This window comes from Halorubrum sp. FL23, from assembly GCF_052439115.2.
GTDB classification, from domain to species: domain Archaea; phylum Halobacteriota; class Halobacteria; order Halobacteriales; family Haloferacaceae; genus Halorubrum; species Halorubrum persicum.
The window spans coordinates 1-57,102 of sequence record NZ_JBQVRO020000013.1 but is presented as its reverse complement, the minus strand read 5'-3'; the positions used below and the strand labels follow the sequence as shown (position 1 = coordinate 57,102).

General features: G+C 53.6%; 57 protein-coding genes and 2 pseudogenes (1 of these 59 only partly in view). 29 read left to right on the top strand and 30 right to left on the bottom strand.

The genetic code is table 11. From position 1 onward, the window contains the following. A protein-coding gene (locus tag ACT4MF_RS14845; RefSeq protein WP_444683210.1) for a hypothetical protein crosses the window boundary here: on the top strand, positions 1–417 show its 3' portion. 498 nt of this gene lie to the left of the window's left edge; 417 of the gene's 915 nt are visible here — the last part of the coding sequence; the start codon falls outside the window, past its left edge; it ends in the stop codon at positions 415–417. A 161-nt stretch (positions 418–578) separates the two neighbouring features. On the opposite strand, the gene ACT4MF_RS14840 is transcribed toward ACT4MF_RS14845, so the two are convergent. From ACT4MF_RS14840 to ACT4MF_RS14820, 5 genes are all read right to left on the bottom strand, one after another. Continuing rightward, complete coding sequence (locus ACT4MF_RS14840; RefSeq protein WP_444683209.1) at positions 579–941, bottom strand: hypothetical protein; 363 nt, start codon at positions 939–941, stop codon at positions 579–581. Positions 942–1,101: 160 nt separating this feature from the next. Beyond that, positions 1,102–1,815: an MBL fold metallo-hydrolase gene (locus tag ACT4MF_RS14835; protein ID WP_444683208.1), complete on the bottom strand. Its 714-nt coding sequence runs from the start codon at positions 1,813–1,815 to the stop codon at positions 1,102–1,104. A 2-nt stretch (positions 1,816–1,817) separates the two neighbouring features. After that, positions 1,818–2,645: a DUF6159 family protein gene (locus ACT4MF_RS14830; protein WP_444683207.1), complete on the bottom strand. Its 828-nt coding sequence runs from the start codon at positions 2,643–2,645 to the stop codon at positions 1,818–1,820. A 14-nt stretch (positions 2,646–2,659) separates the two neighbouring features. After that, positions 2,660–3,046 (bottom strand): hypothetical protein, encoded by a 387-nt coding sequence (locus ACT4MF_RS14825; RefSeq protein WP_444683206.1) that lies wholly within the window; start codon positions 3,044–3,046, stop codon positions 2,660–2,662. A 91-nt stretch (positions 3,047–3,137) separates the two neighbouring features. Then, a complete protein-coding gene (locus tag ACT4MF_RS14820) occupies positions 3,138–3,515 on the bottom strand; it encodes a hypothetical protein (protein ID WP_444683205.1) in 378 nt (125 codons plus the stop codon). A gap of 254 nt (positions 3,516–3,769) precedes the next feature. Between ACT4MF_RS14820 and ACT4MF_RS14815 the strand changes: the two genes are divergently transcribed. After that, positions 3,770–4,882, top strand: coding sequence for a peptidase (locus ACT4MF_RS14815; protein ID WP_444683204.1), 1,113 nt, complete (start codon positions 3,770–3,772; stop codon positions 4,880–4,882). A gap of 377 nt (positions 4,883–5,259) precedes the next feature. Here ACT4MF_RS14815 and ACT4MF_RS14810 read toward each other — a convergent pair whose 3' ends face one another. The 3 genes and pseudogenes from ACT4MF_RS14810 to ACT4MF_RS14800 all read right to left on the bottom strand — a co-directional run bounded on the left by ACT4MF_RS14810 (position 5,260) and on the right by ACT4MF_RS14800 (position 6,792). Beyond that, the gene (locus ACT4MF_RS14810; RefSeq protein ID WP_444683202.1) at positions 5,260–5,688 is read right to left on the bottom strand and encodes a DUF5518 domain-containing protein; all 429 of its coding nucleotides are present in this window, start codon (positions 5,686–5,688) and stop codon (positions 5,260–5,262) included. 84 nt (positions 5,689–5,772) lie between these two features. Next, positions 5,773–5,870, bottom strand: a pseudogene (locus ACT4MF_RS14805) (IS6 family transposase); the annotation flags it as partial. Between the two features lie 742 nt (positions 5,871–6,612). Continuing rightward, complete coding sequence (locus ACT4MF_RS14800) at positions 6,613–6,792, bottom strand: hypothetical protein (protein WP_444683201.1); 180 nt, start codon at positions 6,790–6,792, stop codon at positions 6,613–6,615. A 107-nt stretch (positions 6,793–6,899) separates the two neighbouring features. Between ACT4MF_RS14800 and ACT4MF_RS14795 the strand changes: the two genes are divergently transcribed. The 5 genes from ACT4MF_RS14795 to ACT4MF_RS14775 all read left to right on the top strand — a co-directional run bounded on the left by ACT4MF_RS14795 (position 6,900) and on the right by ACT4MF_RS14775 (position 11,892). Beyond that, positions 6,900–7,760 (top strand): hypothetical protein, encoded by an 861-nt coding sequence (locus tag ACT4MF_RS14795; RefSeq protein WP_444683200.1) that lies wholly within the window; start codon positions 6,900–6,902, stop codon positions 7,758–7,760. A 376-nt stretch (positions 7,761–8,136) separates the two neighbouring features. After that, positions 8,137–9,921, top strand: a complete 1,785-nt coding sequence (locus ACT4MF_RS14790; protein ID WP_444683199.1) for a serine hydrolase domain-containing protein — start codon at positions 8,137–8,139, stop codon at positions 9,919–9,921. A gap of 183 nt (positions 9,922–10,104) precedes the next feature. Next, positions 10,105–10,533: a DUF2178 domain-containing protein gene (locus tag ACT4MF_RS14785; RefSeq protein ID WP_444683198.1), complete on the top strand. Its 429-nt coding sequence runs from the start codon at positions 10,105–10,107 to the stop codon at positions 10,531–10,533. A gap of 5 nt (positions 10,534–10,538) precedes the next feature. After that, positions 10,539–10,739, top strand: coding sequence for a helix-turn-helix transcriptional regulator (locus ACT4MF_RS14780; RefSeq protein WP_444683197.1), 201 nt, complete (start codon positions 10,539–10,541; stop codon positions 10,737–10,739). 706 nt (positions 10,740–11,445) lie between these two features. After that, positions 11,446–11,892 (top strand): DUF8162 family protein, encoded by a 447-nt coding sequence (locus ACT4MF_RS14775; protein WP_444683196.1) that lies wholly within the window; start codon positions 11,446–11,448, stop codon positions 11,890–11,892. A 1,257-nt stretch (positions 11,893–13,149) separates the two neighbouring features. Here the strand turns inward: ACT4MF_RS14775 and ACT4MF_RS14770 are convergent. The 3 genes from ACT4MF_RS14770 to ACT4MF_RS14760 form a co-directional block, all read right to left on the bottom strand. Further along, complete coding sequence (locus tag ACT4MF_RS14770; protein WP_444683195.1) at positions 13,150–13,308, bottom strand: hypothetical protein; 159 nt, start codon at positions 13,306–13,308, stop codon at positions 13,150–13,152. A gap of 709 nt (positions 13,309–14,017) precedes the next feature. Further along, positions 14,018–14,425 (bottom strand): hypothetical protein, encoded by a 408-nt coding sequence (locus ACT4MF_RS14765; protein ID WP_444683194.1) that lies wholly within the window; start codon positions 14,423–14,425, stop codon positions 14,018–14,020. A 150-nt stretch (positions 14,426–14,575) separates the two neighbouring features. Beyond that, complete coding sequence (locus ACT4MF_RS14760) at positions 14,576–14,920, bottom strand: ArsR/SmtB family transcription factor (RefSeq protein WP_444683193.1); 345 nt, start codon at positions 14,918–14,920, stop codon at positions 14,576–14,578. A gap of 144 nt (positions 14,921–15,064) precedes the next feature. On the opposite strand from ACT4MF_RS14760, the gene ACT4MF_RS14755 reads away from it, so the two are divergent. Then, a complete protein-coding gene (locus tag ACT4MF_RS14755; protein WP_444683192.1) occupies positions 15,065–15,571 on the top strand; it encodes a GbsR/MarR family transcriptional regulator in 507 nt (168 codons plus the stop codon). Here ACT4MF_RS14755 and ACT4MF_RS14750 read toward each other — a convergent pair whose 3' ends face one another. Together ACT4MF_RS14750 and ACT4MF_RS14745 are read right to left on the bottom strand one after the other, a co-directional pair. Further along, the gene (locus tag ACT4MF_RS14750; protein ID WP_512053302.1) at positions 15,572–16,123 is read right to left on the bottom strand and encodes a hypothetical protein; all 552 of its coding nucleotides are present in this window, start codon (positions 16,121–16,123) and stop codon (positions 15,572–15,574) included. 73 nt (positions 16,124–16,196) lie between these two features. Then, positions 16,197–16,715: a DUF4013 domain-containing protein gene (locus tag ACT4MF_RS14745; RefSeq protein WP_444683190.1), complete on the bottom strand. Its 519-nt coding sequence runs from the start codon at positions 16,713–16,715 to the stop codon at positions 16,197–16,199. A 106-nt stretch (positions 16,716–16,821) separates the two neighbouring features. Here ACT4MF_RS14745 and ACT4MF_RS14740 point away from each other — a divergent pair, with 106 nt between their 5' ends. From ACT4MF_RS14740 to ACT4MF_RS14730, 3 genes are all read left to right on the top strand, one after another. Next, the gene (locus ACT4MF_RS14740; protein WP_285253342.1) at positions 16,822–17,637 is read left to right on the top strand and encodes an IS5 family transposase; all 816 of its coding nucleotides are present in this window, start codon (positions 16,822–16,824) and stop codon (positions 17,635–17,637) included. A 578-nt stretch (positions 17,638–18,215) separates the two neighbouring features. Next, positions 18,216–18,989 (top strand): DUF7847 domain-containing protein, encoded by a 774-nt coding sequence (locus ACT4MF_RS14735; protein WP_444683189.1) that lies wholly within the window; start codon positions 18,216–18,218, stop codon positions 18,987–18,989. A 314-nt stretch (positions 18,990–19,303) separates the two neighbouring features. Further along, entirely contained in the window at positions 19,304–20,287 is a 984-nt protein-coding gene (locus ACT4MF_RS14730) for a DUF3592 domain-containing protein (RefSeq protein WP_444683188.1), read from the top strand. Between the two features lie 418 nt (positions 20,288–20,705). On the opposite strand, the gene ACT4MF_RS14725 is transcribed toward ACT4MF_RS14730, so the two are convergent. Then, complete coding sequence (locus tag ACT4MF_RS14725; RefSeq protein WP_444683187.1) at positions 20,706–22,100, bottom strand: DUF6498-containing protein; 1,395 nt, start codon at positions 22,098–22,100, stop codon at positions 20,706–20,708. 37 nt (positions 22,101–22,137) lie between these two features. On the opposite strand from ACT4MF_RS14725, the gene ACT4MF_RS14720 reads away from it, so the two are divergent. Beyond that, on the top strand, positions 22,138–22,320 hold the full coding sequence (locus tag ACT4MF_RS14720) for a lamin tail domain-containing protein (protein WP_444683186.1): 183 nt from the start codon (positions 22,138–22,140) through the stop codon (positions 22,318–22,320). A gap of 29 nt (positions 22,321–22,349) precedes the next feature. On the opposite strand, the gene ACT4MF_RS14715 is transcribed toward ACT4MF_RS14720, so the two are convergent. Together ACT4MF_RS14715 and ACT4MF_RS14710 are read right to left on the bottom strand one after the other, a co-directional pair. Continuing rightward, positions 22,350–23,237 carry an SDR family NAD(P)-dependent oxidoreductase gene (locus tag ACT4MF_RS14715; RefSeq protein ID WP_444683185.1) on the bottom strand — a complete coding sequence of 296 codons (888 nt, stop codon included), beginning with the start codon at positions 23,235–23,237 and terminating at the stop codon, positions 22,350–22,352. Beyond that, positions 23,234–23,626: a hypothetical protein gene (locus ACT4MF_RS14710; RefSeq protein ID WP_444683184.1), complete on the bottom strand. Its 393-nt coding sequence runs from the start codon at positions 23,624–23,626 to the stop codon at positions 23,234–23,236. The genes ACT4MF_RS14715 and ACT4MF_RS14710 overlap by 4 nt, the downstream gene beginning before the upstream one ends. Before the next feature lie 247 nt (positions 23,627–23,873). Here ACT4MF_RS14710 and ACT4MF_RS14705 point away from each other — a divergent pair, with 247 nt between their 5' ends. Further along, complete coding sequence (locus ACT4MF_RS14705) at positions 23,874–24,155, top strand: helix-turn-helix transcriptional regulator (RefSeq protein ID WP_444683183.1); 282 nt, start codon at positions 23,874–23,876, stop codon at positions 24,153–24,155. Positions 24,156–24,260: 105 nt separating this feature from the next. Here ACT4MF_RS14705 and ACT4MF_RS14700 read toward each other — a convergent pair whose 3' ends face one another. Next, positions 24,261–24,626 (bottom strand): hypothetical protein, encoded by a 366-nt coding sequence (locus tag ACT4MF_RS14700; protein ID WP_444683182.1) that lies wholly within the window; start codon positions 24,624–24,626, stop codon positions 24,261–24,263. 73 nt (positions 24,627–24,699) lie between these two features. After that, positions 24,700–25,284, bottom strand: coding sequence for a hypothetical protein (locus ACT4MF_RS14695; RefSeq protein WP_444683181.1), 585 nt, complete (start codon positions 25,282–25,284; stop codon positions 24,700–24,702). A gap of 233 nt (positions 25,285–25,517) precedes the next feature. On the opposite strand from ACT4MF_RS14695, the gene ACT4MF_RS14690 reads away from it, so the two are divergent. Beyond that, on the top strand, positions 25,518–27,287 hold the full coding sequence (locus ACT4MF_RS14690) for a transposase (RefSeq protein WP_444683180.1): 1,770 nt from the start codon (positions 25,518–25,520) through the stop codon (positions 27,285–27,287). 699 nt (positions 27,288–27,986) lie between these two features. Here ACT4MF_RS14690 and ACT4MF_RS14685 read toward each other — a convergent pair. Both ACT4MF_RS14685 and ACT4MF_RS14680 read right to left on the bottom strand, forming a co-directional pair. After that, the gene (locus ACT4MF_RS14685) at positions 27,987–28,814 is read right to left on the bottom strand and encodes an IS5 family transposase (RefSeq protein WP_444683179.1); all 828 of its coding nucleotides are present in this window, start codon (positions 28,812–28,814) and stop codon (positions 27,987–27,989) included. Positions 28,815–28,880: 66 nt separating this feature from the next. Continuing rightward, complete coding sequence (locus tag ACT4MF_RS14680) at positions 28,881–29,360, bottom strand: HxlR-like winged helix-turn-helix transcriptional regulator (protein WP_444683178.1); 480 nt, start codon at positions 29,358–29,360, stop codon at positions 28,881–28,883. 845 nt (positions 29,361–30,205) lie between these two features. On the opposite strand from ACT4MF_RS14680, the gene ACT4MF_RS14675 reads away from it, so the two are divergent. The 5 genes from ACT4MF_RS14675 (at position 30,206) to ACT4MF_RS14655 (ending at position 40,980) form a co-directional block, all read left to right on the top strand. Beyond that, positions 30,206–32,263, top strand: coding sequence for a transposase (locus ACT4MF_RS14675; RefSeq protein ID WP_444683177.1), 2,058 nt, complete (start codon positions 30,206–30,208; stop codon positions 32,261–32,263). 397 nt (positions 32,264–32,660) lie between these two features. Further along, complete coding sequence (locus tag ACT4MF_RS14670) at positions 32,661–33,875, top strand: site-specific integrase (protein WP_444683176.1); 1,215 nt, start codon at positions 32,661–32,663, stop codon at positions 33,873–33,875. A 192-nt stretch (positions 33,876–34,067) separates the two neighbouring features. Beyond that, on the top strand, positions 34,068–37,634 hold the full coding sequence (locus ACT4MF_RS14665) for an ATP-binding protein (protein ID WP_444683175.1): 3,567 nt from the start codon (positions 34,068–34,070) through the stop codon (positions 37,632–37,634). 1,567 nt (positions 37,635–39,201) lie between these two features. After that, on the top strand, positions 39,202–39,561 hold the full coding sequence (locus ACT4MF_RS14660; protein WP_444683174.1) for a hypothetical protein: 360 nt from the start codon (positions 39,202–39,204) through the stop codon (positions 39,559–39,561). A 246-nt stretch (positions 39,562–39,807) separates the two neighbouring features. Further along, positions 39,808–40,980 carry a tubulin/FtsZ family protein gene (locus ACT4MF_RS14655; protein WP_444683173.1) on the top strand — a complete coding sequence of 391 codons (1,173 nt, stop codon included), beginning with the start codon at positions 39,808–39,810 and terminating at the stop codon, positions 40,978–40,980. A 12-nt stretch (positions 40,981–40,992) separates the two neighbouring features. Here the strand turns inward: ACT4MF_RS14655 and ACT4MF_RS14650 are convergent, their stop codons facing one another. Beyond that, on the bottom strand, positions 40,993–41,793 hold the full coding sequence (locus tag ACT4MF_RS14650) for an SWIM zinc finger family protein (RefSeq protein WP_444683172.1): 801 nt from the start codon (positions 41,791–41,793) through the stop codon (positions 40,993–40,995). 851 nt (positions 41,794–42,644) lie between these two features. Between ACT4MF_RS14650 and ACT4MF_RS14645 the strand changes: the two genes are divergently transcribed. The 4 genes from ACT4MF_RS14645 (at position 42,645) to ACT4MF_RS14630 (ending at position 44,706) form a co-directional block, all read left to right on the top strand. Next, entirely contained in the window at positions 42,645–42,989 is a 345-nt protein-coding gene (locus ACT4MF_RS14645) for a DUF7344 domain-containing protein (RefSeq protein WP_444683224.1), read from the top strand. Further along, a complete protein-coding gene (locus ACT4MF_RS14640; RefSeq protein WP_444683171.1) occupies positions 42,986–43,669 on the top strand; it encodes a hypothetical protein in 684 nt (227 codons plus the stop codon). Before ACT4MF_RS14645 ends, ACT4MF_RS14640 begins: the two co-directional genes overlap by 4 nt. Then, positions 43,666–44,196: a hypothetical protein gene (locus ACT4MF_RS14635; protein ID WP_444683170.1), complete on the top strand. Its 531-nt coding sequence runs from the start codon at positions 43,666–43,668 to the stop codon at positions 44,194–44,196. Before ACT4MF_RS14640 ends, ACT4MF_RS14635 begins: the two co-directional genes overlap by 4 nt. Positions 44,197–44,379: 183 nt before the next feature. Beyond that, the gene (locus ACT4MF_RS14630) at positions 44,380–44,706 is read left to right on the top strand and encodes a hypothetical protein (RefSeq protein WP_444683169.1); all 327 of its coding nucleotides are present in this window, start codon (positions 44,380–44,382) and stop codon (positions 44,704–44,706) included. Between the two features lie 173 nt (positions 44,707–44,879). On the opposite strand, the gene ACT4MF_RS14625 is transcribed toward ACT4MF_RS14630, so the two are convergent. From ACT4MF_RS14625 to ACT4MF_RS14610, 4 genes are all read right to left on the bottom strand, one after another. Then, positions 44,880–46,400: a hypothetical protein gene (locus tag ACT4MF_RS14625; RefSeq protein WP_444683168.1), complete on the bottom strand. Its 1,521-nt coding sequence runs from the start codon at positions 46,398–46,400 to the stop codon at positions 44,880–44,882. 89 nt (positions 46,401–46,489) lie between these two features. Beyond that, positions 46,490–47,311, bottom strand: a complete 822-nt coding sequence (locus ACT4MF_RS14620; protein WP_444683167.1) for an ABC transporter ATP-binding protein — start codon at positions 47,309–47,311, stop codon at positions 46,490–46,492. 35 nt (positions 47,312–47,346) lie between these two features. Beyond that, on the bottom strand, positions 47,347–48,066 hold the full coding sequence (locus ACT4MF_RS14615; RefSeq protein WP_444683166.1) for a hypothetical protein: 720 nt from the start codon (positions 48,064–48,066) through the stop codon (positions 47,347–47,349). A gap of 431 nt (positions 48,067–48,497) precedes the next feature. Beyond that, entirely contained in the window at positions 48,498–48,689 is a 192-nt protein-coding gene (locus ACT4MF_RS14610) for a hypothetical protein (RefSeq protein WP_444683165.1), read from the bottom strand. 296 nt (positions 48,690–48,985) lie between these two features. On the opposite strand from ACT4MF_RS14610, the gene ACT4MF_RS14605 reads away from it, so the two are divergent. Then, positions 48,986–49,426, top strand: coding sequence for an Ig-like domain-containing protein (locus ACT4MF_RS14605; protein WP_444683164.1), 441 nt, complete (start codon positions 48,986–48,988; stop codon positions 49,424–49,426). Positions 49,427–49,740: 314 nt separating this feature from the next. Continuing rightward, positions 49,741–50,628: a DUF8172 family protein gene (locus ACT4MF_RS14600; protein ID WP_444683163.1), complete on the top strand. Its 888-nt coding sequence runs from the start codon at positions 49,741–49,743 to the stop codon at positions 50,626–50,628. Between the two features lie 851 nt (positions 50,629–51,479). Here ACT4MF_RS14600 and ACT4MF_RS14595 read toward each other — a convergent pair. From ACT4MF_RS14595 to ACT4MF_RS14580, 4 genes are all read right to left on the bottom strand, one after another. Next, positions 51,480–51,680, bottom strand: a complete 201-nt coding sequence (locus ACT4MF_RS14595; RefSeq protein ID WP_444683162.1) for a hypothetical protein — start codon at positions 51,678–51,680, stop codon at positions 51,480–51,482. A 161-nt stretch (positions 51,681–51,841) separates the two neighbouring features. After that, positions 51,842–52,489, bottom strand: coding sequence for a hypothetical protein (locus ACT4MF_RS14590; RefSeq protein WP_444683161.1), 648 nt, complete (start codon positions 52,487–52,489; stop codon positions 51,842–51,844). 237 nt (positions 52,490–52,726) lie between these two features. Next, the gene (locus ACT4MF_RS14585) at positions 52,727–53,188 is read right to left on the bottom strand and encodes a hypothetical protein (RefSeq protein ID WP_444683160.1); all 462 of its coding nucleotides are present in this window, start codon (positions 53,186–53,188) and stop codon (positions 52,727–52,729) included. A 137-nt stretch (positions 53,189–53,325) separates the two neighbouring features. Then, positions 53,326–54,336 carry a Cdc6/Cdc18 family protein gene (locus ACT4MF_RS14580; RefSeq protein WP_444683159.1) on the bottom strand — a complete coding sequence of 337 codons (1,011 nt, stop codon included), beginning with the start codon at positions 54,334–54,336 and terminating at the stop codon, positions 53,326–53,328. Between the two features lie 182 nt (positions 54,337–54,518). Between ACT4MF_RS14580 and ACT4MF_RS14575 the strand changes: the two genes are divergently transcribed. The 4 genes from ACT4MF_RS14575 to ACT4MF_RS14560 all read left to right on the top strand — a co-directional run bounded on the left by ACT4MF_RS14575 (position 54,519) and on the right by ACT4MF_RS14560 (position 56,905). Next, positions 54,519–54,767, top strand: a complete 249-nt coding sequence (locus tag ACT4MF_RS14575; RefSeq protein WP_444683158.1) for a hypothetical protein — start codon at positions 54,519–54,521, stop codon at positions 54,765–54,767. Between the two features lie 280 nt (positions 54,768–55,047). Then, positions 55,048–55,440 carry a hypothetical protein gene (locus ACT4MF_RS14570; RefSeq protein ID WP_444683157.1) on the top strand — a complete coding sequence of 131 codons (393 nt, stop codon included), beginning with the start codon at positions 55,048–55,050 and terminating at the stop codon, positions 55,438–55,440. A gap of 1 nt (position 55,441) precedes the next feature. Further along, entirely contained in the window at positions 55,442–55,639 is a 198-nt protein-coding gene (locus tag ACT4MF_RS14565; RefSeq protein ID WP_200532081.1) for a helix-turn-helix transcriptional regulator, read from the top strand. A gap of 444 nt (positions 55,640–56,083) precedes the next feature. Next, the gene (locus ACT4MF_RS14560) at positions 56,084–56,905 is read left to right on the top strand and encodes an IS5 family transposase (protein WP_444683156.1); all 822 of its coding nucleotides are present in this window, start codon (positions 56,084–56,086) and stop codon (positions 56,903–56,905) included. A gap of 14 nt (positions 56,906–56,919) precedes the next feature. Here the strand turns inward: ACT4MF_RS14560 and ACT4MF_RS14555 are convergent. Further along, positions 56,920–57,102 (bottom strand): annotated as a pseudogene (locus tag ACT4MF_RS14555) (hypothetical protein); the annotation flags it as partial.

Genomic DNA, 57,102 nt, shown 5'->3' with positions numbered 1-57,102 from the left:
GTCCCATCCCCGCCGTTTGAGTATCTACAACACAACGATCATCTGTTTCAGGCACGGGCCGAGCAGAATGCCATCCCCGTAAGCGAACGGACGTTCACAGCCGAACAGATCAGCGAATCACAGTCTGAATACGAGCAACATATCCGCGACACCGTTCTCGAAGTCGACTTCTCGACGGTCTCGCTCACAGGTGAGGCGACAGAGGTGCTCAACACGGCAACAGACGGGCGACCAGTCTCGGGGTTCTATGAAGAGTCACCACCAATGTCGGACGGACTAGGCACAGTCCTCACGCAGCTCAATGCCGCCGATCACGTACGGGAACACAGCGACTATGAGGGGTATACGACATTTCCGAATATGTACGCAATCTACGATGGGAGTTGGTACGAATTCGAGTTAGCTGTCTATCCCTAAGCGAAAATTCGACGATTTTGTTGAAGCCCTCTCCATCTGATATACTTTGGTTTGGTTGCGATCTGTACAGGTGAAGCACCTAACAGCATTTCCTTGCACGCCACACCCGCCAGCGTATCTCATGAGTTTTCGGACGCCCTGTTCATGCTTGATAGCGTGTATCAGCGAATGTGTTCTGACTGTTGCTGGGCTTTTGAAGTGAAAAGTAGAAACGCGATTACACCTATGAATAAAATTACGAATGGGAGCGTCGTGGCACCTTGTTGGCCGTAGTACTGCGCAAATGCGATGGGACTCACAGATAGACCGAACAGGCCAATAGCATAGCCGAACTGGTCTACCCGGTCGTCAAATTGGATAGAACTTCCAAGGAGAGGAATATCAAATTCCAAATAGAAGTACCCAGCTCCTGCGTAAACCGCCGCTGTTCCCATTGCAACGAACCAGTCAGGGGAAAGAAACCAGTATATGCTGAATCCCACCAACAGACCACAGAGAACGGCGAGCGGGAGATCTCTATCCATATCCATACAGTATCAAAGTTATTGTAAACTTTTGTTGGTTCTCGTGCTAGTTCGCCGTACAAGGATTTCTCTATACGAATATTAGAGTTGCACTACTCAGCGACCCGTTGTTCAGATGAAAATGTGCTGAGAGATAAGAATTCAACAGAACCAGTCTGACTTAATTTCGATCGCCTAGTGCCGCTGTCAGCGCCCGTATTTGTCTCCATCCGTTGGATCGAAGCGCTGCAGGTATGCGGCGGCGCGCTCCATCAAGTGCCGTTCGAAGAGCAGCCGAGGCGTTCTCAAAGATTCCGTGGCCGTGTCCGACGAGGATTCGTTGTAGGGCCAGTCCTTCGAACACGGATCGGGGTGGTACGAACCGACATAGTAGATACATTCCGAGTCGCTCTTCACCCACGGTGAACAGCGGTGATGTCCCGAGCACGTCGGGGACGTAGAGTGTCTCGTCGAACCCGCGATAGGCAACCGCTTCAGACCAGCCGGGGAACGGACGGCAACGACGAAGTTCGAATCCGGACGTACCAACCGTATTCGTCTCCGGTTCGATCGGAGCATCGAGTTGAGATGTCGCCCGAGGGAGCCACGGGGGACAGTACACCGGTACATCGTGACGCGCCGCGAAAACGTCTGCGTCACGGACGTGGTAGTTCGAACAGACGATCACGCCCCGCACGTCGCCAAGCGCCGGAAGTTCTTCGTCGATCCCCGGCGCGTCGATCGGATCGATAAGCCACACGCCACCGTCCTCTCCAACGACGGCGTGACTCATTCGGCGACCGGTTTCGGTCGGATGTGCGAGCCACCCGATCCCGCCGTCCCATTGATCGACGACCTCGTACTCTGAAGCAGGACACCGGTCGTAGATCGGCATCGTCAGCTCTCAGGGAAGACCGTGTCCGGATCCCGATCATCGAACGGACCGACCTGTTCACCCGTCGTCGCGTATCGATACAGCGCCGTCCGGACGATTACAGATGCCGTCTGCGAGCCGACGATGGCAGCGATGATGATCACGCCACCACCGACGAGTGCGCCCGTAGCGAGCCCGCCATCGAGCACGAAGAATCCAACCGCACCCAGTGCGACGCCCGGAAGCGCAACGAGTAGAAAGACGAAACTCACGCCGAGCGTAGCGGAGACGCTTTCACCCCAAGTCTCTCGGAACAACGACCCGCTCCGCCGGAGCTGGCGACGCAGACTCCGTCGCTGATCGAGGACGATGACTGGCACAATAAAGAACGTCAAAAGCGCCCACGCGAGATTGAAGACCGCTCGCGTCAGGCTTCCGACCACGCCGAACTTCTCATCGAGGATGTACAGGACCGTCCCGAGCGTCGCAGCGACGACGGCCCACACAGCGATCTGACGGCGGGCACGCCACGCTGCGGCGAGCCCATCCCGAACGGATGTCGATTTACCATCGAAGAGCTGGGCCGCGCAGTGTACCACGGCGGCGTTGAAGAACGTCGCTACGCTCGACGAGATCGCAATCGCACAAAACAACACCCCGTACTGGTAGAGATCGTTGGTGACGAGCGACTCAACGAGGCCCTGCTGGAAGACGATCACTGCGAGAACAGCGAAGGCACTCCCGACGGCGAGAAGGCTCAACACCGGCAGGAGTACCAAGCTCGGTTCTCGGGTGAACACGCGCAGGCTATCACGGGTAATGTCGAAGCCGCGTCGGTATTTCGAAGCCATATTGAATCACCAAGTTAGGGCGGTGTTGCAACGACAAAGCCGATTTCGTCCGTAGAGACACCGACCGATAATGCGTTCTCCGGATCGGTTTCTTCCCATCGGTACGTGTTCTCCAATCCGGTTTCCGTGCGGATCGTCACGTCGAGCGGTTCATTGGATGCGAGACTAGTGTATCCGTGATCGCCGTTTGCCGGAATGGATGCCGTGTCGTCGACGAGAACCTCGCTATCTTCAACGGTGTGTATGACCGTCGTGATGTCCTGTTCACGCTTCGTTTGATTGTTCACGATCAGATGCGGTGCGTTCTTCTGTGTCGTATGTGCGGCGACACCGCCGATTGCGATGAGGGAAACGCATCCTGTGAACAGGCCAATCGTGCTTCGTCGCGTGATAGAGGGCATATGTGGCAGGATTCACCAATTGTACGTATAAAAACTTGGAAGAGTCAAAATCAGCTTGAATGGGAACGAGTCGTGAAACAGATGGTTCCGGTCACGCCTGTGCGAAGTCGCTCAACGATTCACCAACACTAAAGCCGATTGCGTTATCGAACTCTTCCATACCGAATGCGATAGCGAGCATCTCCTCACTCGTGTCATCAATCGAGATTGACGTTGATGCAGTGGATTCTCCCTGAACTTCGGAATCACCATCCAATTCGACACTTGCTTCATAGGTGCCGGGCTCAGTCCATACGTCTTCGTAGGCCGTCGTGCCGTCTTCATCGTCTTCTTCGTCAGTATTGTTATCGTCCGACGCTGGTGGTAACTCGAACGATTCTGAGAGAACAGTCTCATCTCCCGGGTCGGTGATCGTTACAGTACCAGTGAGGACATCGTCAGTTTCGTTGAAGAGATTGACATCACCCAACGCGAGATCAGCAAGGTGGTCTACGAGCGCCGTACAACCGGCTGTGCCGCCGAGGAGTCCGACGCCACATGCGGCGAGGAATCGGCGTCTGTTGGTGCTGTTCGAGCACTGAGCAAGTGTCTGTAGAGGGCCATATACGGCATTGAAGAGCAGACGGTGTCAATCTCCGGAACGTTCAAAATTTGATTTGAGAAACGAGTATCGTTTCCAATCAATAGCGGTGATTTTAGTGCGTGTTTCTGGAAGATACCAGTATGGCTGCCCTCCAAGCCACCCCACCCTCGCTTAGTGCTGCGGTCGCCGCATTTGTTGGACTTGCGCTCATCGGCGGCCTCATCGGAATCGTTGGTACCGTCGTGGTTCGCCGTCTTCGAAATCCCGTTGGAAAGTACCGGTTGCTGTATGGAGTCGTGCTCTTCCCGTATGTATTACTCTCCTACGCCGTGTTAGCCCTCACTGGGTCTGGGGCTGCGTTCCTCACGGCGCTTCCCGCTAGTCCGGAACTGCTGGACGGAGTGCTCTCGCAGTTCGTCACATTCCTCGCAGCTGGGTGTATCTGGCTTGTTTCGTATCTCCCGACGGTACGTGGCGTCCGCGACGTACGTGATGTCGAGCTTGCTACCAGCACCGCGATCAGCAAGATGACGCGGTACGTCGTCGGGCTTAGCGCCGTTCTGACGGTCGTACTCGCACCGTTGCAAGTGTTCTCGCTTGCGTCGTCACCACTTGTCTTCGTTCTCGCTCTCGTCAGTCTCATACTTGGTATGCTATACGTGTCCCCGTGGCTGATCCCGGTACTTCGTTCGACTTCGACACCAACTGGGGAGCGTGCCGATCGAGTCGAACAGCTCTGTTCACGGGCAGGCCTCAATGTACGAGACATCCGAATCCTCGAAACTGAAAACGAAGAAACGGCGAGTACAGTCGTTCGCGGGCCACCGAACTACCGACGCCTCTTCGTCACAAGTACATTTCTCGATGTATTCGACGATGAGACAGCCACCGCGCTGCTTGCAATCGAGGCAGGTAAACGTCGGACCCACGTTTTCGAGATCAGGCTTGGTACTGTCCTCGTTGCGAGTGTCGCACTCATCGCGTCAGTCATGGGTATCGGACCACGGTGGCCGTTGCTCGGACTTTCACTTGGAGTGGTTCTTATCGGGTTTTGGCTTGGCCGTCGACGAATCCGCGCCGCTGACGAGTACGCTGCCGAACAGGTCGGGAAGACAACCGTCGCTGATGCGCTTACCGAGTACGCCGACATGCACGCCTTAGAACCAACACGAAGGCGGATCCCGAACCCGCTCTCCATCAAGGTCGCTCTCGGGGACCGAATCGATCGGCTTCGCACAGCCGGCGATCGATAGAAGTCGCTCAGAGAGTTGAGATACCATTTGTACGATACCAACTGATGTACCACATGAAATACATATGTAAGAAAACGGGGTTCTAAGCATGCCCTCAAAGCGTGACCTGCTCGAAAGAAATACACCATATGACGGGCCAAACTGGTCCGAGTTTCAGTGGGACCGTATCTTAGCCTTCGTTGGGGGTGTCGTTATTACTGTACTCTACCTCTGGGTGAATCCATCTCAGCATGTTCCAGATTGGACTGCGGCGGCGCTCGGATCAGTCCCCGTTGGATTCCTCTTCTATGGTTTCAGCTCACAGTCTTGGCAAACCTGTGCAAAGATCGCCACCGGTACTGCAATCGGAATGAGTCTTGGAACCTATTTTTGAAATCTCATCCACTGATCTCTGGATTGATTTTCTTAGCGATCCATCCGCCGAAGAAACCACCGAATACGCCGATCAGGGCTCCCAACATACCCGTGGCAAGAGTAAGAAGACATAGAAGCACAACCGCAAATGCCTGCCCACCTTCGGAAGCCGACGTAATAAACCAGCTCCGGAGAAAGTCAGATGACCACGCAAAGGCGGGAATCGTTCCGAGGATGCCGGCACCTATTCCGGCTCGTTTGAAATGCCCTGATCCGTTCGCGGCGAGAAGCCCGGCGAATCCACTGCCGACAATCACTCCGGAGAGGTGATAATACGATTCTGCCCCGATGAACAGATTATGTGCAGTCACTATCAGAATACCGACCACGCCGCCGAAAAGCGCATACACATACGTTGGCAAATTCTCGTCGAACAACCAATCTAGATCCATACTGACTAATTCAAAAAAGAAGCATATATTCGCTCTGTTGGCTCAAACGAATCTCGAAGTTATCTATTCGAATCGGGTATCTGATAGTAATTTGTTTGTCTCTGGGTCGATCGCGGCGTACAGCCAATACCGCTCTAGCCGAGTTGGATCACGGTCTCGTCAACCGCAACGTGTTTCGGGCTGACCGGCTCTGTTGAAATATTCAGGAAGTGACACATTCTGACTGGCTGTGGTCAGTATAGAGGATTTACCCCACAAATCACAGTCCGTTTTACAATCGGGATTATTTTCTGTTTAAGTATAGAGAGAACATCACGTCGGTTATGAAGTTACAATTTATTGAACTACACTCTTCGAATAGGGAATTGAAATCTAATGACTAATCTGGTCCTTTGGCTGTTGGCTCTCATCATCTTCCTACAGTTGCCTATCTCGCTGCTCGTTCGATACGACGCGAAGCGGCTCGGCCTCAAACAGCCCGTTAAATACGAACTTGGGATTATGGTGCCGACAGCCGGTTTCATCGTATTATTTTATTACCTTGCTAATCGCCGTGAGCTACCGAAAGCAGAAGATGAATGACCTCTATAACAGTAGTCACACTCTTCAGCGACCGGCTGTTTCAGACGAATAAATGTTAGAAGAAAAGGATTACAACAGAGCCGGCTGACCCACTTCCGACTGTAGATCTGCCTTGTGAGCCCAGTTGTGAACGGTGGATCATGCTCGCTCAACATCTAATGTTTCAATAATAAGACAGTATTCAGAAAAAATAGTCTAGCAAGGTTAAGCTGAATACTGAGATTCACCAACAACGGCATTCTTATCTGAACACTGCCCAGTACGGCAAATTGTGACAGAATTCATATATTATCTTCTGTTGTGCTATCCCTCTATCTACAACGACGCATCGGAGTATTGCTGTCAACCTTTTTCTACCACCGCTGTAACAAGAACAGCACTCACTATCGCTCCGACAAACGTCAATGCCGGGTCAACGGACTGGAACTTTACGCTCATCGATTCGATTACAGTGACCGCTGCAACGACGAATGTGAACGTTCCAACAGCAATAAAATACGTACGCTTGTCTGTATCGAACATATTGTTGACAGATAACTCTAGGGATGAAAAACCTCTTGATCGCTAGGGGACGGCGAAATAGTAACTGTACCACTACTTCTAACTCGATGTCCCCTGAGTAGTCCGCTATGCCCTCCACTCACATCGAGCGAGCATCTGGTCTCAGCTGGGAGACGGACCTACACGGTATTCATCGGCTTCCGCACCGGATGGCAGCGTTCATCGTCACGATGCATCCTGTGATCTGGGGCGGCTTTTTCATCGTGCTACCGCTTGCGATTCTCGGTTCAATAACCGTCTTCGGCCCCCGGGCGGCTATCGCGTACGTGATCGTCTGTGCGTGCCTGTGGTTGATGGTGTGGTTTTCGAGTGCGGGATTCAAGACACACCATTACCGGCTCAATCCCGAGAAGCGCACATTAACGATCAGGCCTGAATTCGACGATCCAGAGACTACACAGTTTGCAGCGGCCACCGGTACTGACGAACGGACGGTCGACCTCAACACGGTGGACGCGCTTCAATTGATTCCACTCGGCCCGATCGTTGCCGTTCGACTCTGCTATCGGACCACTACTGTCACGAAACCGGAAGGGCTTCTCGTACCGCGCGGGCGGGTGAGCGAAATTGTGGCCAGCTTTCGATCGTGTGGCGTGTCAGTCCCTGAATTGACGCCCGGCGATCGTCCGACGCCGGAGCGCCGACCGCTCCGTGTTGCTGCTCGGATCGCAACAACGCCGGTTTTGATCGGCGTACTCCCAATCTACGTCGTACAGGTTCGCCTCGGAATTGAGGTGTGGCCGTTTCTGTTCGGATTCGTTCTCGTCACTTGGGTCGTGATCGTTCGGCACTTCTCGGTCCGGTTTGGGATCCGACCAGAGGGAACACGGGTACGGGACTGGTTGCTTCGATGGGGAATCGACCTCGTCGTCGCAGCGCTGGGATTAGCGGTTGCGCTTGGATCTCTCACCCTCGTTGGCTCAATCTGATACCGATCCTGAAAGGAAAGATTCATATTGAATGGAAAGCGAGCTTTACTGTAAAGTGTGCTTGACACCAATATACCCGTGACGAAGGAGCGAAAGCGGACCCACGATGTGGCTACCAGATCGCAAACGGCATTATGGCCGTCTCGATCCACGATAGCCGGTCGTCCGTCTTCACCAGAGCAACGCTGGTACACGCTCAATCAGACGATTCGTCCCGCCTTTTACGGCGTGAACTGTCTTTCACACGCTCCCACCGATGCCCTCCACACTCTCACGACGCGGATTCCTGGCGCGGTCCGCGGCCGTTGGCGCTGGTACCGCCGTTGCGGCCAGCGGTCTCGCCAGTGGTTCGACCGAACCGACTCAGACGACCAGCGTGGATACGCTCATCGACGACGCGGCCACCCGTGCGTTAGCTGACCATGATGCGGGTGGGTTGACGGTCGCCGTCGTCGACGGCGATGAGGTTCACACGAGCGGCTACGGCCACGCTTTTCGAAGCGAGGATGTCCCGGTTCGAGCTGATGAGACGCTCTTTCGCGTCGGCTCCGTCTCAAAGGTCGCCACCTGGACGGCTGCGATGCAGGTCGTTGATCGCGGGGACATCACACCAGACGCACCGGTAGATGACCACCTCGAAACCGTCGATCTTCCCGAAACGTACGATGAACCGATCACACTTGAACACCTCGCCACCCACACGCCGGGATTCGAAGTCCGTGGACGAGGCGACTCGGCACGCAAGCCTGAGTACATCCGGCCGCTCGCTGAGTCGGTGTCAACGGACGTACCCGCGCGTGTCCGCCCGCCCGGCGAACTCCACCAGTACACCAACTATGCCGCCGCACTCACCGGACAGCTGATCGCGGACATTTCAGGACAACGCTTCGGGTCGTTCGTCACGGATAATGTGTTCGCGCCGCTAGGCATGTCGAACAGCACGTTCCAACCCGCCCCGCCCGATCTCGTGCCCGCCGAGGGAAGGGCCGTCGAAGACGTTGTGAGTTTCTACTCCGACGTGTCGCCCGCATCTGGGCTTCACACGACCGGGAAAGACATGGCGCGGTTGCTCCAAGCACATCTACACAGTGGTGTCGTCGACGGCGAACGGATTCTCTCGGAGAGCGCGGTCGACTCGATGCACCAACAGTGGTTCACCCCGCACGAACGGGTCGATGGGATGGCGTTCGGATTCTTCGAGCGATCGCGTGGTGATACTCGACTAGTGCGTCACGGCGGCAGTGTCCCACAGTTCGCCACTGAGTTCGCACTGATCCCAGAGGAAGATGTCGGCCTCTTCGTCGTCGCCCACGGAAACGAAGCATCCAGTGCGAAGCAGGAAGTCGTCGACGCTCTACTCGACCAGTTCGCACCCGTCGATTCGAGCGGAGCGCAACGGACGCCTGACGGGATACCCGAGCGTGCCGACGAACTCGAAGGCCGGTACCGGTCGGTGAACACGACCGACACCGTCAGTGCCGAGAAGCTCGTCTACGGCCTGCTCACGGGCCAACCAGTCGATGTCAGAATCGCTGATGACGGGCGGCTTGTGACTGAACAGGGAGACAGGACTGACGAATGGGTCGAAGTTGAACCGCTCGTCTTCGAGCACGTCGAGTCTTCCTCGACGTTGCTGTTCCGTGAGGCGGATGGTGACGTGACCCACTTACTGAGCGGATTGAGCGCGTACGAGCAGATCGGCTACCACGAGCAGTTGTCAGTACAGGGGTGGCTAACGGTAGCGGCTTCGGTCATCGCACTGACTGGGTTGGTGGGGTGGCCGGCAGGCCGTGGGTGGCGTTGGTATCGCGGTGGTGAGTCACCACCACAATCCGTTACTCGCGCTCGATGGGTAGCTGGCGCAGGCCTTGCCGGGCTCTTGCTGTTCGTTCTCGTCTTCATCGGTGTCTCCGTCGCCGTGACATCAATGGACAGGCCGACGCTGTTCAATCGTCCGCCCGCGTGGTTCGAGGTCGTGTTCGTGGTACCGACGCTGGGAGTCCTCGCCACCGTTGGCGCAGTCGGCTACGCAGCTCGTGCGTGGCTCCGCGACGACTGGTCGCTGGTCACTCGTGTACACTACTCGGCGGTTGTTGGCGCGACGAGCGTCTTGTACTGGCTCCTACAGTATTGGAATTTGCTGTGGATCCGGATGGGGTGACAAGACACCTACCATCTTTCGGCGGTTGAACCGTAGCTTCCACCTTATGAGTTAGTTTAGCTGCTAGTCTTCGTGTTCGAGAACGACTGGCCGGTTAGTGTCTCCTCGCAGTACACGGGCCTGAATAGTGCAATTCTGTAAGCAAAGTTTTTATATGGTGTAAAGTATTCTTTACTGTAAAGGATGCTTGACACACTAACCCCCGGAACAGATGAATCAGGGCAAGCCCGGCGTGTGTACTACCGCGTCGTGTACGCCATCTTCGCTATAGCGATCGTCGGATTACTTGCTGGTATAGTCACGGGACGAGAACTCCTCGGAACAATCATCTACTGTGGGGGTGCGTGGATCGGTAGTGGAATCACGGTCCTCGCCCCGAAACTGACCGACGTACCGCTCCAAGACGAGCGCGACACGGAACTGTACAACCGTGCAAGCGGCTTGACGCTCGGCGTCCTGTTCGTGCTCGGACTCTCCGTCATCCCCGCCCTCTACGTGCTTGAAGCCGCGGGACGTATCGATCCGCCACCAGAAGTGTCCGGTGCGATACTGCTTGCTTCGGGACTCTTTCTACTGTGGGGTGTCGCCTACGGAATCGTCAAACGGCGGTAACCATAATGAAGAATGACCTTCCACGGCGACGTGAGGCAGAAGGGCTCAGCCAAGGTGAGTTGGCCGAGGCAGTCGGCGTCACTCGACAGACCATTAACGCCATCGAGCGCGATCGATACGACCCGTCGCTCGATCTCGCGTTCGAACTCGCGGCGCACTTCGAGTGCCATATCGAGGACATCTTCCAGCCCGAAGAGACCGACTAAACGTAAGATTCAGGCGACTATGAAAAGAGACAACACATAACAAACTCCCGAAAATGAGTCAATACAACGTACTGGACCGTGACGTAGAAATAAACGGTCAGACGATCCTTGCGATGCTTGAGGGGGTAAGTCGCTTCTCCGAGACGTACCAGCGGCAGGTCCGTGACGCACTCGCGGACAACGGTATCGATGACCCAAAACCAGGCGAATGGTACTCCCAGCAGGCGTGGTTGGACGCGTTCGACGTACTTGCTACAAAGTTGGAACCGCATCTGTTGGACCGAATCGGAGAACAGATCCCAGAGACTGCCGAGTGGCCGACAGGACTCTCAACAGTCGAAGACGCGCTCCGGTCGATCAACGTCGCATACCAACGGAATCACCGAGGGGGTGAGATCGGCTACTATCGGGTCACAGAAACCGACGACAATGTGGGCACGGTTCGGTGTAAAAACCCGTATCCTTGCCCATTCGATCGGGGAATTATCCGTGCCGTCACACAGCAATTTGCGCCAGTCGAACGATTCGTTTTCATTGAGGAGACAGGTGAAGAATGCCGACGTGAACACGGAGATTCCTGCGTGTACACTGTGTATTGGTAGCTCTTGCTCTCGTAGGAATAACCGATAGCGGAACAATTGTTCAAAATTCGTTTTGAGTCTTCTGTACGGTTTTGAGGCATTAGTGTGTTGATCGTACCGTATCGATGTTCGACACGCTTGCTCTCGCCTTCGGGCCCGGACTCGTCGCTGCAGTCCTGTGGAGCCCAATCCTACTCAGCAGCCGAATCCGTTCGTTATTCGACGGATTACCACCATCACGATCCACGATCGCAAGCTATCTTCTTGTCGCTATCGCGCTGTCGATTCCATTCGGGATTGGTACTGGAATCATTTTCACGACAACGAGTACAGAGGGTGCCGCTCTCTCGAATGCACTGCTGGATATGGCGTTCGTACTCACGATTGTATACGTGGGTATGCTACCTCTGACTTCGGTCATCGGCTTACCGCGGATGGGCATTGATTGGGATCCAACCAACTACGGACTCGGCACGTGGCTGTTACTCGTCACCGTGGCACTCTGGTACGCCGCAGTCTTCGTCATCCCATTAGCGTTCTTCGCGTTTATCCTCGCGCTCCCAACTGGATGAGAGCCCTACCAGCTCAAGGAGTGTTCCGATAGTCGTACAAATTATAAGATGTGTCTGACACGGTCGTGTCTCAATGTCCGGAGAATATATTACGGTACATCGACAATTTTGAACAACTCATATATGGAAGGAGATCCACAGTTTCATGAAGTACAGCGGTTTCGCCAACCGTGGATATGGGGACTTCTTGGGGGTGTTGCCCTTCTCATGCTTGTATTAGGGCCTATCTCGTGGGGTGGACTCGCCATCGTCGGTGGGGTCGCTGGACTACTCTACAGTCTTCGTCTCCACACGGAAGTTAGAATCGACGGCATTTATTTCAAAATGTGGCCTATTCACCGGTCGTTCCGTCACATTCCGTGGTCGGAGATTGAACAGTACGAGTCCAAACAGTACGGCCCTCTTCGTGAGTTCGGTGGGTGGGGAATCCGTTGGGTACCCGGGAAGATCGCATATAATGTCAGTGGCAGTCAGGGGGTCTGGATCGAACGAAAGAACGGGCGTTCAATTCTCATCGGATCACAACGCACCGACGAGTTCGTCAAGGCTATTAGCGAGGCAGTTCAGTAGATTTCTCTTGGATTTTTATCTTGATTATCCACAAGCGAGACGGGGTTAAACTACGCTTGTATCCTCGGTATTGACCGCGACCGGGCAAGATTTATCACTTTTTGAGGACTCCAACAGAGCCGCTCTGTTGAAATCCTATTTTTCAAATATATCATCGCCTGAAACAGCCGATCGATGAGAGCTGCGAGATGACCATTCTAGACAAAGAAGACTTCAAGCAAATAACTATATCATTACACACCAATCGACACCTATCCGTGTACCTAAGCAAATCAACCGCTCTTAATTCCTTACTCATTATCTTACTCACTGTATTCGGAGCCGTGGTCACGCTTCAATTACCGACACTGTCAGTCACTGGTGTAATGATCTCGAAGCCCATATTAGCTGGTCTAATTGGTGGAATCCTACTTACCGTATTGCTCATCTCTCATTACCGGTTTGAAGCAGCTCGGGAGCGGACACGGTGGGTTCTCTTCGGAGTCGGGGTTATACTCGTCTTCACTCAACGGCCACCGTTCAATTGGCTTGGCGTGTTGGTCATGTTCTTAGCTTTGGCTGTAGGATGGGAAGTTGACCGCCGTCTCTCTAAGGTCGTTTCTCGATAGGTGGCTCTGTTGAAAGCCCATTCTGCAGACTTTTTCTCGTCTGAAACAGCTAGTCGCTGAAGAGTGCGTATCTTGCTTCTCAACGGTCAAATTCGTTAGTCCCAACGAGATATGAGCCGTATAATAGGAGAGCAACTGGCACTAAAAACCCAAATAATGACGATCCTGCGTAGAAGTTAGCTACCGCCAAGCCGAGTATTGATACTTGAAGACCGATGATACTCTTGTTTGCGCTCATATCAATTGTGTTCTGTTCATTACAAATAATCTCTCGGCATCCTAGCCGACCTCATACTATATCGAGATTGGGAGATCTGCTCGGATAATGAGTTCCCTGTATTGACCACGCCCAGGTCAGAAGTTGTCATTTCCTGAGGATTTCAACAGAGCCCATCAGACTTACGCACCGTTTGGCCGGTATATTTATAACAATTAAACATGTAGATTAGCCTGAGTGGTATGTATGACCACACCAATCAACGCGGAAGGGGAGTCGTATTTCCGCTCGGTTCACGATAGCAAGCCGGGTGAGACTGTAGTCTGGCCACTCCTCGAGTGTCTGGGTGGGGGTATCTCAGCCGGGGTCATCTTTCTGCTCTTGCTTCCGATATTGGCTGAACTCATGAGCCCGTTCGGAGCGCTGGCTCCGACGGGACTGCTCATAACGTTGCTGTTCCTGTGGTCGTTCTTGTGGACTCTCACCGCAGTCGCTCGCCAACGGGTAATCGGCTAAACGGCCATGTCGAGCGGATCATAGACAACACGACAGACTTCATGATGTTAGTCGTGAGTCACTAACTCAGATTCAACTCACCGAGATCGCCACTCAATTCGAATTTTCGGCTGATTGTCTCCTGGACTGAGCGATTGTGGGCATGAAACCATCTACTGCTGAGGATTTCAACAAAGCCAACAGAGCCTAATTTGTCTGAAGAACAGATCTACGGTCAGCACTCAATGTCAGCGACGAGTGCCATCTGCGGGCGCTCATCAGAAGGATGAGAAGACCAAAAGTGGAAACGGAGACAATAATCCTCTTCGAGATCGTCAACACCCAGAATATTAACACTCCCCGCAAAGTCCTTCACTGCTCCGTGTAAAGCGACCGGGGAGATAATTTTGTCTAGCGTCACCGTTACTTCCTCGTCACTATCCGGATCGACACGGTGAGATTCCCAATCCATCATCCCATCTTCGGTTTCGAGGGCGTAGTGGAACGTCCGTGCTCTGTCGTCTGGGTTCCGGAGTTCGATAGTCACCTCTCTAAGCGAGACGGTCGACGTGAATGAACCTATACAGCCGGTGAGACCGGATAACACAGCGGTCGCGCCGAGGAGAGCGTGGCGGCGCTGCATACCTTTGGCCACATCCAGCGCTGGTACGTTCCTTTCGGGTATTGACCGTAAGCAACCCAAACTCATCACCTGTTGGGGACTACGCCAAAGCCACTGAGGCATAATTCAAGATCCTATCGTCCAGTCCGTCTTTCGAGCGTACCTAGTGGGTTAGTCGTCACTGTCGTGGAATTGGACGACGAGTTGTTCGGTGGCGAGAGCGTATACCGTCATTTCTCGACCTTTCTCGGAGTACCACGTTTCAATCGGCGTGATAAGTTCCGCTTCGCAAAGCCGGTCGAGGTGGTATGAGACGTTCTGTACCGATTGGTTGACTGACTTGGCGATCTCTGATGCTGTTCTGGGTTCCGATTTGAGGGTCCCCAAGATCTCCTGTGCTGACTCGGATGAAAGGACTTGGAGTACGTCGGTTGGCTCGTCTCGGTCAACGACGATGCTCGTTTGTTCACTGGGAGCGTGGGTGACTGGGGGTTGGTGTGGAAGGGCGCTGGCCATTGATTTGGTATGCTTGGAGACTCGTCATTCGTCTTGTTCGGTACGCTCCGAACAAACAAATCAAACAATTTAATACTTATGAAATTCATGATATAAGTATGACTCAACAGATTACTCATCACGTAGTGAGGACAACATACACCCATGAGTGAGGACGATCGCGCCGTTGCGCGCGAACGCGTTATTGAATCGATGGAGCAGTCGGCAGAAGTCTACGGTCTCAGTCGGAGCGCAGGCCGCATCTATGGTGTGTTATATTTCTCCGAAGAACCACTCTCGATCCCGGAACTCGTCGACGAGACTGGCTACGCGAAATCGACGATCAGCAACGTCACGCGGAAGTTAACGCGAATTGGGCTGATCCATCGTCGATCTTCGGAAGGTGGCGGCCGGCGCGTTCAGTATACGGCTGAGAGAGAAATTTGGTTCATCCTACAGGATGTGTTCCAACAGTACGTCCAACGGGAGATACAAACGACCCTACGGACGACTCAACGCGCGCAAGCACAACTTCCCGACGATAGTGAAACCGAGACCGAACGGATCGAAGAGCTTCGAGAGACCTACGAGGATCTCCAAGAGATTGTCACGCTCGCGTCGGACTTCACCGCCGCGGAACTCCGGGACGCTCTCGAATCCTCCGATCGCTAATCACCAGTACACGGTGTAGATACAGGTATCGTCCCCGTCACGCCGACACATCTCACCGGTCTCCTCGATGAAGACGAACGCGTCGACAGACGCGTACTGTCTGGCAACGCCACGGATGAGTCCTCGGTCGAACGGGCAGGGGTATGGATTGTAGCACGTGAGTTTGCCAGCTTGCTCTTCCGTCTGCTCAAACTCATAATAGCCGATGTCGCCACCACGATGATTCTGTTGATAAGCCTCATTGATCGATTGGAGTCCCTCGGGAACGGTATCGAAGTCATTGGGCCATGTGGCGACTTCCGGAAGTTGTTCGCCAAGCCGATCGAGGACGTGTGGCTGTAATTCCTCTGCAATCGTTTCGAAGGCATTCAACCATGTTTGTTGGGGATACCATTCCTCGGGATCCGGGTCTGTGATTCCTTCCCCAGCAAGTGCTTGGAGCGCCCGGTCCTGATAGGATTCAGAGAAGCGTCCCATTGCCTTTTCGACGATGGTGAGGACCGTTTGACCGTTCACCTCTACGCCGTGGTCAAACGCTTCATAGGTGACCATTGTGTGTACTACCTGTTGAGTCAGGAAAGTAACTTCGATATTTGAGAATTCCTCGGTCCTACAAAAAGCGCTTTCAGCTTGTTTCGAGACGGTTATAGACACATCCCCAAAGCGCCGCATCGATTCCATACCAGTAAAAGGTGATCATCGGCCAGATGATGATCCATCCAACGATCGTTAACAGAGAGGCTCCTAGCAACAGTGTGACAACAATCGAGCCTATTCCGTTGATAACGAACACGTAGAGCAGAAACCCGTAGAGATACGTGGTTGTGGTGAGCTGTTCGATGATGATCGACGGGTTGTAGGCTGTTTTCCAGTCACCGGTGACTGCATAGTTCATATAGATGCTGGGATACACGTAGAAGCCGGCGATAGCGACGGGAAACACAAGCGGTTCATAAATTTCTGCGGCGAGGAATATGGCTAGTGCATAGACGAGAGTACCAGGCAGCAAGACGAACACAAGCTTCACACCGTCGACGAGTAGATCCCACCAGTCATCGAACGTGGGTGGCTCGACATCGCCGCGACCCGCTGCTTGAGTCAGGCGGACAAAATATCCTGCGGCGATTAATAGGGGGATGATCAACCAAGAAAACAGGATGCCTTGTTTTGCCGCCGAGTGACGGCTATCTCAGACGCTCTCACGGAAGGATTCCGTCAAGCTAACCGGGAATTGGACGCCGTCTGGCGATATGGCATCGCTCAGACGGCTTGCTTGGATGTGTCGAGACCTTGCCAAACAGCACGTTGATGAGCCGGACGTACCCGCCGCGCCGGATGGCGCGGACGGGTACGCCGAGTGGACGCAAATCGCATTGATTCTGTTCCGCGTCAAGCTCGAAAAGAGTCTCCGTGAGACCGAAGATTACCTCAACGAGATGCCTGGCGTCCTCGCCGTGTTTGATCTTGACGACGCACCGCACTACAGTTCGTTTTGTCGGTGGGAAAACGAGTACCGGATGCGTGAACTCCGCCGCCTGCTCCGCCGAAGCGCGGAGCAGGCGGGCTGGAGTGGTGAAGCCGCAATTGACGCAAGCGGCTTTCAACGCGATCAAACCAGCTACCACTACCGCGACCGCGCGAACTACTCGTTCCAGTCGATGAAGACGACGATCTTGATCGACGTGAACTCGCTAGCGATCAAAGACGTTCATTTCACGACACAGAAGGCGTGGGACGGCCACATCGGGATGCAGGTCTTCCGCCGGAACGCGGAAGACCTGCGTGTATTGTCTGCTGACGCGAACTACTCGTGGAGCGAACTCCGTGAGGAGTGTCGCTCGAACTCAACGCGACCGTTGATCAAACACAGGGAGCAAACACCGTTGCAGAAGGCCCACAACGCCCGGATGACCGAGGATTACAACCAACGCTGGATGAGTGAAACGGGCTTCTCGCAGTTGAAGGAAGACGACGGCGAGAAGCTCCGCTCCCGGAGCTGGCACGGCCAGTTCCGGGAGCTGACTCGGAAGTGTATAGTCCATAACCTGACGCAGGCGGCGAGTTAGGGCTCGCCGCCTGCTCCCTTTCTCCGGACGTATCCGGGAGAGGCATCGCCGTCGTCACCTGATCAAGGGAGCAAGGTACCATAGTTTTGACCCTTTGACGACCACCGCCAGCGGCAGTTACTGCATCTTCTGAGCGCAAGAACCGCTCTTTGACGCTGTGAAACCGTGAGTTATTGACCCTACCCCGACGCAGTCTTGCGTTCAACAGGGCAAAACAGGAACAAGATTCCACCGACGAGTACTGTCTGCCATCCATCACGGCTCGGATAGAGCAACGAAAAGCGGAGCAGGCCTTCCTCATCAGTCGGTGGGGCTGGCGTCTTCTCTGTAACGGCCTCTTCAGAACTCATAGACTATACGTTGATACCAGTGATAAAAACACTCTCCGAAGCTCAAAATCGAATTAAAGCAGCGGCCCACTCACGATGTTACGGCTGATTTCCATCTTGCTGCGTCCTTAGAACGAGTTGTATACTGGTGTGCGGCAACTCTTTGAGTACAAGAGCAGAGTCTGAAAGTATTAAAATTCGATATGAGTCTTCACCGTGTTTATTCTCTGTCGACACCCAAACCAATCTATGACCCTCCAACTTGGGCAAGCGATCAGTGATGGAATCAGGCGAATACTCACACCCACCGGGGGAATACTGCTCGTCGGGTTTCTCGCACTCCAGTTACTGACACAGGCGTCGATCAACACGGCGGTTACTAGCGTCTTCCCGGCCGGGCCGGCAGGCGAGATCGAAGCGGCCCTCGGCATGACGCTCCCAGTTTCGGGCACTGTTGCCGGTGGCCTGTTCGTGGGAGCAGTTGTCCTCAGCTCCGCGTATTTCGCCGTTCTTTCACGGGCACTCACACGCCCGATAGAGGAACTGTCGAGCTTTCCGAGTGATCTCTACACGCGGCGAATGGGGCGAGCCACGCTGTCGCTGTTCGTCGGCGGACTCATTGTCGGTCCCACGATTATGATCGGTTTTGTATTGTTGTTCATTCCGGGGATATTCCTCGCAGTCAGTTTCCTGTTTTTCACGTTCGCAGTCGGTGTCGAGGATCGAGGAATCATCGACGGACTCAAGCGGAGTTGGGGACTTTCGCGTGGAAATCGATTGGAGCTCTCCGTCCTCGTAATCCTCGCTGGCGTCATAGGGTTCACCAGTGGCATCGTGGGAACACTTTTCGATCTTACCAACGCAGCAATCGTCGGTGAGCTCATCGTGAATGCGTTCAATAGCATCCTCTTCGTCCTGCTGTACGGAATAATTGCGGCAGCCTATCTACAGGTACAAGGAGACAGCCCAGATCGAGTCGATACGAGTGGGGTTTCTGAATCACTCGATAGCATCGGGAGCTAATGAGTGTGGATTTCCCTTAGATGGAATGTATAAAAGAATAAGATTGTGCTCCGAATCAAACCACACAGATGCCCTCCATCTTTGACAGCCCAGCCATTCGCTATGGTATAAGTTTCGTTAATGCCGCGGTCATCGCCCTCATTGCATTCGCTTTCCTTGAGGGCACGATCCGTTGGGTCGCACTCGGGATTGCCGTCCTTGAGGTGATCGTCACCCCGCAAATACTGAAACACGCGGAGTAGCACCCCCATCAGTACCTGGCTTCGACGCAACCGACCAAACTGCATCTACAAAGTGTGACGGTGTTCATGTGAATGGAGTTCACTGTTCGAGGCACACCGGTTCGAGTCACGAAGGGAACCGTTATTCTCGTGCTCGTCTGCTTGACGGGAATCACCTTCGGCGGATATGACTACGTTCAGCAGTCAGAAGCGGTCGACGATGCTGTGCCGGTCGAAGCAACGATTGAAGAAGCATCCGTCACCCAGTCGGAGAGCCGCGGGGGCTCGGAATATTACGTTCAAATCGAGTTTACCTACCAGTTCCAAGGAACCCAATATACTGGTGACCAGCTGTTCCCCGGTAGTATTAGCCAATCGTATGACACGCGATCAGACGCTCAGTCAGCTATTGAGCAATATGAAGCAGGTGAGACGGTAACGGCATATGTCGATTCCGCCGACCCGAGTGGTGGATTCCTTGAGCGGCTGACAATAACAAGTCCATTCGAATTCATCGCTCTCGGTGGGCTCGGTTTGCTCATTACCTCGCTCAATGCAATCGGAGCGCGAAAACCAGGGTCTGAGACAGGGATCCGTTCCGAACATGAATACTCCTCAGCACGGTATCAAACACTGTTCGGTGTCGACCGAGAGACGATCCACAGCCTCAGTATCCGGCTACTCAAGATAGCACTATTCGTGCTACCGGCCTCGGTAGTGAGTGTTGCAGCGCTTCTTATCTTCTCGGTGTCCGGAAGTGACTATCCAGTCAACCTACAGGTCGAACTGACAGACCCGGCCGGTGTGCTACTCGGGATTGTATTTCTAGCGGCGATCACGCTGGTCATCGCAGTGTTGCTCTACAGCGTCTGGTCGTTCACCGAATACAAGCGACTCCGTGAGCGGATCCCGGAACCGCGACCGCCAAGCCCGTTCACGCATCTCACGCGACTTGTCACCATCTGTATCGGCAACTACGAACTCGACGCCTATGGAAAGCGAATCCAAAAGACCGGGGTCGCGTTCTTGGTAGCACTCTTTTTCCTCGGTGCACTCGCACAGATGCTAATATTCTGAATAGTAATCAACAGGAATCTAATCCGTGTCGATCGGCTATCGTTCGTATGCTTTCGGGAGCATACCCTGGGTCGGTAGCGACAGCACCACCGCCACCCGGTACAGCGTCAAGAATCCGTATCCAAAGCGGTTGCTTATCTCGTTTCACCCGTCCCTAGCGCGCAATCTCATTAGTCACCCATTCCCCAGATAACCCCGGAACAGCCGTCTCTCCACTGTCAAACTTGAATCCTGAATAGCCCTCCTCTCGGAGGCCCTGCCTCACACGCTCCCAGTCAGTCATTAATCACTTCATTGAGCGATTCCGATGATAAGCATTTGCTCTGTATTGAACACGATCGTCAGAGTGTATCACTTCCTAAGGGTTTCAACAGAGCCGGAGCTGCCGATACTAGCCGAGCACTCGCACGGCGTTGGCTCAGGCCGCCGGGAGCGCCCACTTCCACGCCGATCTGAGGGTGACGACGCCCAACGGGCCACCGAACCCGGCGGCAACCGCCCCAACGGAGGGGGCGGAGTAGGCGAGCCCGGCGACAGCGGCGACACCACAGGCTCCGACCACGGCTATCACTGCGGCGACGCGCCGATCGAGCGAGCCGAACGCCGTTGTCTCGACGGGGAGTTCGAACGCCTCGACGGCCTGGTCATACTCTCGGAGGTGTGCGACGCTGTAGTCGTACTCGCCCGCAAACGTGGTGAGCGAGAACGTCCGAGTGTCGCAGGCGCGGTCGACGAACTCTCCTTCACACAGCTCGGCGTCTTGGATGTCGTCGATGGGGGTCGCCCACTGGACTGTCTTGGTGAGGTCGTCGTACGCGACTGCCATATCATCGCGGCGCTGGTACGTCAGCGTGCCGTGGGTGAGAGCGTACTCGATGGCTTTCAGCCCGCCGATGCTGGCCGGTAGGAGGCCAAAACAGACCATCGCGGCGGTGAGCGCTCTTACCGACCCGGCGGTGAGCCCGACCCACGCGAAGAGATATACTGGCCCGCTGCTGACTGCGGCCGTCGCGCCCTGCCAGAGCGCGGTGGCCCGAACAGCGCGCCGGCCTGGACGGACCTCGGCTGCCGGTGGCGCGTCCGGAGCCGCCACCGGCGGGAGCGTTCCTTCTCCCTCCTCTGGGTCGAACGCCACCCCGCTGCGGTAGCCGCGCCACTCCGCGAACAACTTCACCGCGACGAACGCGACCAGCGCGCCGGCCGGGCCGCCGACGATCGCGACTATGAGTGCCACCACGGCCAGCGTGCCTTCAGTCGTCGCGCTCGCGACGACGTCTCGAGGCGTGCTCATTTCGTAGCGTTGCGTCCGGAAGTACTCGCGCTCGATGACGCCGATCTGGGAAACGATGAGGAAGACGATGCTCGCCGCCACGCTTGGGTCGGTGAGCGTTGCCGGCACGTCGACGAACCGGCCCAACACGAAGAGGAACGCCCCGGCGAGCGAGACGGCAGCCCCGAACGCCCGCAAGGCAAACGGGACGTTCCGAGGGTAGATCGGGGGGAGCGCGTCGATGACCGCGACGCTCCCGCGCCGGCGGTTGAGGTCGCTCGGGCCAACGGAGACTCCGCCTGACTCGTCAGACTTGAGCGGGTTGTCCTCGTTGGGACGCTCTAGCTCGTCGTAGTTCGGCGGGCGGCGCGCGAACAGCGCCTTCACCCCGGCAAACGGGACGATGACGACCAGTTCGATCGCGTAGACGACCGCGAACGTCTGTGCACTCCACCCAAGGGAGAACACGCCGACTAGTGGGACGATGTTCGCTGCGACTGTCACCAGAAACCCGGCAGACGAACCGTTCGACGGTGACGCCATCGATTCAGTATATGTCAGCAGTGAATAAAAGTTGTTGATGTGGGATCTATCTGGCTGGACAATCGAAGACGAAGCAGGCCAGAGGTATACTGTTCCCGAGGGGCTCAAGCTTGTTGCCGGTGAATCAGTAACAATTCATACAGGCAGTGGAACGAGTACAACTACTGAGTTGTACCGAGCTTCTGTCTCTCCGATTTGGCACAATAACAGGTTGCCGTAATCGTCACCTATGCTAACGGCCAGCGTGTCTTAGTTGGTGCGAGAGGTTAGCCAGTCGGATGTAATGCCGACCAGCTCAGCACTCATTTCCCAGAGCCGCCGTCGCACCACCTGGTTCGTCGCATCGGGTGCGGGATCTGCGGGACCATCGCTGCCGACGTATTGGCCACTTACGGAGCCATACTGAGGGCCCACGAGAAGCGTTTGGAGGCGTTCGGCGGCCGCCTGCTTTGAGGTGGCGACACCCGGAACCAGACCGGCGATCCGAACCAGCATCCGCGTTCGAAGCGGCGCATCGCGGAACAGGTCCGTCGACGGAACGAACCCCGGATGAACGCAGTTGACCGTGACCGCAGAGTCATCTGGGAGCCGATCATCCAGTTCGACCGTGAAGGCGATGTTCGCCAGCTTTGAGCGGGCGTACGCGTCGAGTGAGTCGTACTCGTCCGTCAGCTGAAGGTCGTCCAGATCGAGTGTCGCCCGCCGATGGATGTCCGAAGCGGTAACGACAACACGCGGATCGGGTGCGTCACGGAGGTGCTCGAGTAATTCGTATGTCAGGAGGTAGGGAGCCAAGTGGTTCACCGCGAGCGTGAGTTCGATTCCGTCTGGACTCTCACGCCGTGACCCAGCCGAGAGTCCAGCGTTGTGAGCGAGGACGTCGATCTGGTCGTACTCGCGTTCCACCGTTGCTGCGAGGGACCGGATGGTGGATTGAGAGGCGAGGTCAGCCTGATGGAACGCAATCGTTCCGGCAAGATCGTTGGAGCGTTCTACGAGAGTGGCCCCCTTCGACTCGTCGCGGCCGACGACTACGACGGTCGCACCTCGTCGTACGAGGTTGACCGCTGCCACCCGTCCGAACCCGCTCGTTCCGCCGGTGAGAAGGATCGTGCGGGCGGAGAGATCGTTGGTCATGCCCCGTTTCGACGCCGACGCTCCAAAAGCGCAAGGAGCACGTACACAATGCCGATCAGGCGGACACCGTCGGTGAGGTGCTCGTTCCACTCCACCGATTCCGGGTTCTCGTACACGAGTGGCCCCGCGATTCGCTCATACAGCCCCGGGATGAAAACCAAGACAGCACCAACGATTCCGGTGACATTCATCAGCCACGCGTGGAGGCGGCCATCACGGAGCACAGCGAGCGTGAACACCACTCCTTCCACCCGAATCAAGAGACCAAACCACGAATGGACGGTATTTTCACCAGGGTTCTCGACCGCAAGCGTCTCGAATACCTCCACGATCCAATCCGGAGCGAGCGTTGTGAGAACGCCCAGCGCACCGAGGAACTGCCGTAGCATTCGCGTTCCTTCGCTCTGACGGAGCTTAAGATTCGGTGCCGGCGGGATCGATCTTTCTCATTGTCATAGCGGCCGCTAAATACTATTAACCAACAAAATTGGGTGGTGAGAGTGTGTGTTGGTTAATTCAGATATCGTGGTCCCCTGAGCTACTACTTCACTGTGTTCAATGCTGGCTGAGAATCATCATAAGAATGTCACTTCGAAGATCAATAGTATTTCAAAACTTGAATACGTAAGGCAGGGTATGTATGATCTCACAGGCTTTCAGCGCGACTTGCTGTACGTAATTGCCGGCCTCGATGATCCACATGGGCTTGCAATCAAAGATGAACTCGAGGACTACTATGAAAAAGAGATCCACCATGGTCGGCTCTATCCGAACCTCGACACACTTGTTGAGAAGGGACTTGTCGAGAAAAGTCAGCGAGACCGACGAACCAATGAGTACACTACCACTCGCCGGGGCACCAGAGAAATCGAGGCACGAACTGAATGGGAGGCTGAGTATATTGATCACGACAACTAACTGAACCCTCGGGTTCGGTTAGAATCCTTAGGGAGCGAGATATACTCACACAATCGCGTTCAATATTGGGACTCATGGATCGGTCAATACAAGAGACCAAGTCTATCAATCAGTGTATTCCGACTCATCGGTAGTCGTTTGTGTAACCGGGAATATCTCTGTGTCAGGTGAGTTGACCGGGCTATCAGTTCCGGTGAGCCACGCAGAGAGGTAGACAACACAGGCGGCGATGACAGCCACCGGCAGCTGACCCGTAAAAACCCCATAGACAACCGTGACAGCAATCGTAGCGCGAGTGAGTGTGTGACGTTCAGCATCGCCGTAGTACACCAATGCCGCGACAACAAACGCTGAAAGCGTGAACCCCGCTCCAATTAACACCTGACCGATCAGGACCACCGAATACGCAAATCCACCTATGCCAATCAGCACCAACGCCGCTGCGATATAACCACGCTTTGGGGAGGGCATATTGAGTTCGTTTCATCCAAATGTCTTAAACTACAGGCATTAGTCACGAAGAAACTCTCATCGACCGGCTGTTTCAGGTGATAATCTGTCTGAAGAATAGGATTTCAACAGAGCCGAATTTCCATAATAAGATATCAATGTCATCACTCTCGGATGTTAGAAGAGGCTCGATCGAACCTTGCGAGAGAGCGTCTTGAAGCGGTTCCGGCAAAATCATACCCGGCGCATTACGTTGAAAAATCCCGGTTTTCGCATTATCTAACAGTGAGTTATCTAGTGCATCACTCTCAACGAACCAATCGAACCATTCTCTTTTGTCCCCGGCTTTGTCGGCGTACTCCTCTGACAAATTGTTGTACTTCCTGACTGTATTCACATATTCAGTATGTGCCTCATCTAATCCCAATTCAACCATTCCTGAATAACACACTTTGCCAGCCTCTGTGAGTGTATTTGTGACAGTAGTTCCTATCCCAGAGGCCGGCTCCAAAATGACTAAATCGATATTGCGGGCTTCGTCAAGTCGTTTAGAAATTGTATCGTGACTCACCACCATTTGTGGTTCTATATCTTTGAACCGTGCCCCCTCGGGGCCGATCGCAAGTATCACTCCGATAGAACCCTCCTTCGCAAAGAACTCCTCCAGCTGGCTCTCCATTACTGGACCGATTGGCAGACGCTTACTAAGATGTTGATTCCGCTCAGAATCTGAGTAGAGTCTGATTCGGAACGAGGTCACCAGTTGAGTGCCATCAGTGGCAGAGCGTATTCAGCGAATTCTGCTTTTCAGCCATCCGTTCGTCGTGTTTTGTGTGAATTCGGTTTCGGAAACTGCACCCCTCCGCTTTACTCAGAATCTGAGCAAATAGTTGGTAACTTGACTTTCATACTATGGATCACTCTAATTCCCCCTCTACACCAACTACGAGACTTGGAAAGCAAGCGGACGAACTCATCGATCAAGAGACCGAATGGGTTGAGTTGCTACCTGAGCTTGATATTTGTCTGTATGAAGGACGAGATAGCTATCAAGAGTGGCATACTGCGACAGCTTTCCGTCCGATGTTTCGTGCCTACCTGTGGGCGAAAGTGGAAGATATATCGCTTTCGACGATTCCCGACCGACTCGAAACAAATCCGGAGTTGGCGACTGCGATGGGCTTTGAGCCGAATGATCTGCCGTCAGAGAGCACGTTCAAACCGTCTCGGTTAGAGGACGACCGATTTGCAGAGCTTCAGTCGACGGTAGAGCGTGCGGTCGAAGAGATTCGGAAACTTGCAGCTAGACGAGGGTCACCAATTGGGTGTGGTCCGTTCAAGCTGCAAACCGGCGAAGATGATGATTCAGGCCCTCCGTCACATCGCACGATTCAACGCTCATTACGGAAGGAAGGCCGGCAGGTACTCGAGGAGTTGAACACGGTCGCGTTCCCCTCCATGTCCATTCCTCGGCCTGACGACCCGATTTATGATGAAGAGGAGCTGCTCGCGGTGGAGGCTTTCGCGGCGATCAAACAGCAGGCAGCGAATGATGCGGGGGTCACGTTAGGAGATGAAATGAATCCAGATCCGGATCTTGAGGATCCCTTCTATGAAGATGGACCATCGGGTGAAACACTCCTAACCGCCATCAAACAGATGTCCGTCGAAGAGATTTCGAAAGTATTGAATTTTGTCATTCAGAAAACATACACGCGTGCGAAACCCCGTCTGAACGAACTCGAACACGATAATGGCTCACGGTTCGGGACGAGAGCGGAAGTCGCGCTGGACATCACGTATGTTGCCTACTATGGCGATCGCGACGAGATGGAATGGGTACAAGGTGCGCCAGAGGGGAAAGAATACACTTGGTGTCACAAGTTTGCGACGGCCGTAATCGTCGGCGAAAACACTCATTACGTCGTCGGAGTGTGCCCGCTTGGGAGTACGGACTACGCTGCGACAGACGCCTATCCCGGCAAGGGTAATTCCTACTATATCGGGGATGTTACACGACGACTCCTTTCGATCGCCGAAGACTACGTCGACATCAGGATGGTGTATGCCGATCGGGAATTCCACGCTGTGGACGTCATTCAGACGCTTACTGACAAGGGATTGGATTACGTAATCCCTGCTCAGAAAGATCAACATCGGATTGGACCGATGTGTGACCGGTTTGACCAAGTGAAGCAGGGGTATCACGAACCGAACGACACCCCGCTGTATGTCGAGGACGATTTCGTCATGCACGGTGCAGTGAAGGGTGGCGTCTCAAACCACACGGTACATACGACCGTTGCCGTGTTACCCCCAGCGGAAGATGATGATGTCCATGAAGAGGGATCGCCACAGCCCTTTATCACAAGTCTCGATGTGAGTGACGAGGTCGCACTCGATCGGCGCTGGGCGAAAAAGCAGATTGAACAGTACAGTGACCGCGGGGCGATCGAGAACTCGTACTCGTCGATCAAGAACGCAGCAGCGTGGACTACCTCGAAGGAGTTCGGAGTACGGTGGTTCCATTTCGCTTTCGGGTGTGTGGTCTATAATATGTGGCTGTTAGTCGATTTCCTCACACAGGAGCGCATTGGAGTCATTAAAACCCGGAAGAAGCCCAGAATCACACTCAGTCGGTTCCTTGATTGGCTGGACAAAGAGCTGATCACACTCATTTAGAGCTCGGTCTGGGCTAGCCCTTCGCGAGAGGCATCACTCTTTGCTGAGGTAGATTTCGACCGATAAGTTTGTTTAGTATAATAATTCTAGCTCTATGATAGTAATTAGAGCGTAATCGCGGCTATTTCTAGCGGATACTGGTCCGAATAGAGTCGATCCCGTGAACGTTTCGACCGGCATTCGCAACTCCACTGGGAAGTGGAGTTCACTAGCTTCCGCTCATTTCAATAGTTCCTAATGGTTCTTAACACGAACGGATGTTCGGGTACTCTCTTGATCGTTCAGTACAAGGCACAAATCGCCCAGTACAGGACAATCATTATTCGTATGGGATGTAATCACGCGATCTCTATTTACTACGGGGTCGGATAGGATGCCGAAAGACTACCTGTAACGACCACAACACGATTGATATGAGCGCAAACAAGAGTATTGTCGGTCTTCAGGTGTCGATACTGGGGTTGGCGATGGCTACCTTCTACTCAGGATCCTCGTTAGAATTATTTGGGTTTTTAGTGCCCATTGCTCTCTTATTATACGGGTCATATCTCGTTGGGACTAACGAGTTTGACCGTTGAAAAGCGAGATTCGCAGTCGTAGTGATTAGAGTTTTCAATAAGTAAATCCCGAAATAAAGTTCTGAGGGAGTTATTCCTTAGTAAAGAACGGCTCTGGTGAATCGCTAGACGGCGGTTGATTTCACCGTTTCACGGCTCGCTTGATGTTGTAGACCGCACACATCAAGACGATCTCACGAAATTCGCGGTACCACGCTCGGGCACGCACCGCGTGGCCGAGCGTCCGCTTGATCGTCGAGAAGACGGTCTCAGACAGGGCTCGTTGGCCGTATAGAGACCCATCGATCCGCGCGTTGTGCGCGTGATCGATGGGTCGGAATTCGCGGTGCTTGATCAGTGGTCTCACGCCCTCTTCGCGCAATTTCTCGCGTAATCGCTGCCAATCGTAGCCTTTGTCGGCAGCGAGGCTGGCAATCTCGCCCGCGTTGCGGAATGCGAGTTGCCAGCCGATCTGCGTGTCATGACGTTTCTCGGTCGTACAGTGAACGTCGAGTACGGCCTGTGTTTTTGTATCGACGAGCGCAGTCGTTTTCAGCGTTTGAATGCGGTAATTCGTCCGGCGGCAGTAGTGCTTGCTGGCGGTTTCACGGTCGAAAAACGTCGCGTCCATCGCCGCGTGATCAGCAGTGTCGTGTAGCTCCGACGAGAGTCGGAGCAGCACTCGCCATATCTTCATCTCGAAGCTATCAAACGCCTTTACGAGCGTCGAGTGATCCGGAAGATCGTCCGCTTCAAGCCCGATCTCGGCCAAAATATGTGGCATCTCGCTCAGCAGATCGAGCGTCTCGCGGTAGGATTTCTCTAGATAAATTCGGAGACAGTGGAGCGAAACGACGGCGTAGTCGGCGAAGCCCCCACCCCCTTCGGGGGCGGCGGCTTCGCCTCGGTCACCAACAGCATTTTTAGCTAACGTGACGGCTTTGCTCGTGAAGCGGGAGATTTTCGACATAGGCATCGGCAATCTCCCGCTTCAACTCCTTTGAACTGACGACCGATCCCGTCGCAGTATAGCGATTCACCAGAGCCTAAAGAACTCATCATCGTATTCACGATCAGAGTCTTCACCAGAGAAGTCCGTCACATCTTCACCGAACGGATCAACATACGGATCGCTGTCACTGCGTCTCGCTAATTCCTCTTTCGTCTTCTCACCCTCAATCCACTCCACCAGTTCGTACTTCCCACCCTCAACTTGTGCCTGCATATCAAGCATTGTTCGATACGCGTGGATGATGTCCAATCGCTCCATTTTTGCGACTACATACTGCCCACGCTCTGTAACCCGGTATTGATTCTTCACCGATGTCTCCCGATCATCGATTTCTGGGGTAATCAGCCCGAGCTCTTTCGCTTCCCCAATCCGCTTCGACAACGTTGATGAACTAATCTGTAATCGCTCGTTCAGATGCTTGAATCGTTTTGATCCACCTTTCAATACGACAAGAAGACCGATCCCGCCACGCAGCTCAAAGAACTCCCTAAGCGTGTCTGCCATGTCTCACACGCTATACCCTGTTGGCATCCGTAGTCAAACTTTCTTCTACCCGCTCTGTTGAAATCCTCTTCGGGGAACACGTTCTGCCCGAGTTCCGGCCAGTACAGATGAAGCACAGATCGCTCAGTACAGGAGACTCGCAGATCGCTTAGACCATCTCAGTTTGACCCACAAGGCACATACGTAATGTAGGACAATTTGAATGTATATGATTTTGAACAAGCGAACAAGTGAGATTTTAGCGGCTACAGCCGCCTTTCTCTTTGTTCTTGGGACGTTGACTGGGTTGCGGGTCTGGGACTTGGAGCCCTCGACTTCAGTACAATCGGCTATAGTTTGGGTGGGTGCGCTACTTATTACCGCCATGGTTGTCTTCCGGGCGTTTCAGGGCGCAGATCTCGTTGGGAATTGGATACTCGCATTCGGCCCATGTTTTGGTTTTACACTCAATCTGTTCATGCCGATCATGGCGGGGCCGGGCGCTTTCATATTCCCAGTTGGAAGTGGAGCAATCATCTCTGGCGTGATTACAGTAGTTGGGTACTTGATCGGACGAGGTTTCAGCGAGGTTTGAGATAAACAGGACGTGTAACCGGATTCAATAAGCACTCTTCAGCGACCGGCTGTTTTAGACGATATATATCTGAAAAATAGAGTTTCAACAGAGCCTTCTCCTCTGAATTTTGCTTCGTTCCAAAACACCATTTGATTTGGAACTATTCGGAAATCGAATCATCCTGTACGCGAATCGCGTTTAACTACCCGTAGCGTAGGATAAGACAGGTTTCCGGAAACAACACCCCGAACCTTACACTTCGATTCGAAGTAAAAATACCTACCAGTCTATGACGGCCACTCCCAACACGAAACAAACGGTCCTTGACTCCTTGCGTGAGTCTCACCGGGAGTGGCCATACTCGGAAGCCCATGACACGGTCAACGCAGACCCATGGCCGCTCGCGTGGGATGCCGCCGCGTTCATCGAAGAATGGTTCGCGCACCGAGAACACAACGACGTAGAAGAAGCGATCTGTTACGTCGAACTCACCCCGTCGAAATTCGGGTATGACGTGGCTGACTGGCATTTCAAACAGCCACCAGCACCGCTACTGAAAGCACATCTACTCCGTATCGTCAAAGGATGGGGCGGCGAGACTGCCCTTCACGACTATCTTGCCGATAACCCAGAACTGGTTGCTGAACTCGGATTCGAGGATGGGCTCGCATCGAAAACCACGCTCTGGCGAGTATGGAATGAAGATCGTCTCTCAGACGAACACAAACAGGTTGTGCGGACTATCGGGCAAGTGCTGGTTGATGTCGCACGCGAACACGACGTGCCCGCGCCGGACGAGGTCTTCCACCCTGATCCGAGCGTTGACACACCTGACGGCATCGAACAGGATGATTCAACAGTTCGGGACCGGACAATTGCGAAAACACGAGAGATCTGGCAGCAAGCCAAGCCGATGGTGACAGAGAACTATGAGCTCCCGCGTGGCAAGAACACAGAGGTTCACGACAACGCATTCCTCGAAGCCCACGCGTTCATCGGTTCACGTGAAGAGATGTACGCGGAGAACGGTACGTGGAATTTCGCGGCAGAGACAACGCGTGACCACGTTCAGACAGGTAGTACTCATCGCCACCATTTACAGAAAATCGGGCCGGATGCCGCCCGGAAGATGCATCGTGACACGACACGAGAGTTGATCGAGCGGGCTCGCCGTGACTCAGAACTCGTTGACGGCGTCCTCGTGAGCATTGACATCACGAAGTCGAATCCGTATCGAACGAAACGGAAAATCGAGTCTGACGAGGACGGGAACGTGACGAACACATGGTTGCTCGGGTACAAGAACGATGATGAAGACGAGTCTACGGAGTTCTACTTTCAATGGGCGAGCATCCAAATTGTCGGATTAGATATTCCACTCGTATTGGATGCGATTCCCGTGCATCGTGGACTCTCGCGTGTCGCTATCGTTGACCAGCTTTTGCAGACTGCGACCGACATGGTTGATATTGAGTTAGTAATGATGGATCGGGAGTTTGCCCACGACCCAGTGAAAGAGGTCTGTGAGGATCACGGTGTGTGGTATTTGAATCCGGGGAAAATGCATTCGAGTGAGCGGGCGACGTGTACGCGTCTTCGCCGCCAAGGGAAGCTTGTCCATATCGAGAGTGATGAGGCCAGCACCGATGACGCTGATGTGGGTACAACGCTTGATGACTTCACCGCTGACGAAGATGACGAAGATGACGGTGATGAAGTTGAACGGAAGCGTGTGTATGTGCCAGCAATGAATGCTGAGCGGACGAATGATGGAATAGAGAATGACGAGAGCGACGAAGCGGATACGGAGTCAGATGAAGAAGATGTGCTTCGTCAGGAGTTACTCCGTGATTTCGCAGAAGCGACTGATGCGGATACAGAAGATGTTGGGCAGATGTTCGGTGACGTGATTGAAGAGGTTCGTGAAGAGGAAGACGAACAAGAACTGCCGGGAAGTGAGGAAGACAAGGAACTGTATATGCTGTTTGAGACGAATCACCCTGATCTCGAACTCCCGGGTGATGCTGGTGAGGACAGTGAGATGTCCGAGATGGAGAAGGTACACATGGTGGCGCGGGTGATCAGGAAGTACAAGCATCGGTGGGGGATTGAGAACGGATTCAAGCAGATCAAGAGCTTCCGTGTCCGTACCACGTCGATGGATCACGAGTACCGGTTCTTCAACTTCCTGTACGCGTGTACGATGTACAATGTGTGGCGACTCACCGATCTACTGGTGAAGTTGGAGCTACGGGCTGAGTCCGAGTTCCGATATGAACCACTCGTGACAGCAGATCTGTTCCTGACGATTGCGAAGGATTACGTCGGGTTAGATCCCCCTGACTGACGTTTTCGTTTCCGGGTTTGCCCCCTCGTGAGTGGCGACACTGCTGTGTAGTCGCTGTTTTCCGGGTTTTCTTCTCTGAACTACCGACTGGCAGTGGCGAGATTCTACCAGACATAATTTCAACCAATAGTTGATGTTAGAAAACTGCTGTATTGGACGTTTTACTCTCTGTCTCGTGAAATTGCTGATCCCCTAAACTCTCATTTTGTATAGCGATATATGATACATTACTCTTGAGCATTCCCTGTCCGATAAGTTGCTTATTTCGCGTGTCTCCAATGGACATACGCATAACCAATACTATTATACTACTGTCAGATAGACGCTATCCTATGAAATCACCACACTTAGAATTACTACAGAGGGCAGCACGCGGGGTTCTTCCCCCTGAATTTCCGTGAGTGAGCAAACCTACAATTGGTCGAGGAAATCACTCGACGAACTCGTCGACTTCCACGAACGCGAAATCGCACCTAAACGCCGGCAGGAAGGATACGATCAAAACGAGATCCCCACCTACCAGTGGCTCGTTGACCACGGCTATAGCGGCCTCCAGTACGCCGTCCAAGAGCATCATGAACTGACCGTCTCCGAGTTCTTCGAACAGACTGTTGGACTTGGTGACGACACGTTATCAGAGACGCCATCGTGGCCAATCGATAACGAGCAGATGATCGAGTACCTCGAACAGTACTTTCGGTCACAACAACGGGGGTCAGCTGCGGAGACCACCCTCCAATCAAAACGCTCGCGGCTCGGTCAGTTCCTTCGCCACTACGAAGAGCTCCACGGGACGGCCGCGATTGTCTCTCGTATCACGGATGTCGCTGACCAGCCTACAGAGATTCAGCGTGTGACCGCTGTTTTCGACGTCCTTGATGAAGAGCTCGAGAGCAATGATTCGAAGCGTCGGTATCGGTCTGATGTCGACGACCTCTACAGTTGGCTCGTCGATCGCGGCTACGGCGCGTTCAATCCTGTCCGATACGACCATGAGTGGGATGTTGCTAAGCGCGATAATCCCGCCCTTGCGCCCGCACAAGTTCGAAATCTCACGGCTACAACTGAGAATATCGAAGAGGAACTGATCGTCTTAGGGCTGTGTGCCTGGGGTTTACGGCGGAGTGAATTAGCAGTCCTCCACGTCGATAACGTTCAGATTCAGGAGGAGTCACCGTATCTCTCGTTCGACACCCGGAAGAACGGTCCCGGAACAGTGGCGTTGATCTACGGTCAAGATACCCTTGAGAGTCGGATCACACAGCTGTCGGAACGGCAGGAGTGGGATGGACATCTGTTCCCCTCACCAGACGCTCGGCGTGATCACGTGACCGGGGAGACACTCAATCGCCGGTTCAAGTCGATCGCCTCGCGTGCGGATGTGCGTGTTTGCGGTGAGCTTCCGACCTCGAAGATGGGACGTCGATTCTGGTACAGCGCATACGCTGACGCCGTTGAGACGGTGATCGATCGCCTCCAGAGTGTTGCTCACGAACAGGGTAGTAGTGACCCGATGGTCGTGTTTCGGAGCTACCTCTCCGAAGAGAAGCGCCGTGAGTATCTTCGCGACGCGATGTATGACCGGCTAGCTGAGGCGTTTGGGGACAAATAATCTGCCACAATCACAGATGTCTTACACTATCAGTCACTTCCTTCGTGTCGGCGAACCTGACTGGATCGTGTTCAAATGAGTATACGCGCTACCGTAGTTCAATCTGGATAATTACCGGAATGGTATACACATTGAACAGTTTGTAGACCCCCAAAAAGAGCTATTTATGAGGGTTGTGTTGAAAATATCACTGTGATTGACAAAGAAAATAAACATAATAAAAGGTCTCCGAAATCCGGTGAATCAACAAATTCGGATACACCACCTGATGCAGAAAAAGCGGACTCCACACCAAAATCTGATGCTGACGAGACCTCTGCTAGTGCTTCACTGAGCGGTGATCTTGATGTCGATGATGCGGAAGATTTCATTGAACAGATCGAATCCGAACAGGAATACATCCAAATCACACCCGTCCGCGAGGAGGTGAACTCAGAGACAGTCACGCGAGAACTATACGGGCTCCACCGATACGGAAACGGACGCAAGCTCCCGCTCGATATGGAGCTCCATGTCGCTGGCATCGAACCCGTCTCAAACTTCGAGTTCATCATCTACAAGCCAGAAGACGAAGCGCAGTTCAAATTCTTCATTGGGCCAGGAGAGCGTGGCGAGGTCACTTGTGACCGTCTCGAAAGTACCACGCGATCGCAGTACCCAGAGAATTTCGAGTTCGGGCGAGAAAACTTCGATATCACACAGGTCTTCGATGACGTTCCTGAGATGGTTCGCTGGGAAGGCGTCGAAGAACGACGACGGGACTGGATGACCACCCTCGCGGCATTCGACAACGAAGCGATCGAACGCTCGCCACTTTCCAATCTCCTCGAAACCGCCATTCAAACGGAGGGTTCGGTTGTCTTCCAAGCGGTTTTCGAGCCACGCGCAGACTGGTCTCCGAAAGCCCAGCGGCAGAAAGGAAATCTCAAGCAGGGTGTCCACACAACCGGCGGGCTCTTCCTTCGGACGCTTCTCGACGGAGTCCTCGGCGTCTCTGATGAAGAGAAGCAGGAGCGCCACCGGAGTGACACACCCAACGAAATCGGTGGCTCGATCCACGACTCCCAGACCGCAGGCTACCGCTCAGGCACAGGACGGATGGGACAGATCGACCTGAAAGACCCATCTCACACGTACAACGTCACACTCCGAGCGGCCACCTCAGACACCGAGTGCGCTAGGAATCTCCAAGATTCGCTCAACCAGCTCAGTGGGAAGTTCTACTCTATCGAGGGGAACTACCTCGGCACCAACGAACCTGAGTACAGGCGGATGCTCAACCACGGCATCACCTATCCGAACGGGCTCGAGTCCTGGTCGCGACGAAAGCCCATCCTCGTCTGTAACATCGACGAGCTCTCAAACTTCATCACGGTGCCGTCAATCGACACACTGCCGAAAGCGAGCCGGGGTGGGTCCGGTGGGATGCCAACAGCCCAGTCTCCGCTCACCTCGCCCAACGAGGAAGTGTTCAAGGAATTCTCGACCGGCATGACGATCGGCCACGCCGTTACAGCACTCAGAGACAACTCCGAGGGCCCAGAGAAAATCAGCGCCATCCAGAGCAAAAACGAGTGGTGGGATCACCTCGCGAAGCGGGATGCGTTGTCGCTGTCAGCAGATCATCTCACCCAGCACTACATTCGCGCAGCGACTACTGGGAGCGGGAAGACGGTCGCGACACTCAACGATATGCTCACCACACACCACAATCTCGAGGGGCCGACGATCCTCATCGATCCCAAAGACGGCGAGATGTGTGAGAACTACCTGCGGTGCCACCGGACACTGTTCGGCAACCTCGCGGATGTCGAGTACATCCAAATCCCCGAAGCAGAGGGCATGGTTCCAGGGATGCCATTCTTCGATCTACGGCCGCTCACAGAAGGCGCAGGACGGACCCGAGAGACGGCTAAACAGGACATCATCGACCACTACTTCCAGCTACTCAGATTCGTCCTCGGGAAGAAGACAGTCGAGCAGGCGTTCGTCGCGAACGAAATCCTCACCAACCTGATCAAGGCGCTGTTCGACCGCGAATACGGAAAGGATTACTTCTCGATCGGCGAACTCATGGAAGCCGCGCAGGAGTTCCAGAAGTACGGCAAGGATGTCGAAGACGCCAAAAAGGACTACGAGACAGTTCAGCAAGCCATCCCGAAAACGGCCGACACGCAGGTCACGTCCATCCTTGAGTCACACCTTGAGAAGGACGCGCGCCAGTTCATGAACACGACCGACGCGGTTCTCAACCGGATCCGCAAGCTGAAGGAGCGCGACTTCATCTGGGATATGCTGTCGTACACGGTCGACGACAAGTACTGGAACGAAGACACCAACTGGTACAACAAAGAGCAAATCCCGATGCTCGACATGAAGAGCATCCTCAACTCGAACAAAGTCGTCCTCATCGACACGGGGAGTCTCCGCGGGGCCAGCAGCGAAGTGTTCACGGTCCTGTTCCTCTCTCACCTGTGGACTTCGGCGCAATCAATCTGGACGCCAGACGACGACGAGTACATCACGAACGTCATCATCGAGGAGTCTGCGAACATCGCTCGCAACGAAATTGTCTACCGCGAACTCCTTCCGAAAGGGCGCGAGTTCAATCTCTCGCTCGGGCTCATCATGCAGTACCCCGAGCAGGTACTCGGAGACAACCCACAGGACAACCGGCGGGCGTACAAAGAAATCCTCAACAACATCAACACGAAGATCATCGGCAACGTCGCGACAGACGATCTCTTAGCCGAGTCGCTGTTCCACGAAGATCTCGACAACGACGAAATCAAAGACCGCATCGCTGGACTTCGGCGCGGGGAGTGGATCGTCCAACTCCCGTCGACGGGCTTCCACAAACAGAAACCAGAGATACTCACACTCCGACCACTACCCATCCCGCCAGGACATAGCGCGGGGCCGTTCAACGTCAGCTCGCGAGAAGAACTCGTCCGTGAACGAAGCCGGGATCGCCACTGCGTCAACCGTCAGCACGAAGCGATCGACATGGACAGCGGCGTAAACGCAGGTGAAGAAGACGACGAGGATTCAGAGGGTGATGATGTGGCTCCCGAAGATTCGGAAGAGTTCACAAGCGACCACGCATCGTTCCTCGGGATGGTCTTCGACGCACTAACAGACGGGCTTAACGGCTACCACATCAAGGACTCGATGAACGTTCTTCCGTACAGCGAGACGGCACCCGATCTCATCGAGTGGGGCTTCCTCGAGAAGTTCGAACTCGGAAACAGACAGGCGTACTACTGGCCGACAGACGAAGCAAACGTCGTCGCCGGGAAGACTCTCGCGCCACGAGACGGTGGTGAGTACGGCCGGGAAAGCCCGGAACACCGAGTCGGCGTCAAGCTCATCGAAGCCCACTACGACGCTCTCGGCTACGAGACTCACATGTACTACACGCCAGACGACAGCGAACTCAAGTTCGACATCTACGTTGAGGCGACAGATGAATCTCCCGACGATCGGGATAAAGTCGTGGAAGTTGAACTTACGCCAGAGCACAGGAGACACGTCGTAGACGACTACTACAAACTCAAAGACACGGACGCTGATGCAATCTGGGTCGTCAAAGATGTCGAAGGAATGCGGAAGTTGTTATCGTCGCTCGCCGCACATATCGGATATCATGAGGCCAACAGAACCACCAACTTTGAGAATGTCAGCGACGAACTCGATGCTGACGGCGCTCAGGAAATCTTCGGCATCAACAAACTCAGGAAAGACCTAAGAGACGAATAGCGACAGGATCTTTTCTATTTGCTTCCTTTCTCAACCAGTGGACACCCGAGTTTCATCAGCGCCTAATCAGAACAAACGAACTACTCCACCTAGAATCAGTATACATCCAATTCACATCTGAACGCGGGAACAAGAGTCTGATCGGATAACATACAGAGGAGACGTGGGTATACACAGGAGCACAAATTAAAATCCCACCGAGTACAGGCAGAGTAGCAGTAAAAATCAAGCCGAGTACAGACAGAGTAGAGAGCGAAATACAATCAAAAGACCGACCACCAAAGCCACAAGCACACGGAAAATACTCGTTAGAACTGCTCTGGGTTAACAGAATTCAATAGTAGCCAACCTACAATATTCGGTTGATTATAGCACCAAGCGCCCTCACAACATCTAAGAACACATCATAATTATTATAGAAAAAGCAGTGAATATCACTTGAATAAGCAGACGTGAATCGATTTGGGGGGTCTTCTTATAAAGAGAGAAATAAGCAGACGGCGGCGCGATTGATACTCTTTCTTATAACGGATCCAACTCAGTATGTTAGAAAATCCACACAATGCTCGCTAATCAGGAATAACAAGACGGCAGCTTAATAGAGGGGTTTTCTTATAAAGAAAGAAATAAGCAGACGGCAGCACGATTGATGCCATTTCTTATAACGGATTCAAATCCGTATCTTGGAAGATCAACACGACGCTTGCCAAGCAAGAATAACAAGACGGCGGCACGATAGAGGGGATTTCTTATAAAGAGAGAAATAAGCATACGGCAAGCGTATTGGCGGGTTCTCTTATAACTTATTTTTCTAGTAATAGAAGATCTCATATAACAAGACGGCGACGGTATAGGACCTCTTTCTTATAAAAAGTGATTTTTGGGTGTCATTAGCATAAATAAGCAGACGTGAGCCGATTTGAGGGGTTTTCTTATAGCACAACCCTCCCCCATAATCCTCGTGTTTAGGTTCTAACGGCCTGAGAGGACTTTAGAGATGTTCTAATATATTTCTCCTCCCCTGTGTTTAGGTTCCGCGAGATTACAATGTTAGGGGCTCAGAGAGCAAATAGACCAGAAGGTCGGCCGCGTAGCGAGAAGTCGGGGCGGAGCCAAGGGGTGAAGACAGATGGAGAAAATTGGATGGATTCTCGCAGAGAGCGTATCAGATATCAGACAGAGGATTAGTGAGGGGAACAAGTCAGCCAGAAGCCGACGCCGACAGCGATCGAGAGAGTGGCCCTCTCGGACGGGACGGCTATCGCAACGAGTGTACAGACAAAGCCGGCGGACACCACCGCGAAGAACAGCCGACGTCCAGCAGAGAAAGTATCGTCATCACAGTCGCTCACCTTCGGTGCGAGGGCGGGTAAGACAACGGGCTAAGGGCATGGTAGACGCAATGGAACGAACATCCGCTAACAACACAGTCTGACTGGTCAGGTGAAGGACACTGGTTGCGTGGAGAGTTGTGACTAATTCCATGATGTAAGAAGACCGTCTACTGATTATCAGCTTTTGTCACTCATAGGAAACATTGATTATCAACCCCCCGAGAGACATCGCGATGCCGACACACATCACCGGATACGTAGCTGATGAACTCGCCGAGCTCATCGACGATATCGCAGAGCACCACTCCATTTCTCGGAACCGAACGATCGAACTGCTGCTCCGAGAGGGGATGAATAATCGACACCAGCGGATCAAGATGGAGCAGATTAACATCAAGGTCGAGCGGATGCTTCGAGAGCTCGGTATCAACTCGGACGGGGAGTTCGGCGAAGAGATCGCAGAGCAGAGCAAGAAGATCGGAAACATGCCACTGCCCGAAGGAACGACCGGCGTCGACCTCGTCACACCGCACCCCTACTTCGGCGGCGACGGCTGGTATCATGACCCAAAAGATCACCCCTACAACGAGTAAGCGAATCCGACAGCTGACGAGTCACAACACACAATTTCATCTCTACCTGAAAATGTAGGTCTGTACTCGCACTCTATCTCACGACTGGGACCACATTGGGATTTCCGACGCTTTTCCTATATTAACATCTTGTTTACAGAGAACACAAGGCGAGTGCCTCGGGGTTTGATTCCGAGGCAGTTCACGATATTTCGAGCTTCTAACCTTTATCAGTCCGACCTCCGTATCTACACGTGGTGTGTTCACATGAAACTCGCATTGATCGGGGTCGGACAGGCGGGTGGGAAGGTGGTCGACGAGTTCTTGGCTTACGACGCAGAAACGGGCGCAGATATCGTTCGTGGAGCGATCGCCGTCAACACGGCGAAAGCAGATCTCCAAGGAATCGACCACCTCCCGACAGACCGTCGGATCCTGATCGGGCAATCGCGAGTGAAGGGTCACGGCGTGGGCGCAGATAATGAACTGGGCGCAGAAGTGGCCGAGGAGGATATCGACGAGATCCAAGGCGCACTCGACTCGGTGCCAGTCCACGAGCTCGACGCGTTCCTCGTCGTTGCGGGGCTTGGTGGCGGGACAGGATCGGGTGGAGCACCCGTAATCGCAAAGAATCTCAAGCGGATCTACACCGAACCTGTGTACGGGCTCGGCATTCTGCCCGGCAGCGATGAGGGTGGGATCTACACGCTGAACGCCGCTCGATCGCTCAAGACGTTTGTTGATGAGGTGGACAACCTCATGTTGTTCGACAATGACGCCTGGCGCAGTTCGGGTGAATCCGTAGAGGAAGGGTTCGATGCGATCAACGAGGAGCTGGTCCAGCGGTTCGGCGTGCTCTTCAGTGCGGGCGAGATAACTGAGGGAAGCGACGTCGCCGAGAGTGTGGTCGACTCTTCGGAGATCATTAATACACTCAAAGGCGGTGGGATATCCTCGCTCGGCTACGCCGATGTCGAAGTGGACGAGCCAGAGCGGAAGGGGTTGCTCTCGCGGCTCCGTGGCGATACGAATGATGGGATCGACAGTACAGAAGCGACTAATCGAATCACGAGTCTCGTCCGAAAGGCAACGCTCGGTCGGCTCACGCTGCCCTGTGAGGTGAAGGGAACAGAGCGAGCGCTACTCGTCGTTGCTGGCCCGCCCGAGTACCTCAACCGAAAGGGTATCGAGCACGGCCGCAAGTGGCTCGAAGAACAGACCGGATCGATGGAGGTTCGTGGTGGCGACTATCCACGACGTGGGGAAGGGACGGTCGCAGCGCTCGTGCTGCTCGGCGGCGTGACGAACGTCCCGCGAGTGAAAGAGCTCCAGCAAGTCGCAATCGAAGCACAACAGAATCTCGGGGAGATCACTGACGAGAGCGAGGGCCGTTTCTCGGAGCTGATGGATAGCGATGGGGAGTTGGAGTCGCTGTTCTGAGATCGTGGTCGTCTATTCGTCGTATCGATCTTCGAGGTCGTCAAGTGCTCGCCAGAATTGTCTATTGTTAATCTCTGACTCTTCTGCTGCCCGGGTTTCCAAAACACCCGCGTACGTCTCGAAGTCCTCGGGACTGGGATCGATCGCCAAGACACAGTCAATGTATCCCTCGAGAGCGGTCTGAAGCGTCTGTGCGTAGTGGTCGTAGGAACCGTCGATCCAATTGAATCTCTCATCGACTTCCTCAAACACTGCTCGATAGACGATTGCGGCAGCGAGGTATCGATCGCGCTTACGGTACTGTTCGGCCATATCGAAGAATCGGGAGAAGTCAATCGCTTCGAACACGGTCGGATCGGCGTGTTGCTCAAACAAGTGGCTAATCTCTTCTCGGTACTCATCGACCGACTTGTGCTCATCACCGAATTGTGTGAGAAACTGTTCTCGAGCCGTGCTGTGAGTGGCAAGAATCTCGTGGACGAACGCACGCAGCTCTTCGACAGGGACGTCCGCCAGGAGAGCCTCGATACGCTCGCTCTCATCTTCTGGCGGGTCGTCTGCGATAGCGAGGAGCACCGCGACAACGTGTTTGCAGTCGCCATGGCCGTCGTATGGACAGGTACACTGAGTCTCGAGACTTCGGCCACCGAATTTGATAGTCACGTCGTACGGGTTCGATCCGCTGACAACAGCCGACACGAGATCGTCGAACCGGTCGAGCTGCTGGATCCGTCCCTCCCTGCGATAGGTTGCCCCCCGCTCAAACACGGGATCGGTACATCGGTTTCGGATGGTTTCTGTATCGATGTTCATGTGGAGCCCTTCTGAAATCGCTCTACTGGCCTCGGTACTTTCGTCACACTTGTGGCCGCCACCTCTCAAAAGCGTCTCTGTTGAGGTCTTCCACAGTTACGATCACGAACGAATACTTGAGTGAGGATATGGTGAAAGGATATTGTAGACTCCCCCACCACTTGCCAGTGTTTGACCACCGTTGGTGAGCCCGCCTGCTGGACCCGCTGTGCCATTTGGTAGATGACTGAGTCCGTTTCCACGTTTGGGCAGTCAACTGTTTCTCACGGCGCTGTCAGGGACCTTGTGGTCGAGAGCCTGTCAACATCACACCTCGACCATGTCAAGTTCGAGTCGCTGCGCTTGTGAGTCATCTCGAGATCAATGCCTGAGTCAGTTGGCCTACTCCGTCTATTGAGTCGGTACAAAAGGGCCGCCGCAGTGACGGGTTATTTTTACCCACCGGCGGTGGATGGAGCGTAGTTTAAGAGGTGATTAAGAATACAAGCTAATGCCGCTTTAGAGGCCCTCAAATGACCAAATAACCGGGGCACCGTTTGTGGCACTCATATAAAAGTTACAAGTAGTTCTCCACAACTCACGCACGATTCCTGACGAAACCCTCCGGCGCTTGGACGCCGGAGGAGTCGTGCTGCCACCTAATGACAGCAACCAACCTAAACAGGGTCAGGAGTGATAACTCTGGTTTCCAGAGTACTTCACTCGACACTGACCTACTGACACACCGCGTCGCACAGTCCAGTTCTAAAATCCCGCCGAACCGTCGCCAACGAAACGCCGGTCGAACAATCATCGTGGGGTCGGTCTAAGTGACCGAACCCACCGACGATCCGACCTCGTTCGCTATCCCGATGGATCCAGACCGTGCGTTCAACGCAATCGCAAACAGCCGTCGTCGCCGCGTCTTGCTCTCACTCTCACAGTCGCATGGAGCGATTACCGCGGGTGATCTGGCCGTCGAAATCGCCGCCATCGAGAACGCGATCGATCCCAGTAAAATCGGGAGCAACGAACGCACCTCGGTCTACATCTCGTTGACCCAATCGCATCTCGGGACACTCGATGAGTGCGGCGCAGTCGCGTTTGATGAACGATCGAAGTCCATCGCTCCGACAGACGCGACTGAACCCCTCGCCGAACACATTCGGCGACTCCAGACTGCGTGTTACAAGCCAGACTCGGAGGAATCCCAATGACCGAGTACCAGCCAGAACTAGAGATACTCAGAGACATTGACACCAGCTTCCACCGGCTGTTCGAAGCGGTTAACGACTCTGAGGCTCCTTCCATGCCGAGGGATGACCCACTCGCCACACTACGGCGGGCGCAGGTACAGATCGACGCCGCACTGTTCGCGTACCATCGTCGAACTGAGGACGCTACCCTCGCTGCTGACGGGGCATGTCTCCTCCAGTGGAATCCACCGAGTGCCCCGCCTCGCCGCCTCTCCTTCGAACCCGACAGTACTGGCGAGACGTGGACCCGTCGGGAGCTCGAGTGGACTGGCGCTGAATGGCGTTCCTGTGGGAGTGACCGCGTCGATAACGTCGCAATACGTGCCCCGGCAGCGGCACGATATCCAGATCCAGTCGATCCAACACCGATCGAAACGATGCTTGAATGGATCCGCGACAGTTGGGCCCGTTCGGATCCACCAGCGCTCGTGTTCGCCGAGACGGCTGCGACCGAACTGGGCGTGGTCGTCTGTGTTGACGATGAACTCCGCTACCGCGAGCACGATAGCGACCGGTGGTATCCAGCGACGACAGACGAATTCTACCACCATCTTCGCGCCAACGGACAGCCAACGCTTCACTCGCTCTCAGAGACGCCGCTGAATCGCCATCATTTCACCCCAAGTTCGCTCAGCCAATGACGAACGACTCATCATCGCTTCCACCGGGGTCCACCGAGGAACTCAACCAACTGATCGAATCGATTGAGTCGCTCCGGGCTACCCTCACGACCGAGGAGACACTGACGACCGACCAACAGGTGACCGCACGGCGGCGGCTGTTTTTGATGCTCCATCCGCTCAAAACCGTCTGTCGTCAGTTCGAGTGTGCGGAGTCTGCCACGTCCCAATCCGATCGGGAGGTGACTTGGAACGGGTACGAAGAAGCATTTAGCCACATCGAACAGCGTCTCGAACGACTGCTCCGAGAGTTCTCACTCGAACAGGTGGACGCATCTTCCGAAGCCTACCAGATCGAACAGACGCTCGGCGCGGTTCAAGAGCACCTTGTGATCCTTCGAGACGCTCTCCCTACAGTGTCTACAAAGAGGGCTACACTCCCCGAGCAACCCCCCAGTCGTCAATCACTGTACGCAGGTGTCGCCGGACGAAATATTGGAGATGGGCGGTGGCTTGAGTATCAACTTCAGCGGGCGTTGAGACGGTAGGGGTACCAGGCAGCGACTCGACAGAAACTGTTCAATCTCGAGGTCGACGTCGTCGCCACCCGAAAGACAAAACAGCACAAGCCGAGCGATTGGATCGTCGCCCAATGTAAAGATTGGACGAGCGACCCTATCACCCCGGCGACGATCTTCCGGCTGTGTACGGTAGCGTTTACCTGTCGCGCAATGCCGGTCCTCTGTCACACCACCGATATCACACCTCGGGCTGAGGAACTCGCCCGTCACTTCGAAGTTCGGATCCTCAATCTCCGCGATCTTGAGCGTGGAGCGCTTCCTGCGCCCCAAGTGTACAAACCGTCGGCCGAACTCAACGAATGGAGCTCACAGTACAACGCACGTGATGCTCGTGGAACACTCCCCTTGATGTTCTATGGAGAACCAGGTAAACGGTTCAGCTACGTCCCCGGCTTCACTCCCGTGGGGATGGACTACGATTATGAACCGATCGACACCGATCAAGACGACGATACGCATCCCGCAGCCGGGCACTGACTAGCCAAAGATGTTGATTTCTCTGTTTGACCAACGGTGACATCTTTCCCGTCGTAAACGGCGCGATTCTCTTCTTGAAGAAGATAGGCTTACGCTCACCTGATGTCATATTCTTGTTCGGATCAAAGTAGTGTTCTTCCGTCATGATCCCGAACTCAGGGTTGCTAGAACGCCTAATTCAAGTGATACTCACTCACGCGATCTTGTGCAACATACATCGAGATCGCCCCAACGAGACACGCAAATGTGACCGAAACGACCGTCCCACTGAGACCGACTACAAATCGCTCAACACCAACAAACGAGGCGATTGCATGCCCAGCAATCCCTGAATGGGCGATAACAACCGGAAGTACAATGATAAGCATCCCAACTGAATAGATCACAAAGGCGAAGACACTCGGAACAATCGCCTTGCTGCTCCGAGAGATGCTCACGGCCTCGAAGCGTGGGAACCCGACGCCGATCCCGGTCGCAATCGCACCCGACACGACCGACAGGACGAGTGCCGATACGCCGAGACTCGCGACGACCGGTACCGAATGCGGACTCAAAAGCCCCGTTGTTACGGTCGCCACAACGGTCACCGGCGCGATCAGGAGCGCACCGGAGATGACGTGTCCGACGACCAGCGAACGTTCAGGTGCTTCAGAAAGCAGGGTGATGGGTAATGCCGCACCTTCCTGGCCAACCACGTTGAGCGCGAACAGCGACCCCGCGACCCAGGTCCCACTAACCAGCACCCACAATGGAAGGCTTGTTCCGATCTCGCCGGTCTGGACGGCAGTGACGATCGGTCCAGCAAGGACGATCAGTGGGTACAACGCGAATGACAGCGAGATTGGCGACCGACGGGCGCGTTTCCAATCGACTGCGACGACGCTGAAAACTGGTCGTGAGAGCACTCTTGAGAGGCCACCGAACCAAGCGGAGCTGTCGGCCGACCGCTCAGCCTCATGGGTGATGTGAACCCCGTCGGCATACCAGAGCCATTCTGCGAGTCGAAACAGCGATGCGACCGCTGTGGCGACGAATACAGCCGTGAATAGTATCGCGCCGATCGCTCGAAGCGGTGACGCTTCGATACCGAGTCCCATTGCGGCCAGATCGCCGAACCAGTCGATCGGCGTCGGTGCGAGCACTCGATAGATCGGTTCAAGCACCGACGCGAACGCGTTCGTGAAGATTAACGCGAAGTACCCGATCCCGAGGAGAATGAGAAACAGCGTTCGGAGCCGGCTAAGCAACTGCGATCGAACGCCGGCGTTTCGTATCCCTAGCGCGAGGATGAACCCAGCTGGGAGCCCGGTGACGAGGAGGAGACACAGTGTGAGCAATAGGGCAGGGATGGTGAGTAGTGAGCCAGCACCGACGGCAAACGCTACTGTGGCGGCGCTCCCGACCGTGAGGAAGAATGCAGACCAAAGCATGAGTTCGGTGAGGACGAGGCCGCCGATCACCGCCCGGTGTGACACCGTCGTCAATAACCCATCGAGATTGTCGGGACGAAGTGCGACTGCGTACGCACGATATCCACCGAATCCGACGACGAAGATCCATCCGTAGACGAATGCCATCCGAGCCCATTCGATGAGTGGTTCGGTCTCGCTCCCCGCAACAAACCCGCCAGCGAGGTACGCTCCGAACACGCCGCCGATCGAGAACGGAAGCAGCATGACGGCTGCGAACGCCATTGCCAATAGCTGCGTCGTATTCGCTTTCATCGTCCGCCACCGACGGCGTAGTTCAGTCGTGGCGATAAGTCGCAGCTTTGTCGCCCGTGTCATTTGTCTTCGAACCGTCCGTCCTGTGGTTCGGTGGCGTCTCCAGTGGTCTCAGAAGTTGCTTCGGGGCTAGCTGGTCCACGTTCGGACGTGACTGACAGGAACACGTCCTCCAGCGTCGTTCCCTCCTCGGCTTCCATCCGTGCGGTCAGTTCCGCGGGGGACCCCTCGGTAACGAGGTCGCCTTCGTAGAGGACGCCAACCACGTCCGCGAGCTCCTCAACGACTGAGAGAATATGTGTCGAAAGGAACACCGTGTGGCCATCGCCAGTCAGTTCCGCAATGACGTCGAGGACGGTCCGGGCCGCTCGCGGGTCCAGCCCGCTGGTCGGCTCGTCGAGAAACACCACGTCGGGGTTGTGTAACAGCGCCTGAATCAGGCCGACCTTCTGACGCATCCCCTTGGAGTAATCATCAATCCGCTTGTCGGCGTCTTCGGTGAGATCGAACCGGTCGAACCAGTTTGTAATTCGAGTGTCCATCTCGTCGGCGGGAAGATCGCGAAGCCGACCGAAATATTCGAGCTGTTCACGGCCGGTTAGTTCGTCGAAGACCGGAGGTTCTTCGGGAAGGTAGCCGATCGATGCTCGGATCGCATCCCGATCCGAGACAGGATTTCCGTCGATCCACGCTTCACCGTCGGTCGGCTGCGTCAGTGACGTCAACATCCGCATGGTGGTTGTCTTACCGGCACCGTTGGGTCCGAGAAAGCCGTACACTGTACCGTGATCAACGGTGAGATCAAGCCCGTCGACAGCACTTTTAGTCCCGAATCGTTTCGTTAGGCTCTGCGTCTCGATGGCTTCTGTGTCTGGTGTCATCGTAGGTGGAGTAGTTGGTTTCGTACTGCGGTCTGTCATAGGGCAATGCCTCCAAATCCGACAGCGACGAAACTCAGCGCGATCACCATCGGAAATAACGCTTTCCAGAGACGCGTAAGTGCGAACTGCCTCGGAGAGCGGTCCGTAATGGTGAGGTTGCCAGAAAGTATGGTCTCGTTCTGTTGGTGGTCCGTGTGGCCTGCAATGAGATACTCCTCACCAGGGTCGATCCGTCGTTCGACGTATCGCCGCGTGCCAAGTCCCGGAATAATTCGAACCCATCGCGCAACGGGTTTGAGCTCGTCTCGAACGTCAACGAACCGTTGGATACGCTCGGGTGCCGTTTCACTGGCACTGACAGTGGTGATCGTCGAATCCGAATCGAGCGCGAACCGTTTGGCGGAAGGAACGATATCAAGAGTCCCAACCGGACCATCGAGGGTGAATGGACGCGTCGCCACGCCATCATCGAGATGGGCCAGAAACCACGGGACCCCGATCCCGAATGGTTGCCGTTCGGCAACCTCGAACTCGAACCCGAGACACTGAGATCCCGTAAACGGAGCGGTAAGGATGTCGCCCGATTTGTTCGCAATGCCGCGGCATACGACGAAGGATCCGTGGTCTGTCACCTCGCTGGGCGCTTGGACGTTGGCACGGAGGATATTCGGAACAACCACGAGTGACCGGACTCCATACCAGCCGATCACGAGACCGAAAGCGATGAACCCGATTCCGGCAACGGTGTACAGCATTACCGGGAGACGTGTGGGATGTCGCATCGATTGAGGCACCAGTCGGCCGTCGCTGCACCTGATCGAGACGGTTCTTTGCTTGCCCCCACGAGAGAAATCACCGGATTGAGTGTTGCTACAGAAAGCTGTGGGCGTTGGAAACTGCTGACAGGGATTATTGGAGCGGCCAGTATCGGTTGCTCACGAAGGAGCCGCAGGGCTTCTCGGAGGGATTTGCGGAGGGCCATATCTAATGTAACTGCGAGAATCCTATATAAAACGGCGGTACGATCCCATCTAGCCGGTTTGGGTTCTGTTGAAATCCCCTTCCTCAGGTACACTATCGCTTGAAACAGCCGATCGCTGAAAAGTGCGAACCTAATGCCATCGGTGTCCACTGACGTGCCTATCGTATTCTTACGAGTGAAACAACTGCTCAGTAAGTGTGCCTATTAACTGGATGACCGATTCCCTGTAAGAAACAGGTAAGCCTCACCAAAGAGGATGAAGGCGATAATACCGGCGAGGATGGCCCATATACCCCCAATATCCAATGTAGACAGTAGAGCTGCGACAATTATGCCAGCGGTGAAAAACAGAAGGCGTGATTTGAGTGACTCGCCGTTGGAGGACTGGTCGGACACTATGCTTGATATGGCGTTTAGAATTAAAAGGATTTGTTGAAATCTTCTTTTTCAAATATATTTCCGCCTAAAAAACCCGGTCGATATGAACTGCGAATATACCGCCGTAGATCCTGCCAGATTTTGTTGAATCTCAGAGGGCCGTGCAGAATACAGAGCGCGTAGTCAGCACGGACGTTTGCCAAGAATGAGTATCGCCGAATCGGTCAATACAGATCCTGGCAAATCACTGTATTCAAATAAGTTCCTGTGGAACCGCCCAAAGAGACTTACCGGCACTCTGTAAAGTATCCACAATGCCCACACGTCGTGAAATTATCGCTGCCACTGTCGGGGTCGGTGCCGGAGTCATCGGCTGGACTGGAGGATCAGCCATTCACGACGGTCTTCGGTCGACAGACCTTCGCTACGTGATCGTCCGGAATGCAACTGATACCACCCAATCTGTCACTGTCCTGTTTGAAGCTGATGAAGAACCAATCTTCTGGAAGTCATACGACCTCGACGCAGGTGACACCGTCGAACTTGACGACTTCCCTCAACCTGGCACGTACCGATTGTTTGTCCAATGGAATGAAATGACTCCCTCACAGCGTCTTGCTACCGGAACAAGAGCAGTCGCTATCGTACTCACCTCGGCTTTTGGTGGTGATGTCTACATACAGGACGAACCTTATTCATATCTGTCGTCCTCCCAGAACTCTGGGGCGCAAAACAACACTACCTCAACAGAATAAGCATCAACTAAGTCCACTTTAGACCAAGCCCACCTTTTGATTTAATCGCATACCCACTGAATAGCTAGTTCGCTGACTCCAGTGTGACAGAAACGAGGCCAGCATGCTGAACTCATCTTCTGTATCGCGCACGGCGCTACTGATAGACTATAGAGATTTGGCATCTGGCACAGTTATGTGAGTTCCCTGCCTTGACTGCAACTGGGTCAACACGTATCACTGACTGAGGATTCTAACATGAAAAAGTAAATTCCGCAGGCCAAATCAATAAAAAGCGGGACTGCTTTACCTACATCCCACGAATACACATTGAGATGGCTCGGCTCGTCTTCTATCACCACCCACAGGCCGAGAATTTCTCGCTTAAATATAGCTCTACGTCCTTAACAGAGATCCGATCTCAGCAAGAGCAATCCAACGAGTCGACGAAACTCATCCGGTACCCCTTTGAAACACCGGTCTATGTGCTCTACGAAGGCGATTCAGAGATCAAATCAGCCCAGAACATCGACTTCAATCAGGAATGGCTGAGCGAACGTATTCGTGACCTCCCTCGTGCTGGGCAAGTTGTCGCATTCCGATTAGTGGAGCTACTCGAAGCCGCTGTTGATGTTCGAAATGAAGATGAGTTCCGGCTCTACAAAGAGTTCGAGCCGCAAAAGATCCAACAGGCACTTGATCACGTGTCTTGGGGAGCACCACTTCCGAACGTCGCTGGGGAAGTGATGTCGAATTTGATTCTCCGGCACTCCCTCCCGAATGCGAATCATCGAACTGGCATCGCGATGCTACAATTCTGTATTGAGAGTGTAGAGCCGGGTTTTGAGATGCCACGAACACACGTGGACGACGATACTTGGCGAGAGTGGGTCGATCCCTACATCGTCGATTCTAAGCGGCTCATTACTGTTCGTCGGAACAACCTCCGCTTCAAGCAGCTCGAAGAGTTGGACGTCGACCTCGTCGAGCGGAAAGACGGGATCCAAATCCGATTATCCGAATTCGATCTAGATATGCACTGGCGAGAAGCCCTCTCAGAGTACGCTGGGCAGCACGAGTCCCACTGTACAGACTTCGCTCAGGCAGTCCTCCAACGTGCAGAACGGGATGACCTGCTCGATTGTCAAGGACCAACGAAACAAGAGTTCATCACGTATCTGGAGGACGGACTCGTTGAACGAGACTTCAGAGAAATGTTCTGATCAGTCGCGAAGCTCGGCGACCGACTGGCCGACCTCACGGACGTGTTCACTCCGCTCAAGGTCAAGTTCTTCAGCGAGGTAGTCAACTGTCTCTTCGAGGCTCATACAGGAAAGAAGTCTGTGAAGCGGTATAAATCTAGTGCTGATATTTGTTGCTTTGATTTCCTAATTGAGATATTATTCTTCGGCTCTGTTGAACTCCTCTTCTTCAGACATATTCTTACCTGAAACAGCCGATCGATGAGAGCTGCTTACTGATACACCCGTTCGAAAATAGATTGTGTAACGACCAAGGCGACGACAACAATCGCAAATCTCAACAGCACCCCAAAACCCGTCAATGTCCGCAGGGCGACAATAATAACGAGGGCTACCACAGCAGAGGCGACTAGTTTCTGATTGTCCCGAGGGACCATATCGTCAATCAAGAAAACCGAATAAAGTACCTGCCGAAAAGTGGTCCCCCTGTACTGTCCACAGTCGATCAAAATATATCACTTCCTGAGGATTTCAACAGAGCCGGAAATTCATGTTCTATCCCCCAAAACCGGATCAGGATGATATCGACGAATTCGATTCGGAGAACTCTGGGGGCTCGGCAGACGGCATTTGATTTCACTGTTTTACAGCTCGCTAGCTCTGTTGAAATCCTTCAACAGATGATACATTCCGGTCCGGTTGCAGTCAGTACAGGGGACTCACGGAACGTTCAGTACACGACGTTTATACAGCAAGTCGCACACCGGACATCGGAACTGTCTGATCAAATCTGAATGACTTCAGCAGAGCCATCTTCATAGACAGTGTTGAACTCCGCATCTTCAACGTTCTAACGTGCGATCACCACCGATTCAACCCAGCGCATTTATTCTGTCCTCAAAGTGGTGGACGGCGACAAGGGCACCAATTGAGAGCAAAACGACGCCAACGACTGACCACATAAACATCTCATCAGGGTTGTCCCCAAGCAGAGCACCCACTGTAATCGCAACGAGTAGAATGATTAGTGTCGCTGAGACGCCCAGCAAACGGACAACTAGACCTTCATCCATATCCCACCTTAGTCATAGAATAAGTAAAAAACAGGCTATGTACGGGGACTGCTTCGAAGTTTGCAGTCTTCAGCGACCGGATGTTTCAGGCGAGGAACTGTCTGAAGAATGGGATTTCAATAGAGCCGCTTATGTAGACGATTAACTGAGTGAAGGATAGATCACCCATCAGGCGGGGCGAGGTTCTTCATTTGAAAATCAGATTGAGGAACATATACTCCAGCGAGAACAGCCAGTTCCCTAGTTCGCTGGATATCCGCAAGATTGTGATACAGCAATGGTTCCCACTCCCCGTTCTCGAAGGCAGCCACAGCTGATTCACTATCATCGAACGGATCGCATGTGCCCTGACCAATCAGCTCATTGTAGACGCCGACAAGGTCGTTCTGGTCATTCGTATCGAATCGGTCGACGACATCGAGCATATCCGCATACGCCAAATCCGGAAACGGCCACTCGATATTGTGTTTCACACACGCAGTTCGTACGAATGGAAGGTCGAACCCCCCTTTCCACGTTTCGCCATGATAGGCGGTGAGGTAGTGACGATCGTCGTCAAGATGACTATCCGCGAACGTCTTGAGCGCGGTGAGAAGTTCGCATTCATCAGCCGTAACAGCGAGATCCACACTACCAGTAGAATGCTCGCGAAGGGCTCGTTCGAGTTCGGTGCTATTAGCGGTTCGACCAGCAGTGTTGAGGATAAGCACCTCACCAACTTCGTGCGCGAGTCCGGCAACCGTAATTACAGCATCGTCATCAAGCCCGCTGGTTTCGATGTCAAATGCGATTGGGGTGAGATTGCCCATAATAGACGCCCAGCACCCGACATACAAAATGTCGAGAGGGTGGTTTCCGAAACAGTTGATTCGGTGTGGGCTACTGTTTGAGAGACTCTGTTGAAATACTTTCTTTAGATGCTTTATCACCTGAACCCACTGTTCGGTGAAGAGTGCGAACTGACCGCTAATCCGAGGAAATCATTTCAAGAAGTAGCGATTGGGGGCACTGTCGTCCCAGTCTAATCATACCACTGTTGAGAAAAGCTAGGAGTATTCTTCAACGACGACCGCTGCAGCAACCCCGAAGAGCCCTCCAACGAATAGTCGCATTCCATGAGGCAGGCTATTCTGCATATGGCCGAGCAACGACCGTTCTACTCCACTACCAGACACAAAGAGGTTAGTTACAGCTACTCCAAGAATTGCGTTCCCGATGATAAAGACGATCCCTCCGATGAAGAATCCCATGATGACGCTTCCCGGAGCATGTTCCCTTGTCGTCAGATAATATGCGCTCACTGCACAAGCGAGGGGAATCCCAACGGAAAACACGAATCCCCCGGCAGTCATAATTGGTTGCGACCACGTCTCTACGTAGGTGGTGCTTGCCGCTGGGGTCATCAGTTCCTGCGGAATAACAAAGAGCAAGATAGTGGTAAGCAGAAGGAACAACGCGCCGAAGACTCCGATACCGGCTCCAATTTTGGCCGGTTTCTGTTGATACATGGATGAGTGTTGATGCTACTGTGTATTGAACCAAAGGGCTAGAAATCTGTTTTGATAAGGCGCGAATCGCTAGTACTGGTGTTTAAATCTACTGTATTGACCGCAACCGGATCAGATTATTCACTTTGCTGAAGATTTTAACAAACCCGTTTGAGTCGATAGATTCGGCCTTTCGTTTGGCCTTCAGAGACGATCAGGTTGTAGTGTTCAAGCTTGGCGAGATAATTCCGAACCATGCGCTTCGATTTCGCATCGTCGACCCGATCGGTGTACTGATCGTAGAGTGTGGCCGGGTCAATCTCTTCGTCTTCTGTGAGTATCTCGTAGAGCACACGCTGGTCATCGGTGAGCTTATCGATGGTCTTCTGCTGAATTTCCGATTTCGTTTCCGAAACGGAGTCTTCAATGACCGAGTGCGGGATCGCGTCGAGATTATTGTAGTTAGCAGTCTGAGCGGCATTACGGAGGATACCGATGGCTTTGCGTGCATCGCCTGCGGCTTTATCGGCAATCAACTCCATTCCCTCCTGATCAAGAGCGTCGTCGACGAGCCCCCAGCGAACACGGTCTTCAAGGATAGCGGTTAGTCCGGTGAGGTTGTAGCGTCCGAAACGAATTCGAACACTGCTACTAAGGTGGCTGTTGAGCCGGTCATCAAGATGCGCGAAGACGTCTTCCTCGCGGTTCGCGATGAGAATCATCGCAAGGTTTGGAATCCGATACAGATCGTATAGTAGGCTCTTATCCTCAAGCTGGTCGACCTCATCTAGGATGACAATATAGGGATCATCGACATTCCTGCGGAGCCGCTCGAGGAGTTCGTCTTTCGGGGTTGATTTCCGGTGAATATCGACTGTACTGCTAATACCATCGAGAATCCGGTAAAGCGTCTTGAAGCGGGTGTAGTCTTCCCAGCAATTAACGTACTGATGGGTAAAATCAAATGTGTTCTCACGTAGCCGTTCGACCGTGTACTGAGCGATGCAGGTCTTCCCCGTTCCAGACGGACCATAGAGAAAAGATGTCTCAGCATGATTGCCTTCCATCACCGGCCGTAGCGTGTCTGAGAGGTGGCCGACTTCAGCGGAGCGGTGCTTCACCTCTTGAGGAATGAATTCAGGTTGTAACACCCGTGCATCCAGTATCATGTGACCGAAATGCGGCTGGAGAATATTAAACGGAAGTGTGTAATTTCCGAATTTCCGGCTCAGTTGAAGTCCTCAGTAGGTACTGTGTACTACTCCCGTTGCGGTCAATACACACTTCAACGAATGTCCGTCTAGAGCCATTCGCCAGAAAGATTTTACCTTGAACATACATATATCAGTCTATGAGCACCTCCACGCAAAGTCGTCGTCCGTTGGCAATAGCCGGCCTGACCTACTTCGGATCTGTTCTAATAGTCGGGCTTCCGTTGATGTATGCTGTGTATGTATTTTTCGTAGATACCGCTATTCTGTTTAATCTCAATCTAGGTGCTGCCTTCCTGTGGCAAATACTCCTACTGGCAGCAGCCTTCTTGATCGGTATCTCAGTCTCCGGAAAAGTCGCAGAACGCGTACTCAAGAAGTTGTCCTAAACAGTTGGCTCTGCTGAACCGCTTGGAGATTGATGTATACCATTCCGGTCGCGGTCAATACAGGGGACTCACGAATCGCTCAGTACAGGTCAACTAGCTACCATCGTCTTCAGATTCTAATTCTATACTTCACCGGACTCTTTAGCAAAGCACTTATATTGATGGAATGACTTGACTCCAATATGGAAAGAAGACATTACATAATGTCTGCCATCACAGACACATTTGACAGGAGCGCTATTCAAGAAGTAAATTCAAAACAAGATACATTAGTGATCCTATGAGTGAGCTCCCCTCGAATCTTAAGCGGCAGAAGCGTGTTGGATACGGATTGCTAGCAGGCGCAGTTGCGATTCTAATTGGTAGTATCGCAGTATTCCAATATTATGACTTCCCGCCAATCAGTTATATCGGGCCTCTAGTACCATTTGTTATCGTTGTGTTCTTCGGTTATAGGGCTGTCTCTGCCAGTTATAACCGGAAGGCGTTAGGTGATGAGCGGACAGCTGAACTACTCACAAAAGCCGGCACTAATGCTTTCTGGTGGTTAATCGGTATGCTGCTAATTGACAGCACATTCACCATCTTCCCAGACGAAGCTAACAACTTATACATATTTGTTGGATTGGCAGTATACGCCTTGTACTACGTATATTACAGATACATCGAATAGTATGAAGAACGAATTGAAAGTCTATCGGGCGAAGCACGACCTAACCCAAGAGGACCTTGCGAAAGAGATCGGGGTTACTCGACAGACGATTAACGCACTTGAAGCAGAAAGATATGATCCATCTCTTGAACTCGCATTCCAACTCGCACTATATTTTGATTGTTCGATAGAAGACATTTTTTCCTACGATGGTGCTTAAACTGCTCATTATGCATTCTTCAGCGATCGGCTGTTTCACCACACTTTATGTCTGAAGAATAGGATTTCAACAGAGCCAGATATTCTGATTTGGTTGCGGTCAATACAGAAGATTAGTGGATCACGGTACTACACTCCTAACTTGTCATTTCCATATGTTCGACGGAGCACAGCAAATATAGCGAGTATAAATACAGCACCTAGTATGAATCCTAATTGACCTGCGTAGGGAATATCAAATGCTAAAAATCGCGTCCCGGTGATTTGTCCTGAACGGATCATTATTATACCCAAACCTACAATTAGGATAGCTTGCAGAATGAAATCAGAGACCGTCGATCTGTTCACCATACTATGATTTAGTTCCGAACTGGTGTATATTTTACGCCAGTTGGCTCTGTTGAAATCCTCAGAGAGTTACATGTTTGGCTTGTAATTCGACGAGATGAATGCCCTCCCGAAGTCGCAGATTCTCCGGTTTACTGAGAAGGCGATCCATCTGGCGCGTCGAGCGGTCTCTCGATACTCCTCAAAATTTTCCAAACACCGCTACACACTTCCCCAGCACGTTGTTCTACTGTGTCTCAAAGTTCGGAAGAACACGACCTACCGTGGCTTGCTTGACGAGTTAATCGAGATGCCACGCATCCGTCGCGCTCTTGGATTAGCTGAACTACCTGCGCCATCAACACTCTGTAAGGCGTTCAATCGGCTTGATATGGCTGTGTGGCGTGTCCTACTGACTCTCTCAGCGTCGCTCCTTCCGAAGAGTGGCGTCGTTGGAGTTGATGCGTCAGGGTTCGACCGCAGTCACGCCTCGAAACACTACACGAAACGAGCTGAACTCACGATTCAACAGCTCAAAGTGACGCTCTTGGTTGATACGAAGGTGAACGCAATCCTCGATCTCCACGTGACGACGACACGAAAACACGATAGCCAGATTGCTCCGTCGTTGATCAAGCGCAACCCCGAGGACATCGACATTCTTCTCGGTGACAAAGGCTACGACGACCAGAAAATCAGACGACTTGCCCGGCAACACGAGGTTCGGCCACTGATTAAGCATCGTGAGTTCACGTCACTCCACAAGGCATGGAACGCACGCTTAGATGCTGATCTCTACGGACAACGGAGTCAATCCGAGACTGTGAACTCAACACTCAAGCGAAAGTATGGTGCGTTTGTCCGGTCACGGCGGTGGTGGAAGCAGTTCCGTGAACTCACCATCGCCTGTCTCATTCATAATGTAGATCGATCACTCTGAGCGGTCAATACAGTTCATACGTCAATGTTGAAACTGACAGCAACAGATCCGTCTCCGATCAAGCCCCAGAAAACGAATCGATACCGACCCGAAACGAGATTAGGACACACCTCAAGGGGAATTGTATCATTACTTGCGGAGATGATTCCCTCTTCAGTCAATTCGAGCTCCCATGTGAAGCCACCATTGACAAGTTC

Bases quoted from the DNA above. Each gene is read 5' to 3' on its own strand.
- ACT4MF_RS14775 (WP_444683196.1), top strand. From the start codon at position 11,446: ATGTTCGACACGCTTGCTCTCGCCTTCGGGCCCGGACTCGTCGCTGCA.
- ACT4MF_RS14580 (WP_444683159.1), bottom strand. From the start codon at position 54,336: ATGATACTGGATGCACGGGTGTTACAACCTGAATTCATTCCTCAAGAG.
- ACT4MF_RS14780 (WP_444683197.1), top strand. From the start codon at position 10,539: ATGAAGAATGACCTTCCACGGCGACGTGAGGCAGAAGGGCTCAGCCAA.
- ACT4MF_RS14710 (WP_444683184.1), bottom strand. From the start codon at position 23,626: ATGCTACGGCAGTTCCTCGGTGCGCTGGGCGTTCTCACAACGCTCGCT.
- ACT4MF_RS14565 (WP_200532081.1), top strand. From the start codon at position 55,442: ATGAAGAACGAATTGAAAGTCTATCGGGCGAAGCACGACCTAACCCAA.
- ACT4MF_RS14700 (WP_444683182.1), bottom strand. From the start codon at position 24,626: ATGCCCTCCCCAAAGCGTGGTTATATCGCAGCGGCGTTGGTGCTGATT.
- ACT4MF_RS14615 (WP_444683166.1), bottom strand. From the start codon at position 48,066: ATGCTGTACACCGTTGCCGGAATCGGGTTCATCGCTTTCGGTCTCGTG.
- ACT4MF_RS14760 (WP_444683193.1), bottom strand. From the start codon at position 14,920: ATGGCCAGCGCCCTTCCACACCAACCCCCAGTCACCCACGCTCCCAGT.
- ACT4MF_RS14660 (WP_444683174.1), top strand. From the start codon at position 39,202: ATGCCGACACACATCACCGGATACGTAGCTGATGAACTCGCCGAGCTC.
- ACT4MF_RS14825 (WP_444683206.1), bottom strand. From the start codon at position 3,046: ATGCCCTCTATCACGCGACGAAGCACGATTGGCCTGTTCACAGGATGC.
- ACT4MF_RS14635 (WP_444683170.1), top strand. From the start codon at position 43,666: ATGACGAACGACTCATCATCGCTTCCACCGGGGTCCACCGAGGAACTC.
- ACT4MF_RS14830 (WP_444683207.1), bottom strand. From the start codon at position 2,645: ATGGCTTCGAAATACCGACGCGGCTTCGACATTACCCGTGATAGCCTG.
- ACT4MF_RS14770 (WP_444683195.1), bottom strand. From the start codon at position 13,308: ATGAGCGCAAACAAGAGTATCATCGGTCTTCAAGTATCAATACTCGGC.
- ACT4MF_RS14765 (WP_444683194.1), bottom strand. From the start codon at position 14,425: ATGCAGCGCCGCCACGCTCTCCTCGGCGCGACCGCTGTGTTATCCGGT.
- ACT4MF_RS14690 (WP_444683180.1), top strand. From the start codon at position 25,518: ATGGATCACTCTAATTCCCCCTCTACACCAACTACGAGACTTGGAAAG.
- ACT4MF_RS14800 (WP_444683201.1), bottom strand. From the start codon at position 6,792: ATGTTCGATACAGACAAGCGTACGTATTTTATTGCTGTTGGAACGTTC.
- ACT4MF_RS14590 (WP_444683161.1), bottom strand. From the start codon at position 52,489: ATGGGCAATCTCACCCCAATCGCATTTGACATCGAAACCAGCGGGCTT.
- ACT4MF_RS14750 (WP_512053302.1), bottom strand. From the start codon at position 16,123: ATGGTCACCTATGAAGCGTTTGACCACGGCGTAGAGGTGAACGGTCAA.
- ACT4MF_RS14640 (WP_444683171.1), top strand. From the start codon at position 42,986: ATGACCGAGTACCAGCCAGAACTAGAGATACTCAGAGACATTGACACC.
- ACT4MF_RS14695 (WP_444683181.1), bottom strand. From the start codon at position 25,284: ATGGAGAGCCAGCTGGAGGAGTTCTTTGCGAAGGAGGGTTCTATCGGA.
- ACT4MF_RS14570 (WP_444683157.1), top strand. From the start codon at position 55,048: ATGAGTGAGCTCCCCTCGAATCTTAAGCGGCAGAAGCGTGTTGGATAC.
- ACT4MF_RS14685 (WP_444683179.1), bottom strand. From the start codon at position 28,814: ATGTCGAAAATCTCCCGCTTCACGAGCAAAGCCGTCACGTTAGCTAAA.
- ACT4MF_RS14735 (WP_444683189.1), top strand. From the start codon at position 18,216: ATGACCCTCCAACTTGGGCAAGCGATCAGTGATGGAATCAGGCGAATA.
- ACT4MF_RS14650 (WP_444683172.1), bottom strand. From the start codon at position 41,793: ATGAACATCGATACAGAAACCATCCGAAACCGATGTACCGATCCCGTG.
- ACT4MF_RS14645 (WP_444683224.1), top strand. From the start codon at position 42,645: ATGGATCCAGACCGTGCGTTCAACGCAATCGCAAACAGCCGTCGTCGC.
- ACT4MF_RS14575 (WP_444683158.1), top strand. From the start codon at position 54,519: ATGAGCACCTCCACGCAAAGTCGTCGTCCGTTGGCAATAGCCGGCCTG.
- ACT4MF_RS14795 (WP_444683200.1), top strand. From the start codon at position 6,900: ATGCCCTCCACTCACATCGAGCGAGCATCTGGTCTCAGCTGGGAGACG.
- ACT4MF_RS14785 (WP_444683198.1), top strand. From the start codon at position 10,105: ATGCTTGACACACTAACCCCCGGAACAGATGAATCAGGGCAAGCCCGG.
- ACT4MF_RS14835 (WP_444683208.1), bottom strand. From the start codon at position 1,815: ATGCCGATCTACGACCGGTGTCCTGCTTCAGAGTACGAGGTCGTCGAT.
- ACT4MF_RS14730 (WP_444683188.1), top strand. From the start codon at position 19,304: ATGGAGTTCACTGTTCGAGGCACACCGGTTCGAGTCACGAAGGGAACC.
- ACT4MF_RS14740 (WP_285253342.1), top strand. From the start codon at position 16,822: ATGGCATCGCTCAGACGGCTTGCTTGGATGTGTCGAGACCTTGCCAAA.
- ACT4MF_RS14655 (WP_444683173.1), top strand. From the start codon at position 39,808: ATGAAACTCGCATTGATCGGGGTCGGACAGGCGGGTGGGAAGGTGGTC.
- ACT4MF_RS14585 (WP_444683160.1), bottom strand. From the start codon at position 53,188: ATGTATCAACAGAAACCGGCCAAAATTGGAGCCGGTATCGGAGTCTTC.
- ACT4MF_RS14600 (WP_444683163.1), top strand. From the start codon at position 49,741: ATGGCTCGGCTCGTCTTCTATCACCACCCACAGGCCGAGAATTTCTCG.
- ACT4MF_RS14680 (WP_444683178.1), bottom strand. From the start codon at position 29,360: ATGGCAGACACGCTTAGGGAGTTCTTTGAGCTGCGTGGCGGGATCGGT.
- ACT4MF_RS14725 (WP_444683187.1), bottom strand. From the start codon at position 22,100: ATGGCGTCACCGTCGAACGGTTCGTCTGCCGGGTTTCTGGTGACAGTC.
- ACT4MF_RS14560 (WP_444683156.1), top strand. From the start codon at position 56,084: ATGAATGCCCTCCCGAAGTCGCAGATTCTCCGGTTTACTGAGAAGGCG.
- ACT4MF_RS14755 (WP_444683192.1), top strand. From the start codon at position 15,065: ATGAGTGAGGACGATCGCGCCGTTGCGCGCGAACGCGTTATTGAATCG.
- ACT4MF_RS14630 (WP_444683169.1), top strand. From the start codon at position 44,380: ATGCCGGTCCTCTGTCACACCACCGATATCACACCTCGGGCTGAGGAA.
- ACT4MF_RS14595 (WP_444683162.1), bottom strand. From the start codon at position 51,680: ATGGATGAAGGTCTAGTTGTCCGTTTGCTGGGCGTCTCAGCGACACTA.
- ACT4MF_RS14605 (WP_444683164.1), top strand. From the start codon at position 48,986: ATGCCCACACGTCGTGAAATTATCGCTGCCACTGTCGGGGTCGGTGCC.
- ACT4MF_RS14840 (WP_444683209.1), bottom strand. From the start codon at position 941: ATGGATAGAGATCTCCCGCTCGCCGTTCTCTGTGGTCTGTTGGTGGGA.
- ACT4MF_RS14675 (WP_444683177.1), top strand. From the start codon at position 30,206: ATGACGGCCACTCCCAACACGAAACAAACGGTCCTTGACTCCTTGCGT.
- ACT4MF_RS14815 (WP_444683204.1), top strand. From the start codon at position 3,770: ATGGCTGCCCTCCAAGCCACCCCACCCTCGCTTAGTGCTGCGGTCGCC.
- ACT4MF_RS14810 (WP_444683202.1), bottom strand. From the start codon at position 5,688: ATGGATCTAGATTGGTTGTTCGACGAGAATTTGCCAACGTATGTGTAT.
- ACT4MF_RS14720 (WP_444683186.1), top strand. From the start codon at position 22,138: ATGTGGGATCTATCTGGCTGGACAATCGAAGACGAAGCAGGCCAGAGG.
- ACT4MF_RS14625 (WP_444683168.1), bottom strand. From the start codon at position 46,400: ATGGCGTTCGCAGCCGTCATGCTGCTTCCGTTCTCGATCGGCGGCGTG.
- ACT4MF_RS14620 (WP_444683167.1), bottom strand. From the start codon at position 47,311: ATGACACCAGACACAGAAGCCATCGAGACGCAGAGCCTAACGAAACGA.
- ACT4MF_RS14715 (WP_444683185.1), bottom strand. From the start codon at position 23,237: ATGACCAACGATCTCTCCGCCCGCACGATCCTTCTCACCGGCGGAACG.
- ACT4MF_RS14705 (WP_444683183.1), top strand. From the start codon at position 23,874: ATGTATGATCTCACAGGCTTTCAGCGCGACTTGCTGTACGTAATTGCC.